The following is a 57,671-nucleotide window of genomic DNA, read 5'->3' as shown; positions in this document are numbered from 1 at the left end:
TTATTTAATATGAAGTGTGTAAAAGATCAGTAGAGATACTGGTCTTTTTTTTATTTCCCATCTAGAACATTTATATTATCAATTCATAAAAGTTCGCGAATATAGTCGTGAACTTTTTTAGTGGTTAAAAAAGGTAATGTAGGGGAAATTTTGTATTGAAATAAAATGGAAATTAGTATATAGTACATTACAACAGTAATGCACTGGGTTGGTTGTTAATTGGAGGGAGGTTTTATACTTGATGCTGAATTCGGATGGAACGAAACCAATTTATATACAAATTGCAGAGTGGTTAGAGAATGAAATATTAAGTGAGAACATTTTGGAGGATGGAAAAATCTATTCCCAATATCAGCTAGCAGATATGTTTAATATCAATCCCGCAACAGCTGCAAAGGGCTTAAATTTGTTAGCGGAGGAGTCGATTTTGTACAAAAAGAGGGGACTTGGGATGTTTGTATCGACTAATGCGAAAGAGATCATTCTTAATAAAAGGAAAAATCAAACTTTAAAAAATTTAGTTAGTGAAATTGTGATAGAAGCAGAAAGATTAAAAATATCAGAAGAAGAGCTAGTTAAGATGATTAAGGAAGCCAATCGTGATAGGAGGAGCCGTTAATGAACGTTATTGAATGTGAGAAACTATCGAAAATGTATGATCAAAAGAAAGCATTAAATGAATTGTCTTTTACAATCGGAACTAATAAAATTACTGGCTTAATCGGTAGAAATGGTGCGGGTAAAACAACACTTTTAAAAATCATCGCTGGTTTTATTCGTGAATCTTCAGGCAGTATAAAAGTGTTTTCCGAAAATCCCTTCAATAATTTGAAGGTATCTGCAAATAGGATCTATATTGACGATCAAATGTATTTTCCTAATACATTAACGTTAAAGGATATCCTACAATCTGCAGCAGCAGTTTATGTAAATTGGGATGATGAGCTTGCCAAAAGACTTTTTTCTTATTTTTCATTTCATCCTAAACAACACTATTATCATCTTTCTAAAGGAATGAAAAGCACGTTTAATATGATTTTAGCGCTCTCAGCAAAATGTCCGTTAACGATTCTTGATGAACCAACAACTGGAATGGATACCTCGGTTAGAAAGGATTTTTACCGAGCGTTATTAAAGGACTATCTTGAATACCCGAGAACTATTATTCTTTCAAGTCATTTATTAAATGAAATTGAAGATTTATTAGAGGATATTTTATTAATTAATGAAGGTAAAGAGTTATTACATATGCCAATGGCGGATTTCAAGGAATATGCGCTTGGACTCCAGGGAAAGGAAAAGATGATTAACAAATTGATAGTTAATAAAGAAATAATTCATAGAAAAACGATTGGGATTGATGATCAATATCTCGTAATAAAAAATACTTTAACAAATGAAGAGAGGCAGCGTCTAAGTTTTAATGGTATTACCATATCCTCTGTTGCCTCAGATGATTTAAGCACATTTCTTACTGCTAAAACGAAAGGAGGAATTGATGATGTATTTAACAGAGGTTAAATTTGCAGATGTAGTTATGAACCAATTTAAGTATAAAGTAAAAGCTTATATTGGTCTATTCAGCTCATTATTAATAGTTCAAGTATTTGGATTACTGATGTCTTTGAATGGAAGCAGCTCGATGGGGACAGTTGGAAATGCATTTTCATTATCTCTAAATAATTACACTGGAAATATTGTCATTATATTTACAATGCTATGGGGCTTTATTAGCGCGATTACTATCACGACAAAGGCTTATAGAAATGATGACTTTACTTTTATTTCAAACCGCCTAAGTAGGAATCTTGCAAATATCTTCTTCTTAATACTTGCCAGTTTAATTGGAGGAATTACCGCTCTTTTATCTGGCTATTTATTAAAGGTTGTTATGTTTTTCTTCGTAGATGAAGGTTTTGTCATACTAACAAATATTAATATAACAGAAATAATATTAGGGATATTTGTCACAAGTTTATACATGATCTTACTATCTTCATTTGGATATTTTATTGGAACTGTCGTTCAGTTAAGTAAATGGTTTAAAGTATTACTACCTATATTATTTTTGAGTTATTTATTCTTAACAGCAAATACTAGTGAAGAGACAACGCTCATCGTTGAAATAGGTGAATTCTATTTGAATGAAGATTCTTTGTTTATCTTTTTTCTAAAGATTTTCATTACTTCAATTCTATTATTTTGTTTTTCTATCGGTCTCTCTAATAGAATGGAGGTTAGACAATGATTGTTGCAGCATTTGTTCCATTTGTTTTAGTTTTACTCATCATCGCAGTAATTTTTCTATCGATTAAATTTGCGAAAAGGTCAACCATTATTCAAAAAGTAAATGTAAAATGGGTGTTCATATTATATTGTTTCCTTTTGATTGTATCAGTTCCTATATCTTATTTCCTCCCAGTTCGTAATTCAGCAAATTTTAGTGTAAGTGAAGAGGAAATAAATAAGGCTAAGCGAGCAGCGGATTACTTATCCACGGCTGCATTTGAAGGAAAGCGAATTGATAAAGATAAAATCGACGGGGTTACGATATTGAAACAGTGGGAATTCCCTTTTGAAGGTAAACATCTTGAAATAAACAGGGAAGAGGAAGATTATTATTATCCAATTTTAATATTAATAGAAAGAAAAGATGAAAACGATAATAGTATTCAGATAACGCAATATCAATCAAAAACGATTATACAACATGTAGATTTAACAAATCAGGAGGAACCGAGTTTAATAGACATAAAAGAAGAGAGTTTAACAATAAGGAATCCTAAACAAAAGGAAATTCGATTAGCGAAATTTTCTAAAGAATTTACTATTAATCAATTTACAACAGAAAAGGATTCAAGTAATGTTTTCTTAGAGGATAGCGAGATTTATAGCAATCCTGTTCTCTATATTCAAATTCCAAAAGATGTAGTTGTAAATGGGAATACAGATGAAATTCAATTTGTAAATGAATAATCAATTATTTAAGCTTATGAAATTTTCATAGGCTTTTTTTCTTTCTTTATTCATTTAAAGGAATAATACGTTAAATCTAGAATATACAAAACTAGAATGAAAATTGCGTTAAGGAGTGAAGAAAATGGAATATAAAGTACTTGGAAAAAGCGGTTTGCTAGTTTCAGAGCTTTGCTTAGGTACGATGACCTTCGGAAAAGAGGTTAATGAATCTGATTCAATTAAGATGATTCATAAGTTTCTTGATGAAGGCGGGAACTTTATTGATACAGCGGATGTTTATGTTGGAGGAGAATCAGAGCAAATTGTTGGGAAGGCAATTAAGGAAAGACGATCAGAGGTTGTGCTTGCAACAAAGGTAAGAATGCGTGTAGGTCCACATCCAAATGATTTTGGTTATTCGCGAAGAAGAATTATGGAAGGTGTTGAACAAAGCCTTAAACGTTTAAATACAGATTATATTGATCTTTATCAATTACATGTTTGGGATAATATAACACCAATTGAGGAAACAATTCGAACTTTAGATGACTTAGTTTCTTCCGGTAAGGTTCGATACATAGGATGTTCAAATTTTTTAGCATGGCAAATGATGAAGGCGTTAGCGTATAGTGACTATCATAATCTTGTCCGTTTTATTTCTGTGCAACCACAATATAGCTTAATTAATCGTGAAATGGATCGTGAAGTTCTTCCTTTATGTAAAGAGGAAAATGTCGGTGTCATCCCTTGGGCACCAATTGGAGGTGGCTTTTTAACAGGTAAATACCAGGCAGGTGTTACACCATCAAGTGGGAGATTAGCGAATGGTGGCGGTGAATCAAGCTGGGAGTATCGTTCAACGGAAAGGAATTTTGCGATATTAAATGAAGTACAAAAGATATCAAATGAGCTTGATAAACCACCAGCACAAGTTGCGTTAAATTGGTTATTAAATAAGGAGGAAATTACTTCACCGATATTTGGTGCCACTAGTTTAGAACAATTTGACGAAAACATCGGCAGTATAGGTTGGAGGTTAACGAAAGAACAATGGGATAGATTGGATGAAGTTAGCAAACTACCTAGTGAATATCCGACGAGATTTCTTGAAAAGTTTAAAAGATAAGCAACAAGTCTTATCTTATTTTTAAAAAAAGATACTGTTATACTTTGATGTTGAATTTTAACTGGAGGCATTCGATTTCCTCGAGAGGGACCGGGATTCTTAAACACATGCACCTGTAAGTTCTCACTTTGACAAGCTTCTCTAAGCAGGAGTCTCATACCCTCCGCTCCAATCAAAATAATTTTTGACATAGCCATATAAGTAAACGTTTTATAAGTGAAATTGAAAATGTTATGTAGAATCACGTCGTTATTTCCAAGGAAATATTGTCTAAAATGAATAGAATGTCAAATAAAGAAACTCCTCTGAAAATTTTGCAGAGGAGTTTCTTATTATGCTTCTAAAGAGATGGCATAGTATTTTTTTACGAAAGATGGTTGAAGAAATGAACTCTTCTCTTGTAGCCCCTTATGATAAGCCTCATTATAAGAATCAGATTCTACCCAAGCCTTATAGTATTGTTCTTTTTCCCATAATGTTAAAATAATGTAAGTATCGTTTTTTGTCGGACGTAAGACTCGAATTGCTGAAAAGCCTTGCTGTTTTTCAATTATCCGTGCACGGTCGCTAAAGAGTTTTTCAAAAAGAGGTTTACCTTCATGAGATACAGGGATGTGGTGAAAGACCGCGAAACTACCAGCAGTTAGCGAGCCATTTGAATCTAATACTTCATATGATTTTGGCTCATTAAAAATTGTTTTCCCATCTGTTTCGTGAAAAAGTATCCCTGTATTCTCATTTGTCATTAGCCTAAGATTTAAGTCGGGGCGAGCTTCTACTAATTTTATCAAATAATGAACAGTCCCATATGTTATGTAAAGCATCATGTTTTTCACCTCATCATTCAATATGCAATCATTTCTTTAAAGTATACCAATTATCTTCTCGGCTTGCCTTTTTTTGATTATGACACATATACCTGCCTAATTTTAACAATACTAATTCAAAAGGGGTGAACATAGGTGAAAAAGAAACTTCTTTTATCAGGAATTGTTTTATTTTTTACTGTTTTATTCGCATTTCTAGGGTATTTATTTATTATTTTTATGGGCGATTACGTAATCGATGAAGAGAAATTAGTAATGGATACAGCGTCAACGCTTGTCGATACAGAAGGAAATGAGATAACAAAATTATATATTGAGAATCGAGAGCTTATCGATATTAATGATGTTCCTGAATATGTTCAACAGGCTTTTATTTCAGTTGAGGATCAACGTTTTTATGAGCATCATGGAATCGATATTCAGGCATTAGGTAGGGCTATATATAAAGATATTTTAGCTGGTGGTAAGGTAGAAGGTGGAAGTACAATTACTCAACAGCTAGCGAAAAATTTATTTCTAACAAATGAAAAGTCATTCCTCCGCAAGACTAAAGAAGCAATCATTGCGATTAATTTAGAAAATCGTTATAGTAAATCAAAATTATTGGAGATGTATTTGAATCAAGTTTACTTTGGACATGGTGCATATGGAATTCAAGCAGCTGCTAAATTGTATTTTAATAAAGATGTCTCACAATTGACCCTTGAGGAAGGGGCATTGCTCGCAGGAATTCCTAAAGCACCGTCAACCTATTCTCCGATCGAAAATAAAGATAAAAGCAGAGAACGGAGAAATGTCATATTAAGTTTAATGGCAGATCAAAAATATATTAGCTATGATGAAGCAGTTCGTACTCAAGGGAAAACTGTAAAATTACAAGTCCATCAAAAGCAGGAGAGTCCATGGCTTTCAACATATATTGATATGGTTTTTGATGAAGCAGAAGAGAAGTATGCATTGTCAAATGAAGAGTTATTAAGGGGAGGTTATACAATTACTGTCCCCATCCAACAAAATATTCAAAAAGCAGCATATGAATTGTTTCAAAAGAACGAGTACTTTCCAGGAACTGATGACAAGGCTCAAGGTGCGTTTATTTTGTTAGATAATAAAACAGGAGGTGTAATTGCTGCTATCGGAGGTCGTGATTATGTACCTAAAGGACTAAATCGCCTTCATGTTATGAGACAACCTGGTTCAACGTTTAAACCGATTGCCGTTTATGCACCCTCGATTGAAGCAAAGCTATTTCAACCTTATTCCTTATTGAAGGATGAAAAGCAAAGTTATGGTGATTATTCACCAGAAAACAATGATAAACAATATGCTGGAGATATATCGATGTTTGATGCGATCATCCATTCGAAAAATGCAGCTGCTGTTTGGACGTTATCTGAATTAGGAGTTGAAAAAAGTAAAGAGTATTTGCAAAAGGTAGGAATTCCGATTAAGGATGATGGCTTAGCGATTGCTTTAGGTGGTTTATCTGATGGTGTCACACCAATTCAAATTGCTAATGCTTATCGGACATTTACGACAAATGGAAAGTATAGCGAGCAACATGTCATTCAAAAAATAAAAAGTCAAGATGGTAAAGTTATTGCAGATCATACATATGAGGAAGAGAAGGTTTACTCACCACAAACTGCTTGGGATATGACGCGAATGCTACAGCATGTTGTTAGTGAAGGAACTGCGAAAAGCGGGGAATTTAATGGAGAATTAGCCGGGAAAACCGGGACAACCTCTTATACAGCAGTAGAAGGTGCAGCAAAGGATGCATGGTTTGTCGGCTTTACTGAGAATGTCGTCGGTGCTGTTTGGATGGGATATGACAAAACTGATGAACAGCATTACTTAACAAAGGGGAGTTCATATCCGACAAAGCTCTTTAAGGATATTTTAACAACCGCTAAATGGGATCAAGAAGTTGCCTTCAAAGTACCGAAGGGAGTAGACGATTTAGAAAGCCCGATTAGATTAGAGGAAATTAAACAAGTTCAAGCGAAATATACCTTTACTCCATTAGGCTTGCTTACATTAACACTTGAATGGGACACGGCAAAGGATGAACGTGTAGAATATCGCATTTATGAACAGAATGGGAACAAGCAGGAATTACTTGGAACTGTAAAAGGGAAAGGTTACTATGAAATTCCTTTTGCAAATGTCTTTTCAACTGCAACATATAAAGTTGCCCCATATAATGTTCAAACGAAAGTAGAAGGGGATGGCAAGGAAATTAATACGCCGAATTTGCTCGGTAAAAAGTAAGAGAAACCCAATTGCAAAAGGGTTTTCGACTATTTTGCGACATTTGTTTCTATCATCTATACTTTGTCAGCTGTAAACGTTATAGTTGTATAGAATGAGAAAATAATATAGAATAAGTATTACATTATAATTAGTATTATCTAATAAAGGAGTCAATTGCTTCCTTACATAGAAAGGTGGACTTTTTGGATGTCTGAACGGAAAATCAATGACACGTTTTTAAAGGCATGTCGTGGTGAAGAAACAGATTATGTACCTGTATGGTATATGCGACAAGCAGGTCGCTCTCAGCCTGAATATCGAGCGATTAAAGAAAAATATAGTCTATTTGAAATTACTCATCAGCCAGAGCTTTGTGCATATGTAACGAGATTACCTGTTGAACAATATGGTGTGGATGCCGCAATCCTATATAAGGATATTATGACTCCTCTGCCAGCAATTGGAGTAGATGTTGAGATTAAATCAGGTATCGGACCTGTTATTGATAATCCAATTCGTTCTTTAGCAGATGTAGAAAGGCTAGGAGAATTAGACCCTGAACAAGACGTACCGTATGTATTAGACACAATAAAGCTATTAACGAAAGAGCAGCTTAATGTACCTTTAATCGGTTTTACAGGAGCTCCATTTACCCTTGCTAGTTACATGATTGAAGGCGGACCTTCGAGAAACTATAACAAAACAAAGGCATTTATGTACTCAGAACCGAAAGCATGGTTTAAGTTAATGGACAAGCTAGCTGAAACGAGCATTGCCTATGTAAAAGCGCAAATTCGTGCAGGTGCAAAAGCAATTCAGATTTTCGATTCATGGGTTGGTGCTTTGAATGTAGCTGACTACCGTTATTATATTAAGCCTGTAATGGAGAAAATCTTTACTGAATTAAAAACAGAGAAAGTACCACTCATCATGTTTGGTGTTGGTGCAAGCCATTTAGCGAAGGAATGGCACGATTTACCGCTTGATGTTGTCGGACTTGATTGGAGATTACCAATTCAAGAAGCACGTTCTCAAGGTTTAACTAAAACATTGCAAGGTAATCTTGATCCTGCCATCCTCCTTTCTTCGTGGGAAGTAATTGAAGAAAGAGCGCGGGAAATTTTAAATCAAGGAATGGATCAAGGTGGATACATTTTTAACCTTGGACATGGGGTTTTTCCGGAAGTAAATCCTGAGACATTAAAGAAACTAACATCTTTTGTACATGAATATTCATCAAATGCAAAGGTGAAAGCATAATTTTTTCTGTGAAATAGGTAACATATATTTCCGAAGATGATAAAGAACTAATTAGAGGTGAAAATTTTGAAGAAAAAAATGGGATTATTAGTTATGGCATATGGGACTCCTTACAAAGAGGAGGATATTGAACGGTATTATACACATATTCGCCATGGTCGAAAGCCAGCCCCTGAAATGCTTCAGGATTTAAAGGATCGCTATGAAGCAATTGGTGGCATCTCTCCACTTGCAAAAATTACAGTTGACCAAGGGGAAAAGCTTGAACAGCACTTAAACAATATTCAAGATGAAATTGAATTTAAGTTGTTTATCGGTTTAAAGCATATTGAACCTTTTATTGAAGATGCTGTAAAAGAGATGCATGAAGATGGCATTACTGAAGCGGTGAGTATTGTCTTAGCACCTCATTTTTCGACATTTAGTGTGAAATCCTATAATGGCCGGGCAAAGGAAGAAGCAGATAAATATGGCATTAGCATAACATCTGTTGAAAGCTGGTACAAAGAGCCGAAATTTATAAAATACTGGTCTGACCGTGTTAAAGAAACATTCACTAGCATGAGTGATGAAGAAAGAGCATCAGCAGTATTAGTCGTATCAGCTCATAGTCTTCCAGAAAAAATTACGAAAATGGGTGACCCGTATCCTAAACAATTAAAGGAAACAGCAGATTTAATAGCAGAAGCAGCTGGAGTAAAAAACTATGCTGTAGGCTGGCAAAGTGCAGGTAATACACCTGAGCCATGGTTGGGACCAGATGTTCAAGATTTAACGAGAGATCTATACAATGAAGGATATAAAGCGTTTGTCTACACTCCAGTCGGTTTTGTTGCTGATCATTTAGAGGTTTTATATGACAATGATTATGAATGTAAAGTAGTTACGGAAGAATTAGGTGCAGGTTATTATCGCCCTGAAATGCCAAATGCAAAGCCTGAATTTATAGATTGCCTGGCAACAGTTGTGTTAAAACAATTAGGGAAGTAAGTAAAAATAAAGCAGTTAGTCCGAAGTGAGGACTAACTGCTTTATTTTTTAAATCTCATAGATCCCTTTTGCAGACGATTTTTCGATATCTGAGATCATTGGAAATTGGTAAACAAATATCCCACTTTCGGAAATTTTCCGCGATGCAATTCCTTGTTTGGCAAAATCCTCTAATACCTTTTCGGCCTCTTTAAAATTTAATGAAGTTTCCATTGCCAATTCAGCCGCTGTAATCGATCCGTTATGATTTTTTGCATATTTTAACATTTGGTTTTCGATTAATTGTTTTTTGCTCTGCTTTTTATGTTTAATAAATGAAATATTTAGACCAATTCCAACGATAAGTGGGACAAAGCCTAAAATAAGCCATGGTCCAAAATCTTGTGCAATTGTACTTTCCCCTTCTGATATACCGACTAGGGTTCCACCAGTCATCATAAGACCAAACACAGTTAGCAGAATTCCGAAAATAAGCTTCAAATAGTTCCCCTCATCTCTTTTTCCATAGTACGCCGTTTATTTCATCATACTATACATATATTAATAGAACTAACACTATTAATATATTCTATCCAAAATATATACTAATTGAAAAGCACTTTTCATTAAATTGGAAAAATGTATGTTGTAAAAACGATGAACCATGATATAATACGAATATACAAAATGACTAAAATGTCCATTTGGTCATTTTTAGGGGTGATTCGATTGAGTATTGATCGTAAGCAACTAATAGTAGAGGCAGCTACTAAATCCTTTTCACAATTTGGCTACAAAGCAACGACAATGGATCAAGTATCTAAAATAGCGAATGTTGGAAAAGGGACAATATATACCTTTTATAAAAACAAAGAGGAGCTCTTCTTTGAAATTATTGAAGGTGTGTTAAAAGATATGAAGGAAGTCGCAGAGAATGCCTTCAATCAGGAAGGATCCTTTTCTGAAAATGTTCATCAAGCATTATATAGTATTTTAGAATTTCGTAAGACACACCAGCTAACAATTAAAATTTTCCAAGAGGGAAATGATATTGGGACACCAACGGTTAAAGAAGGTGTTAAAAGGGTTGAAGATATGATCCTTTCCTATATTAAACAAAAGATTATTCATGCTATCGAAAAAGAGGAATTAAAGAAATGCGACCCTGATATAGCTGCTTTTATTTTATTAAAGCTATACGTATCTCTCATTTTTGATTGGGAAAAGAGACATGAGCCGTTAGAAAAGGAAAAAATTGCACAAATAATTGAGCAGTATCTTCTTAAAGGATTATCTAGCTGATGATCCTTCTCTTTTTGAAAAAAATGACTGAATGAATAATTTAGTCAAGATGGATGTTCTGTTTTTCTGTAAGTTAGGAGGTAAAGCAATGAATTTAATGAAACAAGAGTGGAAAGCATTATTCAAAAATAAAAAGGTATTAATAGCTGTCATTGGTGTACTGTTTGTTCCTTTAATGTATAGTGGTGGATATTTAGGAGCATTTTGGGATCCTTATGGAAAGCTAGAAGAATTACCTGTTGCAGTTGTTAACAATGATAAAGGTGCAACATTTGAAGGAGAAAAGCTTGAGGTAGGAAAGGAACTAGTAGATAACCTTAAAGAAGATCCAAAGTTTAATTGGAAATTTGTAACTAGCAAAGAAGCAGAAAAGGGACTGGAAAATCAGGACTATTATATGATGATAGAAATCCCTGAGAATTTTTCAGAGCATGCAACAACTTTGCAGGATGATAATCCGAAAAAATTAGAAATGACGTTTAAAACGAATAAAGGCTATAATTTTATATCAGGTCAAATCGGTGAAAGTGCGATTGAAAAAATCAAGGAAGAGGTATCAACATCGATCACCAAAACATACGCAGAAACGATTTTTGATAATATAGAATTAATGGCAGATGGGATTAACGAAGCAAGCGATGGTGCAGCAAAAATCAATGATGGTTCAACTGACCTGAAAGAGGGCTCGGCTAAACTAGATGAAAGCTTACAAGGACTTGTTTCTAAATCGGTAGCATTTAAGCAAGGATTGCAGGATGCTTCAAGTGGTACGGGAGAACTAACAAATGGAATTAATAGCTTAGATAGTGGTTTAGCTGCTTTGAAGGAAGGACAGTCAGAGTTATACAACGGATCAGTTCAAGCTGAAAATGGAACATCTCAATTAGTGAACGGATTGGATCAATCGTTAAATGGTCTAAAGCAGTTACAAACATCAATGCCACAACTAACGAGTGGAACGGAATTGTTAAAAAACAGTTCGCCGCAAATTGTTGAAGGTACGAAAGCTTTGGCAGATGGAAGTAAAGCGGCAAGTGATGGTGCAGCAAATCTATCGGAAAATTTAGCAAAGGTAACAGGAAATGTGAATGAATTGGTCACAGAACTTCAAGCTTTGCCTTTACCTGATGACAAAAAACAACAACTAGTCGTTCTAGTTGAGTCTTTAAATGCAATAAATCAAGGTGGTCAAGAGCTATCAACAAGTTTAGAGCAACTTGAAGCAGGAGCAAAAAGTTTGAATGATAATGTAGGAGACCTACCTGTAAAATCGGAACAGCTTTATAATGGAGTTTCAGCAGTGGAGTCTGCTGTTAACCAATTAAGCACTGGGCAGGAGCGCCTTTATAATGGAGCCGTTCAGCTTAAGGAAGGGCAAGCAAAGCTAACTTCTGGTTTAGACGTGTTCGGTGACAAGTTACTTGAAGCAAAATCAGGTACTGAACAATTAAAAGGTGGCGGAGCAGAACTTCTAAATGGGATTAACCAACTAGCAGATGGTTCCGTTGCGCTAGAGGAAGGCTCGGTTCAATTAGCTAATGGTGCTAGTCAACTTGATGATGGGGTTAACACTCTTTCTGAAGGAACGAATGAGTTAGCAACAAAATTGAGTGATGCAACTAAGGAAACGAAAGATGCAAAAGGTTCAGAAGAAAAATATGACATGATATCAAAACCAGTACAATTAAAAACCGTTGAGTTAAATGATGTGCCTAATTATGGAACAGGTCTTGCTCCTTACTTCTTATCTCTTGCTTTATTTGTAGGAGCACTGTTATTAACGGTTATTTTTCCATTACGGGAAAAGGCAGGAATTCCTAAATCAGGTTTCTCATGGTTTGCAAGTAAATTTAGTGTTTTATTATTTGTCTCTATTATTCAAGCCTTGCTTGCAGATATGATTCTACTATATGCGTTAGGGATTGAAGTTAAAAGTATCCCGATTTTTATGCTCTTTAGCATTCTAACGAGTTTAACATTTATGATGATTGTCCAATTTTTAGTTACAACAATGGATAATCCTGGCCGATTTATTGCGATCATTATTATGATTTTACAATTAACAACAAGTGCGGGAACATTTCCACTTGAGTTAATTCCAGAAGGTTATCAAAAAATAAATCAGTGGCTACCAATGACTTATTCAGTTAGAGGATTTAAGACAATCATTTCTACAGGTAACTTTTCTACCTTATGGCCACAAGTATTTGTTTTAGTAAGCTTTATTATTTGTGCCATGATTGGAACGATAATCTATTTCACGATTAAACTTAAAAAGGAAAAAGCACTTCTTACTGAGTCTGAAGTGATAACACAATAAAAATTAGTTAAAGAGTCATTCTAGTTTGAATGACTCTTTTTATTTGATTTATCGTTAAAAATCAAGTGAAGAAATAATAGATTCCTATAAAAAAAGATTGAAAAATAATTCATCTTTTTTTATAATTTAATATGAAAACGTTTCCAAGTGTCAAGCAGGGTGGGCAATATAGAGCCTAAGGGGAGGGAGAAATTTTGTCTACCATTGAAGATGTCGCAAAGCTAGCGGGTTTATCTAGAACAACTGTGTCAAGGGTGCTTAACGATCACCCATATGTTTCAGATGAGAAGAAAAAGCTTGTTCAGCAGGCGATGAAGCACTTGGGGTATGTGCCAAATTCAGCTGCAAGAAGCTTAAGAAATCAGAAGACGGGAATAATCGCTGTGTTAATCCCGAAAATTTCCACGCCATTTTTTAGTCAATTGATAGAAAGATTAGAAATGGCTGCTTCTGTAAAAAATTATCAGTTGATCATCTGCCAAACACAATTTTCAAAACATAAGGAACGTAGTTATTTAGATCTTCTTAAGACGAAACAGGTTGATGGGGTGATTATGACATCCTGTGAAAATGACTGGTCAGTTATTGATGACCATTTAAATTACGGTCCGATCGTGTTATGTAATGAAATACTTGAGGATGGAAATATTCCGATGATTTATATGGATCAATTTTGCAGTGGATATGAAGTGGCCAAGCATTTACTAGAACAAGGCCATAGCAGAATTGCCTACTGTTCAAACGGTTCGCAAAGCATCGGAATGAAGGCGAGAAAAAGAGGATTTGAAGCCGCTTTAGCTGAGGCCGGGCATCCTTTTGATGATGAATTTTATTTTCAACATTTATCATCAATTACCGATGGTAAACAAGTATTTCAACAAATAAAAGGTCTTACGAATCCACCTACTGCTATTTTTACTGGAGGAGATTCAGTTGCTGCAGGACTTATTTCAGAAGCAAAAAAGCATGGATGGAATATACCTGTCGATCTTGCTGTAGTCGGATTTGATAATATGGAAATTACTGAACTGATGGATCCGATGATTACAACTGTTATTCAACCAGTAGAAGAGATGGCCCAAAAGGCGATTGAGGTTATTTGTGAAAAGATACATAAAAAACAGTATCGTTCATATGAAAGACATGAATTTTCATCTAAACTAGCGATTCGGGAATCGACCATGATAAAGCCTAGGCTAGTTGCGACATCATAGGATGAAACAGTGAAAAAAAGATGGTGATTGATAATCGCCATCTTTTTTAGTTTATTCAAATTGTATTAGTACAGATGAGGTAGCAAATGATAGTTTATAAGTTTTTGATATGCAAGCAGTCATGGCAAACATTACTGTAGCATTCATGCTGTTCCTCCATTTCATTGCCACACTCTTTACAGCGTTTTTTAGGTAAATTTCTAAAAAATTCAGTTATTTTAATCAACATGTTATATCCCCCTATGTGTTATATTACAGTCATTGTATTATAACAGTTAAAAACAGTCAACAACTGTTTTATTACAATAGATATTTTTTTCTTCGAGAAGCTTAATAGCGTGAATTCATCATAGAGCTTTAGTAAAATGGAGATATTGAATAAAGTAAAAGCGGGAAAACATCTACTTTACATATAGAAAGGGTGTAAGAGATTTTATGAAGCTAAAGGTTATTGGATATTGGGGAGGCTTTCCTGGTGTTAATGAAGCGACATCAGGATATTTAATTGAATCACATAACTATCGCTTATTGGTCGATTGTGGCAGTGCAGTTCTGTCAAAGCTGCAGGAAACGATTGCTCTTGATGATTTAGATTCAGTTATTTTATCGCATTACCACCATGACCATGTTGCAGATATCGGTCCACTTCAATTTGCCTTTCACGTGACTTCTTTTATAAAAGGAACGAAAAAAACACTTCCTATTTATGGTCACAGATTAGATGAGGAAGCATTTAAAAGCTTAACATATAAAGAGGCAACAAAAGGGATTGAATATAATCCTAATGAAGTTTTAAAGATTGGACCATTTACCATTGAGTTTTTACAAACGATTCATCCAGTACCGTGTTTTGCGATGAGAATTTCAGATGACCGTTCAACGATCGTTTATACAGCAGATTCGAGTTTTAAAGAGGAGTTTATTCCATTTACAAAAGAGGCCGATTTGCTTATTGCAGAATCAAGCTTTTATGCTGACCAAGATGGTACAAACGCTGGACATATGAATAGCAAGGATGTAGCAAAGATAGCAGCAGCTGCAGAGGTTCCACAAGTAATCTTAACTCATTTGCCACACTTTGGTGAGCATGAGAATCTTGTGAAGGAAGCTAGTGAGCTATATAATGGACAAGTTGTATTAGCTTCAACTGGTTATGAATGGTGTACAAAATAAACGGAGGGATATAAATGCTTTTTATTGATAATAAAGGAATTACGGATCCACAAATTAATTTAGCGATCGAGGAATATGCGTTAAGACATCTTGATCCAAATGAAACTTATTTATTGTTTTACATAAATGAACCATCAATTATTATCGGGAAAAACCAAAATACAATAGAGGAAATTAACACTGCATATGTTGAAGAAAACAATATCCATGTTGTTAGAAGACTTTCAGGTGGTGGGGCTGTCTACCATGATGAAGGTAATTTGAACTTCAGCTTTATCACAAAAGATGATGGAGAAAGCTTTCACAACTTTAAAAAATTCACAGAACCAGTTGTTCAAGCATTGCATAAGCTCGGTGTAAAGGCGGAAATGAGTGGAAGAAATGATCTTATTGCTGAAGATGGCCGAAAAATATCAGGAAATGCACAATTTTCAACAAGAGGTAGAATGTTTTCCCACGGTACATTATTATTTAATTCAGAAATAGACAGTGTTGTTTCTGCTTTGAAAGTGAAAAAGGATAAAATTGAATCAAAAGGAATTAAATCGATTCGTAGCCGTGTTGCAAATATCAGTGAATATTTAAACGAAAAAATTACGATCCAGCAGTTTAGAGAACTATTACTCCATCATATTTTTGGTGAAATTGAAGAAATTCCAACCTATGATTTAACAGAAGAGGATTGGAATAAGATTCATGAAATATCAAAAAAACGATATCAAAATTGGGATTGGAACTATGGGAAATCGCCAAAATTCAATTACCAACATTCACATCGTTTTCCTGTTGGCCAAATTGATGTCCGCTTAGAGGTACAAAAGGGCGTTATTGAAAATTGTAAAATATATGGAGATTTCTTTGGCGTAGGAGATGTAGAGGAAATCGAAGCTTTGTTAATCGGTACTCGTTATGAAAAAGAAGGACTTGAGAAGGCTTTAGAAAATATTGACATCAAAAAGTATTTTGGGCAAATTGAGAAAAGTGATTTCATAAATTTGATTTATTAATAGAAGGTGGAAGGAAGCGGGCATTTTTAAGGGAATTGCCCGTTTTTATTATGAATGTTTTGTGTGAGATCCTTTCCAGATAATTGTCTTTATCATAAACATTAAATATAATAAAGAGGTGGATTGTTTCATATAAAACATGAATGACTATTCATTCATTATAAGGGGTGGGAACATGAATTTATCGGATCGTTTAACACAAGCAGTGGAAAAGTATGGAGACAAGCCGGCTTTTATCTTTGAAGGGGAAGAAACAACATATGAGCAGCTTGACGAGGCAGTAAATCGATTTGCATCAGGCTTACAGGCAATGGGTATTCAAAAGGGGGATCATGTTGCTCTATTACTCGGTAATTCACCATATTTTATCATTTCCTTGTATGGAGCGATGCGTGCAGGAGCGACCATTATTCCGATTAATCCTATTTATACTCCAAGCGAAATCGTTTATTTATTAAGCAATGGAGATGTAAAAGTAGTAGTTGCCCTAGACTTAATTATTCCAATTATTGAAAAAATTGAAGGACAGCTTGAAAAATTAGAGCATATTATTATTTGTGAATCACCACAGGGGAAAAAGGATAAGCAACAGCAATCTGGTAACGGTAAAATGAGAACGTTTACAAGTGTTTTAGCAATTGGAACTCCCCATTTTCTCGGTCCGAATTTAGATGAGGATGACACAGCCGTTATTCTCTATACTTCAGGAACAACAGGAAAACCAAAAGGGGCAATGCTTACACATAAAAACCTATACAGCAATGCATTTGATACCGCGACATACTTGAAAATGTCAAAGGAAGATGTTGTTGTGACAACATTGCCAATGTTTCACGTGTTTTGTCTGACCGTTTCTTTGAATGCTCCATTAATGAATGGTGCTACTTTACTTATTGTACCGAAGTTTAGTCCGTCTGATATATTTCAGCTTGTCAAAACATATCGAGCAACAGTGTTTGCTGGAGTTCCAACAATGTATAACTTTTTGCTGCAATATGAAAATGGAAATCCAGAAGACTTAAAAACATTAAGACTATGTATTTCAGGTGGTGCCTCTATGCCTGTAGCTTTACTAAAAGGCTTTGAGCAGAAATTTAAAGTTATCATTTCAGAAGGGTATGGGTTGTCAGAAGCATCTCCTGTTACATGCTTTAATCCACTTGATCGCCCTAGAAAACCAGGGTCTATCGGGACAAGCATTGTAAATGTAGAGAATAAAATTGTTAATGAGCTTGGTGAAGAGCTTCCACCTCATCATGTTGGTGAGCTTATTGTACGCGGACCAAATGTAATGAAGGGATATTATAAACTACCTGATGATACGATGCATACGATTCGTAATGGTTGGCTCTATACTGGAGATTTGGCAAAACAGGATGAGGACGGTTATTTTTACATTGTTGACCGAAAGAAGGATACAATTATTGTCGGTGGCTATAATGTTTATCCACGTGAGGTAGAAGAAGTGCTTTATAATCATGAGGATGTTGTTGAAGTGGCTGTTCTTGGTGTGCCAGATCCAGATGTTGGCGAAGCTGTTAAATGTTTTGTTGTAGTGAAAAACAATGACATAACCGAAGAAATACTACTTGAGTATTGTAAAGAACATTTAGCAAAATATAAGATACCGAGCTCAATAGAATTTTTAGAAGAATTACCTAAAAACGCTACAGGGAAAATATTGCGAAGAGCACTAAAAACACAAGTTTTATAAGAATAGTATAGAAAGTATCGTAGTAGAGTATATATTTTCATTTTCAAAACACAGGTAGGATTTTCCATTACCTGTGTTTTTTACTATGTTTGATAGATAATCTCCCAAAGAATATCGTGATTTTATTATGAAAATATTCAAAAAATATTGAACTATTTTTATATTTCTGTATAATTTAATCAATAAAAGCATAAAAGCGTTACAGGGAAAAATAAAAGGGGGATTATTATATGATAAAAAATTGGAAGATAGGAGCAAGTGTTCTTTTAGCTAGTTTCATAGCTTTAGCTGGATGTGGGAGCGGCGAAAGCACGTCTGGTAGTAGCAATGAAGGGTCTGAAGGAGGAAAAACATATAAAGTTGGGATTAGCCAATATGTTGAACATCCTTCTCTCGATGAAGCAACAAAAGGATTTCAAGCAGCGTTGAAAGATAAAGGCTTAGATGTTGATTATGATATTCAAAATGCTCAAGCTGACCAAACGAATAGCCAAACGATTGCAACGAATTTAGTTGGGGACGGCGTTGATTTAATTTTTGCAAATGCAACACCTAGTGCACAAAGTGCATTAAATGCAACGAAGGATATTCCGATTGTGTTTACATCAGTAACAGATCCGATTGGTGCAAGTCTTGTAAAAAGCTTTGAAGATCCAGGTGCGAACATTACTGGGACAACAGATACACATCCAGATGCAATTCCAAATACAGTGAAATTTATTGCTGATAATATTGAAGGCAATAAGGTTGGGATGGTATACAATGCTGGTGAACAAAACTCTGTTGCTCAGGTTGACCTAGTAAAGAAAGCAATGGAAGGTACGGATTTAGAAATTGTTGAAGCAACTGTTTCAAATACTAATGAAGTAAAGCAAGCAACAGAATCTTTAGTCGGAAAAGTAGATTCTATTTATATCATTACGGATAATACAGTCGTCTCTGCTTTAGAAACAGTTATTGCGGTTGCTAGTGATGAAGACATTCCATTGTTTGTTGGAGAATTAGACTCTGTTAAACGTGGCGGTTTTGCTGCATACGGATTTGACTACTATGATATTGGCTATGAAGCTGGTGAAATGGCAGCAGATATCCTTACTGGCGAGAAAAAGGTTGAAGAAGTTCCTGTTCAATATCCGAAAAAGTTAAAATTACAAATTAATGCAAAAGCAGCAGAGGATATGGGAATTGAAATTAAAGATGAATGGAAAGAAGAAGCAGAAATTATTGAATAAAGGTGAGAAGCTATGTTTACAGCTATATTCGGCTCTTTTGAGTCAGGCTTAATCTATGCGATTATGGCTTTAGGTGTATACCTGTCATTTCGAATATTAGACTTTCCAGATTTAACAGTGGATGGAAGCTTTGTTACTGGGGCAGCGGTTAGTGCAATTTTAATAGTTAATGGCACTAACCCTTTCCTTGCTACTCTAGTTGCACTGATTATTGGCTTTTTAGCAGGTTGTATGACGGGAATTCTTCATACAAAGGGAAATATAAATCCATTATTATCAGGAATATTAATGATGATTGCTCTTTATTCGATTAACCTGAGAATTATGGGAAAATCAAATGTACCACTTTTAACAGAGGAAACGGTTTTTACGCAGCTACAAGATTTTTGGAATAAGCTTGGGATTGATGCTGGATTAGAGCGATTATTTTTATCGATTGGTCTTGATGGCTTCATTCCAAAAACATGGTCAATTTTAATTGCGATGCTAGTATTAATTGTTATTATTAAGTTTTTATTAGATAAATTCCTAAAGACAGAGCTTGGACTTGCTATTAGAGCAGTTGGTGATAATGAAAACATGATTACGAGCTTTTCTGCTAACACAGATATGCTGAAAATTCTCGGTCTTGGTCTATCAAATGGACTTGTTGCATTTTCAGGTGCATTTATTGCTCAATACAATGGGTTCAGTGATGTCGGTATGGGAATTGGGATGATTGTTATCGGTTTGGCTTCCGTTATTATTGGGGAAGCAATTGTTGGGACTAAATCAATTGTACGCGCGACTTTAGCCGTTATTATTGGTGCAATCATTTACCGTTTAATTGTTGCAATGGCATTAAGATTTAACTTTTTCGAAACTGGTGATATGAAGTTAATTACTGCATGTATAGTTATTGGAGCCTTAATCATACCGCAAATTATCGATAAGCAAAAAGAAAAGCGGAAGAAGAGCCTACGTAGAAAGCGGGGTGGAGGCATTGCTACAACTAAAGCAAATTTATAAAGTGTTTAATGAAGGATCTGTTGATGAGAAAATTGCGTTAGACAGTTTATCCTTATCGCTAAAGGAAGGCGACTTCGTAACAGTTATAGGCAGCAATGGTGCGGGGAAATCAACATTACTTAATGTTATAGCTGGACGGATTATTCCTGATGAAGGGGAAGTTCTTATAAAATCTAAGCTGATGAATGATGTGAAGGAATATAAACGTTCGCAATACATTGGCCGTGTTTTTCAGGATCCGATGGCTGGAACTGCGCCGACGCTATCTATCGAGGAGAATCTTGCCCTTGCCTACTCTCGGGTTCATAAGCGTACATTAAAACCGGGAGTTACCACAAAAAGACGTGCGTTCTTTAAGGAGCAATTAGAGCTTCTAGGACTAAATCTGGAGAATCGTCTAACAGCAAAGGTTGGACTTTTATCAGGTGGTGAACGTCAAGCTTTGTCACTGCTGATGGCAACTTTTACTAAGCCAGATATTTTATTATTAGATGAACATACAGCTGCACTTGATCCATCTCGTGCAGAATTAATCACAAGGTTAACGAAAAAGCTTGTTGAAAATGGTAAACTAACTACCCTTATGATTACTCATAATATGCAACAGGCTGTTGACTTAGGAAATCGGATAATTATGATGGATAAAGGAAATATTGTTTTCGAAGCAGAAGGGAAACAAAAGCAAAATCTTACTGTTAACTCTTTACTGGAGGAATTTGCGAAAATTAAATCTGATAGTTCGTTATCAGATAAAGCTTTATTAATTTAAAAGGTGCTAGTCTCTTATCGAAACATATCGGTAATTGACTAGCACTTTTTTCTATGGAAAAAGCAGTTGTATGATAAAATATACATATGTATAAAATATTATACAATTTAACATTAAAGGAGTCATTATGCAATCAATACATAAGCAAATTGCTGAGAACTTAAAAGCGATTCGTAAGCTAAGAGGGTATAGTTATGACCAGCTAGCAAATGTAACAGGTGTTAGCAAAGGGATGCTGTCTCAAATTGAAAAGGGAGAAACGAGTCCTACAGTGAATACATTATGGAAAATTGCTAACGGACTGCAAGTTTCTTTTTCATCATTAGTGGAGGAAAAGGCACCTTCTGTTTCTGTTGTTCGCTTACAGGAAAAAGTCGCATTGACTGAGGGTGATGATTTATATCGAGTGTTTCCGTATTTTCCTTATGATAGTGCTAAACGGTTTGAAATCTATTACATGGAATTAATGCCACATTGTATCCATACATCTGATGGCCATTATGGCAACGTTGAGGAATATTTATTAATATGTGATGGAGAGGCAACACTCACGATAAATGGTACTAGCTACACCTTATTAAAAGGAGATTCAATGAAGTTTCAAGCAAATCAACTTCATACATATGCAAACAATACGAATGAAATAACTAGTTGTTATTTATTAATCTATTATCCGTAAGAGATTACTTTGTAAATTAAAGTAGGAACACTATGAAAATAAAGGAGGTACTCGAATTGGCAACAACAACGATAGAAAAGGGGCATACTAGCTTCCTTCAAGGAATACAGGGAGGAGCGAGCATTGCTATTGGGTATCTACCAGTTGCGTTAACGTTCGGACTTCTCGCTAAATCAACTGGTTTACAATTATCTGAAACGCTCTTAATGAGTTTACTTGTTTATGCAGGTGCTTCTCAATATATTTCTTTAAGTTTAATAGCTGCAGGAACTGGTGTGATCGAAATTATTTTTACAACGTTTATCGTCAATATTCGCCATTTTCTTATGTCTGCTTCCTTAAGTGAAAAGGTTGAGGAAGATGCACTTTGGAAAAAAGCCGTCTATTCGTTTGGTTTAACGGATGAAACTTTTTCGGTAGCTTCGATGAAGGAAGGGACGGTAAGCACAGCGTATTTATGTGGGCTTATGTTTATATCATATGCAAGCTGGGGGATAAATTCAGGAATTGGATTTGTACTTGGTGCTAGCTTGCCAACTACTGTCCAAGAAAGTATGGGAATTGCACTTTATGCAATGTTTATCGGCTTATTAATCCCACCATTGAAAAAGCATCGGAAGGTTCTTTATTTAGCGACACTTGCAGCAATTGTAAATTCAATCTGCTATGCGACACAGATGATTTCAACAGGATGGTCAATCGTCATTTCTACTTTGATTTCAGCACTTGTGATCGAATGGATCGATACAAGACTAAAAAATAAGGAGGATTTGGAGAATGGATAAAACCGTATTGTTCATGATAATAGGGATGGGACTCGTCACATACATACCACGAATGATTCCGCTTGTTGTATTAAGTAATATAAAGTTGCCGATATTTGTCCAAAATGTATTAAAGAATGTCCCTTATGCAACATTAGGTGCTTTAATCGTTCCAGGAATTTTTCTTATTAGCGAAGATCCGCTATTTGGTGTAATCGGTGCAATTGCTGCAATACTTATTGCCTTTATGGGGGCTAATGTTATTATCGTTGTAATGGGTTCAATAGGTACACTTGTTTTATATAGCCTGTTATTTACATAAAGTGACACATCAAAATAGCTATGATTTGAGTTCTAATTAAACGAGCTTGTAACTACACTAGAAATAAGAGCTTGTTTAAGGGGGATAACTACTTGAGAAAATGGATAACTCGCTCAATATTCTTTTATTTTTTATATGGATTACTCGTATATTGGTATTTGTTTTTTTTCTCTGGGTCTGGTGTTCCTGCACCATATGAAGGAACGTCAGCAGACCCTTCAACATTTATGTCTGGAAGAGAATTGCTTCTTTCCCAGGAGTATTCAACAATTAGAAACTTTCTCTATTTTGTGACAATCCCATTTGAATGGTTCCTTCTTTTTATTTGTCTTATTACAGGCTTTTCAAGAAAGATGCAACAATGGTCTGAGGCAACATCGAAATTTTTTAGCTTACAATCAGCTATTTATTTCTTTTGGCTATCATTATTTGTTACGGTCGTTTCGTTTCCTGTAAATTGGATAAGCTATCAAATATCTAAATCCTATCAAATTACTACACAAACTTTCTCAGCATGGATGAAGGATGAGATAATCGATTTTTGGGTTAATTACTTATTAATGACGATAATCGTCATTGTCTTATATTGGCTAATAAGACGATTTGAAAAAAGATGGTGGCTTTATGCCTGGCTTTTATCGATTCCATTTTCCTTCTTTTTAATGTTTGTTCAGCCTGTCATTATCGATCCGTTATATAATGATTTCTATCCATTAAAAAATAAAGAGCTAGAGGAAAAAATATTAGCTCTTGCTGATGAGGCGAATATTCCCGCTAATCATGTATATGAAGTGAACATGTCAGAAAAGACAAATGCGCTTAATGCGTATGTCACAGGTATTGGGGCAAATTCGAGAATTGTTCTTTGGGATACAACATTAAATCGATTGGACGAGGATGAAATTCTATTTATTATGGCTCATGAAATGGGTCATTATGTTATGAAACATATCTATATTGGAATTGTAGGCTACTTATTATTAAGCTTAGTTGGTTTATATGCTATCAATGTATTAATGAGGCTTATTATAAAACGCGCAGGATCATTATTAAAAATTAGTTCGATAAAGGAGTTAACAGCATTTCCGTTATTTCTATTGCTATTAGGAGTCTTAATTTTTGCTTCAAGCCCAATATCAAATGCAGTTGCCAGATATCAGGAAAAATCTGCCGATATGTATGCAATTGAAATGACAAACAATCATGAAGCAGCCATCAGTTCGTTCCAGGAATTATCAAGAGCCGGATTAAGTCAAGTGAATCCACCAGCATTGGTTAAAATTTTTCGTTATACACATCCGACAATGTTAGAACGGATTGTTTATTTAGAGGAGCATAAGGAAAGTGTCAAATAACCTGTATAAATGTAAGAAAAGAATCAGTTCTAAATAACTGATCCTTTTCTTTGCTTATAAATTTTAAACTGGGAATATGGCGTGCTGCAGCTGTCTTTAGCACTTAGGTTCCACCGGAGATAAGTCAAAATTTGAGGTAAAGAGTGTCTGAGTCTTTAATTTTCGAAATTCCCTATTTTTTGCAGAAAACAAAATAAAGACCGCCAATCGGCAGTCCCTATCCTAGCTCACATAAAGCTTTGTATTCTTTTGATAATGTCATAAATAATTGTTTGTTTTTTGTGTCAAGTGCATCATTAATACGTTCTTCTAGCAAAGATTTTTTCCTGATAAACAACGCCTCGTCTAAAACCATTTGAATATACATGTCTAGTACAGGATGCTCGGATGGAACGTTTTTCATTGTATTGCGGGACTTCATGATCTCAGTGTAAGATGACTTTTTATTTTTCATGAATATCACCCCTGATGCCTTTTTTATATTGTATGGAATTTAGGGATAAAAATCAACGGAATATTTAAAATCTTTTAAAATTAATTAGGAATATTTTTGTAAGTATGATATATAAGCATGTGGGTATCTTAATTCAATAGGAAGTGATAAAAATGGAAGAAAAAGAGCTTGAATTACGCTCGACACCGTTAAATCCGTTAATGAATGTTGTCGTGCATAGTGATCAGGATGAAACCAATATTGAATTAGAAGAAGAAGAAAAATGACTTTTTTACAGAAATGTAAATTAAGTCATTTTTTTATTGATTTTTTGTAAATTTATAGAATTAAATAGGTATAATATACTAAATTTGATGTGGGATAATTTACCTAAAATTTTCTAGTGAGGTGTAAATAAGTGAGTAGGCTAAAGAAGAACGTAGAAGATTATATTATTAATCGTTTTACGATGGCGATTCTACCAAGTGAGGATAGAATGAGCTCTGTCATCTATGAGCTGAATGATTTATTACACGTTGAGCAGCGACCAATAGATGTAATCGAGCAGAGCTGCCGCTATTTTGGAAGCAGTTATCATGGTAGGAAGGAAGGCACTAGGGATTTAATGGGGGTTACCCATAAGCCGCCAATTGTTATTGACCCTGCAAATGCTATTTATTTTTTCCCCACGACTTCTTCAACAAGACCACAATGTATTTGGCTTTCACATTCTTATGTGAAAAAACACTCCAAAACAGCAAATAATGCAACAATTGTCACATTTACAAACGGAGAAGAGTTGACAGTAAATATGTCAATTGGTTCGTTTGAAAACCAATTTTACCGGACAGCACAGCTAAGAACAATTATTTCCTCTAGAATTGAGAATGAGCAAAGGAAAATGGAAATGCTTTTAATGCCAAAAGGAGAAAGTAAGTTTAGTCAATTATATGAACAGATTATTAGAGAAATTCAGCGGTATTCTTAATTGATTAAAGGTATGTTAAAAAGAATATGGGGCTGTCATATTTGAGGATGATGTTTGCTTTGAACAGCCCCGTAATTATACTATCTTGCACCAACTTTATTTAAAAACTGCAATGTACGCTGATTTTCTGTTTTATTAAAGACGTTATCCGGTGTTCCTCTTTCAACAACAACACCATTGTCCATGAAGATAACTTCGTCTGCAACATCACGAGCAAATTGCATTTCATGAGTGACAACAACCATTGTCATCCCTTCCTCTGAAAGCTCCTTCATTACCTTTAGAACCTCACCTACTAGTTCAGGATCTAGTGCAGAAGTTGGCTCGTCGAATAATAAAACATTTGGACCCATTGCCATCGCTCGTGCAATCCCTACACGCTGCTGTTGACCTCCTGATAATTGGTGTGGATACATATCTGCCTTATCCTTAAGCCCAACCTTATCAAGAAGACGGTGTGCTATTGTACGAGCTTCAGCCTTTGTTTTTTTCAATACTGTCACTTGGCCCTCCATCACATTTTCCAACGCTGTATAATGAGGGAAGAGGTTATAATTTTGAAAAACCATACCTGTTTGTTTTCGAAACGATATAATTTCACTTGAAGATAATTTCTTTTTCTCCTGAAATTCAATAGAGTTTTCTCCTAAGGAAATCGTACCTCTGTCAGGTATTTCGAGAAGATTTAAACAGCGTAACAGCGTTGTTTTACCAGAGCCAGAAGGTCCGATAATGACGGCGGTTTTTCCTTTATCAACCGTTAAATCAATTCCTTTTAACACTTCTAAGTCATTAAACTTTTTATGCAAGTTTTTTATATTAATCATATACCGATACCTCCATTATTTCGCAACTGTTCGGTCGTATCGATGCTCTAGCTTTGCCTGTGCAAATGAAAGGATCGTACTAAATAGTAAATAGATGACGGCGACTTCAATATAAATCCATAACGGTTCATACGTAACAGCTGCAATTTGTTGACCTTTTTGGAACATTTCTGTAACTGTTATTGTTGCAGCTAATGACGTATCTTTAACTAGGCTTATAAAGGAGTTTCCTAATGGAGGTATACTTACCCGAACTGCTTGCGGAAGAATTACTCTTCTCATTGCTTGTGCTTTTGTCATACCGAGAGAGTAAGCAGCCTCCCATTGACCTTTTTGAATCGAAAGAATCGCTGCACGGATAATCTCTGAGCTATACGCTCCTTTGTTTAAAGTAAAGCCAATTACTGCAGCAGTAAATGGGTCTAGCGTTACTCCTAGACTTGGAAGTCCGTAAAATAAAATAAATAATTGAACGAGTAGTGGTGTACCTCTGAAAATCCATACGTAAAATTTCGCAAGTGCAACAAGTGGTTTAAAGCTAGAAAGTCGGGCTAAAGCTGTAAAAAATGCTAAGATAAGACCTAAAATAAATACAATAATCGTAAGTGGGATTGTAAAAGCTAATCCCGCCTTTAAAAGTGGAAAAAAGGAATCACTAAGGATTCCTATAATACGTTCTGAACGTTCATCTGCAAACATCTTCAATCATTCCTTTACTTGGAAACATCAGTTCCGAACCATTTTTCAGAGATTTTTAAATATGTTCCATCTTCTTTCATGTCTGCCAAAGCTCCGTTAACAGCTTCTACTAGTTCGTCACTGCCTTTACGGAATAAGAAGCCATTGCTTGTTGCATTTTCCTCTTCATAAACAGTTTTTACAGGTAGATCAGGGCGTTGCTTTTTTAGATCCAAGTATGACAGGCTATCGTTAATCGTGCCATCAATACGTCCTGAGACAAGGAGATCGATTGCTTGGTTAAAGCCTTCAACAACAGTATTTGTTGCACCATGATCCTCAGCAATTTTCCGGTAATTGCTATCTAATGATTGTCCAACCTTTTTCCCTTTTAAGTCTTCTAGGCTTTTAATTTCATCATTATCCTCATGAACAACAAGGACAGCCTTTGAAACAATGTATGGGTCTGACATATCATATTTTTCTAATCGATCTGGACGAATAGCTACTTCATTTGCAACCATGTCATAACGCTTTGCATCTAAACCAGCGATCATACCATCCCATTTTGCTTCAATAAACTTAGGTTCGATATCAAGACGCTTAAATACTTCTCTAGCTATTTCAATATCAAAACCAGTTAGTTTATCATTTTCATCATGATATGTAAAAGGTGCATACGTTCCTTCAGTACCTATTGTAATTTCACCTTTTTCTTTAATTTGCTCATAAAGATTTGCTGTCTCTTTATTTTCTGACGCTTTATCTCCATCATTATCGTTTTGTGTGCCACAAGCACTTAGTAGAAAAATGCTTAGAATGGTAATTAAAATAACTAATTTTTGCTTCATATGTGTTTCCTCCTATAATAAATGATGTAAAAGATACTTGCCTATACTAGCATAATTAAAACAATCTGTCAGTGATGAAGATTTGCTTGAACAAAAAACAGGTATAATAACGTATACAAAGTGAAGTTCAGTTCTTTTCATATCGTTTGTTAGTTGCAAGGAAATATACATGAAAATCATTTGCTGTATGTATAGCAAATGATAAAATCTGAGGAAAGTAATGATTCATTAGGAGAAAGAAAGATGTCTTTTAAATTGAGGAAAGAAAAATATAAATTGCGCAAAAAGAATAAGAATGCAAATCGTGTATTTTTGCCAATTTGCTTGGAGATATTGCTTTTTACGCAAAGGAGATTATTTTGCTGTCATTTAGGCTATTATGGTACGGAATAAGTAATTTTAAGCCTATTTTATTAGAGTTAAAATATTTTATGGGATAATCATTTTTTTGGTTTAAATAAGTAATCTTCCATTATTTCAGTGACCTTATTTCGAATTCTTGGATTAAAATAGTTATGCTTTTCTTCATAGCCATTGTACAAAAATGAATAAAGGGTAAAGGCCTCATCACGTTCAACCTCTTGTACCTTTATTTTTTGCTGACGTAGGTGCTGTTTAACAATCGCTAAATCCTTTTGCGCTAATTTTAATGCCTCTTCAACGAGAGTTAAATATGGTCGATTTAATTTAAAAGGACTTTTTTCAATAACAGTTAAGTCTCTGTTGAAAATGGAAATAGCCATCGGCAAATAGATCGATTGTTCGATTAAATCACGAACGTCATTTGGAATTCTTGTCATACAATTGCCTCCTTACATAACAGAACATGTGTTCGATATTATCATACACATATCGAATTAAATGTTCAAGTAGTATTTTCGTTTGCTGCAATAAGTAATATCTGGATTATTTTAGCCCAGATTATGACGAAATTTATAGAAGACATTCTATAGAAAAGGCTTATAAACTTTAAGTTTCTGCTGTGAATGTGTAGAATAGATTATGGAACGATTATTTGAAGGAGAAAATATGAACTCGCAAATATTACCGGATTATTTTACAGCTGAGAATTTAATGAATTTATTTGAAACTTATCGTTCATTTGGACCGTTTTTTGCTATTTTACTACCCTTATTAGAAGCGTTTTTACCTTTTTTACCACTTATAGTCTTTATCGTAGCTAATGTAAATTCGTTTGGGCTATGGTTTGGTTTTCTTTTATCTTGGATTGGAGCTTGTACAGGTGCTATCATAGTATTTATATTGATGAGAAAGCTTAATAAATTTAAATTTATTCAACGTCTCAAACAAAGAAAGACATTTCAAAAATTATTGGCCTGGGTGGAACGTAGAGGTTTTAGTCCATTATTTTTAATTTTATGTTTTCCCTTTACACCTTCCGCAGCGATAAATGTAGTTGCGGGTCTATCAAAAATCAGCATCTGGCAATTTACATTAGCTGTTCTTTCAGGTAAGTTTGTGATGGTTTTTATTGTAAGCTTCATTGGTCAGGATTTACATGCGCTAATTGCACAGCCTTTAAGAGGCGTCGTAGTAGCAATTGTCATTTTTCTGTTATGGCTAATTGGGAAAAAGGTTGAGAAACGATTGAACAATTAGGTAGTAAGTAAAGATAAAAAGCAATAACCTTTTTAGGAGGCCAATAATGAAGAAAAAGAGAAAAATAGCTTTTACTACTCTTATTATTATTTGTTTATCGGCTATTTTTATTAAAAACCTAATATTTGTTGAATACAAGGTTGAGGGAGTTTCAATGCAGCCGACGTATGAGGAAGGCAAATTACTTTCAGTAAATCGTCTCAGTTTGTTTTTTCATTCACTAAAACGATTTGATGTCATACTTTTTCAATTACCGGAAAGTAATGAGACCTATGTGAAGAGAATCATTGGATTACCAGGTGATGAGATTCATTATAAAGATGATATGCTTTATGTGAATGGAGAGGCAATGGAAGAACCTTTTTTATCACATAAATCATCAAATCTATCAAAATCAACGGGTAATTTCACTCTTGAAGAGGTAATTGATAAAACGAGGATACCAGAGGGATACTTTTTTGTAATTGGAGATAATCGGCTGCAAAGCAGAGACAGTCGTCATTTCGGATTGGTTCATATAGATAATATCATTGGAAAAGTAGGAGATAAGAAATAGCGCTACCTTAAAGGTAATACCTAAAAGGAGGCGCTTTTTTTATAGATTGACAAAAATTCTAAAGGAGAAGGTAATATAATAAAATGAAAGGAATGTAATGGGAAATACATCAATAGTAAGGGGGATGAAGATGCGCGAGGTAGTAATAACGGCTGCAGTAAGAACTCCAATCGGTAGTTTTGGTGGCGCTTTCAAGGACTTGTTACCTTCACAAATGATAGTTCCGGTATTAGAGGAAATCGTTGAAAGAGGTCGTCTAGAAATAACAGAAGTAAATGAGATTATTTTAGGACAATGTATTCAAAGAACAGATGAACCAAATATTGCACGTACTTCTGCTCTTTTAGCGGGCTTTCCATATGAAACTACTGGCTACACCATTCAACGTCAATGTGCATCAGGATTGCAAGCGATAATTTCTGGTGCAATGCAAATCCAATTAGGGTATGCAGATATTGTAATTACAGGTGGAGTAGAGGTTATGAGTTCAAGTCCATATCTTCTTAAGCAGCATCGTTGGGGCTCAAGGTTACAGCATGGGGAGGTAACTGATAGTGTATGGGAAATATTAAAAGACCCAATTCATCAAATTATGATGGGGGAAACGGCTGAAAATGTAGCTGAACAGTTTAGTATATCTAGAGATGAACAGGACGAGTTGGCAAAGTTAAGTCATAGCCGAGCACTGGCGGCAATTAAATCTGGGAAATTTACTCAAGAAATCGTTCCAATAAAAACGAAAAAAGGGAAGAATGAAATGATTATTTCTAGGGACGAGGGACCAAAGGAGATTAAATCAGAAAAGCTAGCAGCATTGCCGACCATTTTTAGAGAAAATGGCACCGTAACGGCAGGAAACTCTTCATCACTGAACGATGGAGCAGCAGCACTTTTACTCATGTCGAAGGATGAAGCTATAAAACGAGGGTTACCTATATTGGCAAAAATATCACATCATACGGTTGTTGGTGTTGATCCAAAGTTGATGGGAATTGGGCCAGTGCCAGCCATTCAAAAGGGGCTACATTCATTAAAATGGACACTTGATGAAATTGATATATTAGAAATAAATGAAGCATTCGCTGCACAATATTTAGCTGTAGAAAAAGAGTTAAAACTAAATAGGGATAAGGTTAATAAAAATGGGAGCGGGATTAGCTTAGGGCATCCGATTGGTTGCACAGGCTCACGAATAGTCGTAAGTTTATTGTATGAAATGGAACGTGAACAAGCAAATAAGGGTCTAGCTTCTTTATGTGTTGGAGGTGGGATGGGCTTTGCTTTATTTTTAGAAAGAGAGTAATTGAAAAGAGGCTGGCATTTGTCAGCCTCTTTCTCTTTTATATAAAGTTCTAGTTTAGAATAAAAAGTGAATGCCATACAATTTGTGTATTGCTGCATTACAGGGTTTAAGCGGTAGCCTAGAAGAAATAGGTTATGAATTTCTAAGACATATTGAAACATACAAAAGTAGGAACTTGTGGATAAATGGAATTTGCATAAAAAGTAAAGTAAAATAGAAGGATGATGTGAAAGAAAAAGTGTATGAAACTGGCATTTTACTTTGACTAGATAAATATAAACGTTAGCGAGGAATAAACATGAGTATTCAATTTATTCTAGGTCGATCAGGGAGCGGAAAAACAACTACGATTGTGAATGAAATAAAAAATAGATTAATGGAAGATCCAATGGGGAATCCGATTATTTATCTTGTTCCAGATCAAATGACATTTGGAGCAGAATATGAGTTGATTCACTCACAAGATGTAGCTGGAATGATAAGAGCACAGACATTTAGCTTTAGTCGACTAGCATGGCGAGTGCTGCAGGAAACAGGTGGTATAACAAGACATCATCTTTCAAGCACGGGAATTCAGATGATGCTAAGAAAGCTTGTTGAGCAATATAAGCAGGAATTTAAAGTGTTTGCAAAAGCTAGCGATAAAAATGGCTTTATTCAGCAACTTGAAGCAATGTTAACAGAATTTAAACGCTATTGTTTTTCACCACAAGAGCTTGAGGACTATATTGCAAAAGCGAATACTGAAGTGGACAAGCAATCGCTAATTGATAAGCTGCATGATATGGCTTTGTTATATAAACAGCTAGAAATCCAGCTTAGTAATAAGTATGTCGATTCTGAAGATTATTTACGTTTGCTAACTGAAAAAATTCAAGAATCAAACTATATAAAAACAGCTGATATCTATATAGATGGATTTCATAGTTTTACACCTCAGGAATTAGAGGTTGTCGTTGCCTTAATGAAATATACGAATAACGTTAAAATCTCCTTAACAATCGATAAGCCTTATGAAGAATTTCTGCCACATGAATTGCATTTATTTCAAATGACTGGGAAAACGTACAATAAACTTCTCCAGCTTGCAAAAGATGAAGGTGTAGAGGTAGAAAACCCACTTATTTTACATGAGCAGCATCGCTTTGCGAAAAATCCTTCATTACAGCATTTAGAAACATATTATGATGCAAGAGCAACGTCTGTATTTGAAGGAGAAACAAGTATAACAATCTTACAAGCCGCAAATCGTCGTTCTGAAATTGAAGGAATTGCTCGACAAATTCATTCCTTAACGAGAAGCGGTGAATATCGATATCGAGATATCGCGTTAATGCTGAGAAATTCAAATGATTATCGTGATCTAATTGAGCAAGTATTTCGTGATTACAACATTCCTTTTTTTATAGACCTAAAACGTTCAATGCTTAATCATCCTCTTGTCGAATTCATTCGTTCAACAATGGAAATTGTAAACGGCCATTGGCGCTATGAGGCGGTATTCCGTGCAGTAAAGACTGAATTGCTCTATCCGCTTGAAGCTAATAAGCGCGAGATGCGTGAGGAAATGGATTTACTTGAAAACTATGTGCTATCACATGGGATTCAAGGGACGAAATGGACAAAGGATGAACGATGGAGATACCGTCGTTTTTATTCATTAGAAGACGATTATGTCATAACAGACGAAGAGAAGTTAATGGAGGAAAAAATAAACTCCTTAAAAGAAATTGTGGCAAAGCCAATCCATACGCTACAAAAGCGGCTAAAACGAAGTAAAACAGGTCGAGACTTGGCTGAATCGCTTTACTTATATTTAGAGGAGCTACAAATCCCTGAGAAAATTGAGCTACTTCGTCAAGAAGCAGAAGCAAAGGGGCAGCTATTAGAGGCAAGGGAGCATGATCAAGTATGGCAGGCCGTTATTCAGTTATTAGATGAATTTGTTGAACTACTAGCCGATGAGCATGTTTCACTATCACTTTTTGCTAATATTCTTGATACAGGTATGGAGTCGATGAAGTTTTCCTTAGTGCCTCCAGCAATGGATCAAGTCTTAATTGCCGACATGGAGCAATCGAGGTTTTTCCATGTGAAATGCACGTTTATCATCGGGGCAAACGATGGGGTCCTTCCAGCAAGACCGAAGGAAGAAGGAATTTTAACTGAGGATGATCGTGAATCGTTACATTTTCAAGGGATTACTCTCGCACCTACAGCTAGACAGCATCTATTAGATGAAAACTTTATTATTTATATGGGTTTAGTAAGTCCATCAGAAAAACTTTATTTATCTTATCCAATGGCAGATGAAGAAGGGAAAGCACTTCTTCCTTCAATCATTATTAAACGGACTGAGGAAATGTTTCCGGATATAGAAAAGCAACGACTTGTTAATGAACCTGATCAGCTATCACTTGGTGAACAGCTGTCCTTTATTGTCAATGAGAATGTGACACTGTCATATGTTACATCGCAATTACAGTTATGGAAACGTGGCTATCCAATCGAATCGATCTGGTGGGATGCTTATAATTATTTTATTGATTCAAAAAATCAACAAATAACGAAAAAAGTGCTTAGTAGTTTGACCTATCAAAATGCTCCAAAGCAACTTGAAACCTCTGTTAGCCGTGAGTTGTACGGAGAGCATATTCAAGGTAGTGTATCAAGAATGGAACAATTTAATAGCTGCCCATTCTCCCACTTTGCGTCACATGGCCTAAAGCTAAGAGAAAGGCAATTATTTAAGCTTGAAGCACCAGATATTGGCCAATTATTTCACTCAGCCCTTAAGCTAATCTCTGATAAAATCCAGCAATTAAATCTTGACTGGAAGGGGTTAACAAAGGAACAATGTGACCGCTTATCAAACGATGCAGTGGAGAAGCTTGCACCTAGATTGCAAAGGGAAATTTTATTAAGCTCAAATCGCTTTCATTATATAAAACGAAAGCTGCAAAAAATCCTATCTCGTGCGTCTAGTATATTAAGTGAACACGCGAAGCATAGTGGGTTTGCACCGGTCGGCTTGGAGCTTGGATTTGGTAAGGGGGGAGAGCTTCCGCCAATTCGTTTTACTTTACCAAACGGCTGTACGATGGAGGTAGCCGGAAGAATTGATCGGGTTGATAAAGCGACAGGCTCGAATGGAGTTTTATTACGAATTGTTGATTATAAATCAAGTGAAAAAAATATACAGCTATCTGAGGTTTATTATGGATTAGCCTTACAAATGCTTACTTATTTAGATGTTATTATTTCAAATTCAAAGCGTTGGCTAGGAGTCGAGGCAACTCCAGCAGGTGTCCTCTATTTTCACGTCCATGATCCGATTATCCAAGCAAATACTTTGCTTTCAGAGGATAAACTTGATGAGGAAATCTTTAAAAAGTTTAAAATGAAGGGCTTGCTTCTTGGAGATGAGGAATCTGTTCGATTAATGGACGATTCATTAACAGAGGGCGTGACTTCAAATATTGTTGCTGCAGGTCTGAAAAAGACTGGAGGGTTTTATGCAAATTCAGCAATTGCTAGTAAGGATGAATTTGAACTATTAACAAACCATGTCCGCACGACGTTCGAAAAAATCGGAACAAGCATAACCGACGGTGTAATTGATATTCAACCATATAAATTAAAGGACAAATTACCATGTACGTATTGTCAGTTTAAGTCTGTATGTCAATTTGATGAATCGTTAGAGGAAAACAATTATCGAATTTTAAAAAGTGAAAAAAATGAGGAAGTATTAAGAAAAATGAGAGAGGAGGTAGGGCTAAGTGAGTAATGGAATTCAAAAACCAAGCAATAGCCAATGGACAGATGATCAATGGCAGGCAATTGTCTCGAGTGGACAGGACATTTTAGTAGCAGCAGCTGCTGGTTCTGGAAAAACAGCAGTATTAGTTGAAAGAATTATAAAGAAAATCCTTTCAAAGGAAAATCCTGTCGATGTTGATTCATTACTTGTTGTGACCTTTACAAATGCTTCGGCAGCTGAGATGAGAAGTAGAATTGGAGAGGCGTTAGAAAAAGCGTTAAAGGATAATCCATCCTCTCTACATTTGCGCAGACAGTTAACATTATTGAATAAAGCATCGATTTCAACATTGCATTCATTCTGTTTAAACGTTGTAAGGAAATACTATTATTTGATTAATATTGATCCTAGCTTTCGAATTGCAGATGAAACAGAAGGTCAGCTTTTAATAGATGAGGTGCTTGATGAATTATTTGAAGAGGAATATAGCCGTGAAGATAATGAGCCATTTTTCGACCTTATTGACCGCTACACAGCGGATCGGAATGATGTAGAACTCCAGTCGATTATTCGCGTGCTTTATCTTTTTTCAAGGTCACATCCAACACCAAATCTTTGGCTAGAACAGCTAGCTTCAATGTATGATGTCGGAGATACAGACATTTCTACACTGCCATTTATTCGTTATCTCTTACAAGATATCGAGCTCGCCTTATATGGAGCAAAGGACCAGCTAGAGCAAGCGATGGAAATAACAAAACGACCAGCTGGACCAGCACCTCGAGCAGAAAATTTAGATGATGACTTAAAACAAGTCGATGCTTTACTTGCTGTGAAAAACTCGTGGGAAGGTTTAGCAGAGCGAATAAAATCATTTAGCTTGTCGAGGGCAAAACCGGTCAGGGGAGATCAATATGATAAAGCATTAACAGAGCAAGTGACTGCTTTAAGAAGTGCTGCGAAAAAGAAAATCGAACAATTGCGTGACGAAATGTTTTCCCGAAGCCTTTCTTCTTATTTGCAAGACTTTGAACAATTAGCTCCTGTTATGAAAAAGCTTGTCTCGCTTGTGATGGAATTTGCTGAGCGTTACGAAGCAGTAAAAAAGGAGAAAGGAATTGTTGATTTTGCCGATTTGGAGCATTATTGTTTACAAATACTTCAAGGAACTGGTGATGAACCAAGTGAAGCGGCACGATTTTATAAACAACAATTTACTGAAGTATTGGTCGATGAATATCAAGACACGAACCTCGTTCAAGAATCGATATTAAAGTTCGTTACAAAGGATGAAGAAGCATCAGGAAACCTGTTTATGGTTGGGGATGTTAAGCAATCTATTTATCGTTTTCGTTTGGCTGAGCCTTTTCTGTTCTTAAGTAAATATAAACGTTTTACAAAAGACGCGAACAATACAGGAATGAGAATTGATTTATCGAAAAACTTCAGAAGTAGAGCAGAAGTATTAGATGCAACGAATTTTATATTTAAACAAATTATGGGTGAGCGTGTTGGAGAAATTGTATATGACGAAGATGCTGAATTAAAGCTTGGTGCTTCTTATCCTGAAGGGGAAAAGATGAATGCAGAACTGCTACTCATTGAACCGATTAATCAGGATGAAGAGTCTCAGCAGGATGAGGATGCAAGTGGCTTTGACGAACAAGAGTTGGAAACCGTACAGCTTGAGGCAAGGCTAATGGCAAAGAAAATCAAATCACTTATTGATGAACAGTTTCCAATTTATGATCGAGGTATCGACGGAACGCGTCCAATTACGTACCGAGATATTGTTATTCTTCTCCGTTCCATGCCTTGGGCACCGCAAATAATGGAGGAATTTAAACAAGCTGGAATCCCTGTATATGCAAATCTATCAAATGGATATTTTGAGGCAACGGAAGTGTCAATTATGGTATCACTTCTAAAAGTAATAGATAATCCATTTCAAGATATACCATTAGCATCTGTGCTGCGTTCTCCGATAGTTGGCTTGGATGAAAATGAACTTGCAATTATTCGTACGTTTGATAAAAAGGGAACTTATTATGATGCGCTTAAAGCATGTATTGCAAATGAATCATTGGTTGAGCAATCTTTATCCATAAAGCTGAGGACTTTTATTGAACTTTTACAGCAATGGAGAAATCAGGCACGACAAGGCTCAGTATCAGACCTAATCTGGCAACTTTACCGGGATACGAAGTTTTTTGATTTTGTTGGTGGAATGCCAGGTGGGAAACAAAGACAAGCAAACCTCAGAGCATTATATGATCGAGCTCGGCAATATGAAGCAACTTCCTTTAGGGGGTTATTCCGCTTTTTACGCTTCATAGAAAGAATGCAAGAACGAGGGGATGATCTTGGAGCAGCTAGAGCGCTTGGAGAACAGGAAGATGTTGTGCGCTTAATGACGATCCATAGCAGTAAAGGATTAGAATTTCCGGTAGTCTTTGTTGCAGGGCTGTCAAAGCAATTTAATATGATGGATTTGAACAAAAAATATTTACTAGATAAAGAGTTAGGGTTTGGAACAAAATTAATTAATCCAAAAATCAGAATCAGCTATCCTACGTTACCATATATCGCATTAAAAAAGAAAATGAGAATGGAATTGCTTGCTGAAGAAATGCGAGTATTATATGTAGCGTTAACAAGAGCGAAAGAGAAGCTGATTTTACTTGGAACGTTAAAGGATGCTGAAAAAACAATAGCCAACTGGCAAAATTATATTTCTCATAATGAATGGTTATTACCGGATTTTGAACGGGCAAAGGCGAAGTCATATCTCGATTGGATTGGTCCTGCGTTAGTTCGCCATCAGGACTGTGTTTTATTAAATGATGGTCATACGTGTATGAATGAAGAGATATCAAAGCATTCATCAAAATGGACGATTGAATTTGTGAAAGGTGAAAACCTTCTAGAATCGTTTAGTAAGGAACAACAATTAAATGCAGAGCTTTTAACGGCGATATCACGTGGAGAGCAAGTGCCTATTGAAAGTAATGAGGTAGACAAGGTTCATGAAAAATTAAATTGGACATATCCACATCTAGCAGCTACAAAGAATCGCTCAAAGCAATCCGTAACAGAATTAAAAAGACAGAAGGAAGTTCGGGATGAATATAGTGATTTACAATTAGTGAAAAAGCCACAAGCTGTTTTATATGAGCGGCCAAGCTTTATGAGAAGTAAATCAATATCAGCTGCAGAAAGAGGTACAGCTATGCATACAGTAATGCAGCATATTCCCCTAAATGAAGCTGTAACAGCAAATACAATTATGTCAAAAGTACAGGAGCTTATATTAAAGGAAATATTAACATCTGACATGGCGGGTGCAATCAATCCACAGCAAATTGCTAAATTTTTTGCGACTCCAATAGGAAGCCGTATGCTTCATGCAGATAAAGTATCCCGAGAAGTACCATTCAGTTATGCTCTTAATGCAAGTACTTTATATAAGGACATTAAAGAAGAATCAATTATTGTCCAAGGGGTAATTGACTGTCTCTTTGAAGATGAAGCTGGCTTAGTCTTGATTGATTATAAAACAGATTCAATTGAAGGGCGTTTTCCAGGCGGTATTGCTGAGGCAGAGCCAGTATTAAAGGAAAGATATCGCATCCAAATTGATTTATATACAAAGGCAATTGAAGACATTATTCGCAGGCCACTAAAGGAAAAATATTTATATTTCTTTGATGGTGGTCATTTAATCGAAATGTAGAAAAGGTGGTAGTAAGGTGGCGACTTATTTATGATTTGTCATCTTACTACTGTTTTTGCTTAAAGTCGTAGTTTATTTCTATATGCTAGAAAGGGTGTTTAATAGAATGCGAATCCTCCATACAGCTGATTGGCATCTAGGTCGGTCCTTAGAAGGAAGGAGCCGCTTAGCGGAGCAAGCTGAATTTCTTGATGAACTTGTTCGTATAGTTGAAGAAGAAAAAGTAGATATGATTTTAATGGCTGGTGATGCATTTGATACAGTGAATCCCCCTGCTGCTGCAGAACAGTTATTTTATGATGCACTTTCGCGTTTATCAGACAATGGAAAACGGCCTATCGTTGTCATTGCGGGGAATCATGATAATCCAGATCGATTATCGGCAGCATCACCATTGGCTAGTAATCATTCGATACAATTAATAGGATATCCGATGGCTGATGTGATCAAAATTGATGTCCCGAGGGCGCAGCAGCAAATGACGCTCGCTGCTCTTGCGTACCCTTCAGAGGCTAGACTTGAACAGGTGTTATCAGAGTCCCACGATGAAGTGTTATTACGAAATAAATATGATGAAAGAATTCGAGAGTTATTTTCAATTATGAGCAAGCAATTTCGTCCCGATACGATTAATATGGCAATGAGTCATATTCATGTTGCTGGTGGAAGCTCGTCTGATTCTGAACGCCCAATTGAAGTTGGTGGTGCGTACACAGTAGCTGCAACAAGTATGCCTGAGGCAGCTCAATATGTTGCATTGGGACATTTGCATCGTCCCCAAAATATAAAACGCGCAAATACGTTAACAAGATATTCTGGCTCTCCACTAGCGTATAGTTTTTCAGAAATTGGCTATGCAAAGTCAGTCACTATATTAGATGCTGAGCCTAATCAGCCTGTAAAGATGAGAGAAATTCCATTATCTTCTGGCAAACCATTAGTTAAGTGGAAAGCAACAGAAGGAATTAACCAGGTTTACAAATGGTTAGATGAAGGTCGTGATACATCGGCATGGATTGATTTAGAAATTCACTTAACAAATACTCTCTCAATTGAAGAAATTCATCGTTTACGAAAATGGCATCCAGGGTTTATTCATATCCGTCCGATCTTTATCGGTGAGCAGGAAGTTATTGAAGCAAGGCAAGCTAATTTACCGATCGATCAACTTTTTACACAATTTTATGAGAAACAAACAGGGGGAGCTAAGCCTGAAGCAGACTTAGTTCAATTATTTCTTGAGCTTGTTCACCAAGAGGAAGGTTCTGAGGAAGGTGTTGAAGAATGAGACCAATTCAATTAACTGTTTCAGGGCTTCATAGCTTTAGAGAGAAGCAGACAATTCAATTTGATTCATTATGTGAAGGGGGGATTTTTGGGATATTTGGACCTACTGGAAGTGGTAAATCCTCTATTTTAGATGCTATGACATTAGCTTTATATGGAAAAGTTGAGCGTGCAGCAAATAATACACATGGTATTTTAAACCATGCAGAGGACAGCCTTGCAGTATCCTTTACCTTTGAGCTAGAAAATGCCTCCTCGAAAAAGCGCTATACGGTTGAAAGAGGCTTTAAGAGAACAGATGATATAAAAGTAAAAACATCCATTTGTCGATTAATTGAAGCTGGAGAAGAAACCGTTGTGTTAGCAGATAAGGCTGCCGATGTTAATGAAAAAATACATGGGTTGTTAGGGTTAACGATTGATGATTTCACAAGAGCTGTTGTTCTCCCGCAAGGAAAATTTGCTGAGTTTCTCTCATTAAAAGGTGCGGAACGACGCCAAATGCTACAACGATTGTTTCATCTAGAACAATACGGTGACAAATTAATCAAAAAATTAAAATCTCGACTTGCAAAAACAAGAATACAACGAAATGAACTTGAAGCAGAAAAAACAGGGTTAGGTGATGCTTCTACAGAGGCAGTTCAAGCAGCGGAAGCTCGTCTGAATGAAGCAAATATTCTACTAGAAAAACGTCAAACAGAATATGATAGCATTTTAAAAGAATATGAAGCGATGCAAGAGATAAGACAGCTGCAATTGCAAAAGGCAGAGATAGAGAAAGAAAAGGTATCTTTAGAAGCAGAAGCAGATAAAATGGACAAGCTTAAATTACAGCTTCAAAAAGCAGAGGAAGCTGAGGCACTAAGACCATATGCCGAATCACTCCAAGCACTTATGCTAGAGAAAAGAGACGCAGAAGTAAATCTTTCCTTGATAAGAAAGCAATATGAAGAGGTAAAGGAACAATATGAGACAAGCAATCTAGCATATGAAGAGATCCGAAACATAAAAAGTGAGCGGGAGCCACAGCTTGTAGCTGAAAGGGAAAAGCTTCTACAGCTACAAAAAATTGATGAAGAACGTGTTGCAGAACAGAAAAGATTAGCTCAATTACAAGAGAAATTCGATAAGTTGGTCGAACAACGTCATCTTGACAATAAAGCATTGGAAAAGGCACAGACCTTAGTAGAGAGGGCATTGGAAAAGCAGCAACGCTTGAAGGAAGAATTACTCGCTAATACTGTATCGGCAAAAGAACGAGAAATGATCCAAGGAGCATTAACGGCAAAACAAACAGTTACTCAGGCAAAACATAGATTCTCTGAAACAACTACAATTGTTCAAGAAAAACAAAAAATAATCGAACAGGAAACTGAAAACCTAAAAAGAATTTCAGTAGCAACTGTTAATCGTAAAAATCAGCTTAAGGAACAATTTATTGAATTGAATAAGCAGTACTTTCTTATATCAGAACGAGAAAGGGAACATCATGCCTTTATTCACACTGTGAAAAGCGAATTAGACTTTATCGTCAAAAAAGAAGAGAAGGAAAATAGTCAAAAGCTTGCACTAAAACTTGTCCAGCATTTACATGATGGAGAACCATGCCCAGTTTGTGGTTCATCGACACATCCAAATCCTGCCCATCTAAATGAAGAATTGTATGAGAGCGGTGAAAAGCAGTCGGAAAAGCTTCAAGAACAACTTGAGAGATTACAGGATTTAAGTCAGGAATTCCATTCGCTAAAAATTAAACTTGAAGGAATCTCACAACAATTAACCTCTGAATTTCCATTTCTTCAAGATGTGACACAAGTAGAGGAGATAGAGCTTGACGAGATTATAAAAAAAGAACTTGCTGACCCACTTCAAAAAGGAGACAAGCTTTTTCAATTAGAATTAAAGACAATTTCCCAGGATTATTTACAGCTAAAAAGTAAAATTGATTTACTAGTGAAGCAAGTAAGAGAAATTCAGCAGGAAGAATTGAGAAAAGGTGATTATCTTTCCTCTGCCAAAAACGATGTGAGTGAATGGAAGGAAAAGCAACAAGTAGATCAGGTTGCTTATGAAAAAGCGTTAAAAGAATATGAAGAGCAATTTTCAACGGTGCCATTAACAGACGTTGAAACGCTTCAACAAGATATGAGCAAAAAAGACCAAGCAGTAGAGCAACTAAATGAAAGAATTCAAACAAGCATTCTATTTATTGAAGAGCAGCAAACGTCAGTAAAGGAATGCGAAAAGCAAATTCAGTTAATCAATCAACAAGAAATTGAATTACAAGCGACAATCAATAATTGTAAACAGCTAATTCGTGAGAAGGAAGAGAAATTATCGGATGTTTCGTCTGATAAATCACTCAACCAACAATTGAAAGAAACAATCGAAAAGCTAAAACAATTAACGGAAAAGGAAAATGAATTGTACCGCTTATTACAGCAAGCTACGAAATCAATGCACGAGCATCAAAGTCAGCTTGCGGCAAATGAGAAGGCGTTTGAACAAACAAAACTCAAATTACATGAGGCAACAGAAAAATGGAAGAATGTATCTGAAAAAACGTCCTTTCATACAATTGAAGAGACTCTTTCTTCCTTATTAGGGCTGGAAGAAAAGCATTACATGAAAAATGAACTAGAAAAGTTTACTGATAAAATGAAGCAGCTGACATCCGACTTAAACCGAATAGCTGAAAAGCTACAAGATAAACAGTTAACGAATGAAGCATGGGAACAAATTCAATTATTGAAAAAAGAAGTGAAGGAACAGGTGGATGAAGCAGTTGCAAATAAAGGAGCAGCAAGCGAAGCGCTTCAAGAGCTGTTAAAAAAACATGACCGCTATGTCGAAATTGAACGACAACAAAAGGCGCTAGATGAGATGTTAGAAAAGCTTGAAAAGCTGCAAACCGTCTTTAAAGGAAACAGCTTTGTTGAATATGTAGCAGAGGAGCAGCTTGTCCAGGTTAGTAGAGATGCATCAGAACGATTGCGAACACTTACTAGAGGACGTTATGCAATTGAAGTAGACTCTCAAGGTGGCTTTATTATGAGAGATGACGCAAATGGCGGGGTTAGACGTCCAGTATCTACACTTTCTGGAGGAGAAACCTTCTTAACCTCACTTGCCTTAGCGCTGTCGTTATCAACGCAAATTCAGCTTCGTGGCGAATACCCATTACAGTTTTTCTTCCTAGATGAAGGCTTTGGTACACTTGATGTCGAGCTACTTGATACAGTCATCTCAGCTCTTGAAAAGCTTCAGGCACAAAACCTATCAGTCGGTGTCATTAGTCACGTTGCAGAACTACGAGCAAGACTGCCTAAAAAATTAATCGTCGTCCCAGCTGAACCATCTGGTAAAGGTTCAACCGTCTATCTTGAATCAATGTGAATTTTAAAGCATAGGCGAATTATTAGTACTGACAACGAAAGAATCAGAATGTAAAGAGTACCTTGTCTTCTATTTTAATCTAGCTAGACGAGAGAAGAGTTAGGAACGGGAAGTTTACCAATATAGAAATTTTGAGAATTGATCGGTTATTGAAATGATTAGGAAACATAATAAAGGGTGACTCAAAACTATAGGTTCAGACCCCTCAAACATATATAGAACTAATAATGAGGTTAGTTTTACTATGGGTCAGATCCTTTTGAGTCACCCTACACCTATTATTATGAATTTTTAAAGCAGAACTGTAACTAGGCATTTGCCGTCATATTTTGATCTGAAACATCTGGGTCAACCATATTTGTTGCACTTAATCCATTATTAACAATATGAAAATCGCCGACATTTCCTCCACCAGAACCTGAAGCTGATTTTGATTGGTTTTTAGGAGATAAATAGAACGTATCCCCAAAGTTTACAACCCCACCGCTAACTTCATTAATTTTTATTGGACCTACAATTGCTGGCATATAAAAACATCCCTTTTGTTTTCGCTAGTACTTTACTTTATGCATATGAAAGGAGGATTGTTCGTTAACATATTAGGTAGGTTGATTCGCCTAATCAAACGGGTGACGAATGTGTAAAGTACGTGATTCGCAAAATACATCTTTAGATGAGCCGATTTGAAAGACTGCTGAGCTTGATAGTGCAGTAACGGTCACAGTATTTACTTGAATGCTTGGATTGTCATGAAAAAAATTTGTTGTTATTTGTTCATAAAAAATAGGATATGGAATCTCCTCTTCAAAAATTGGATATTTGCTTAGGTCACCTTCTGAACCAAAAAATTTTTCCTCTTCCCTTTGCTCTGAAAAGACTTTAACAGAAGGGGTGATATTCATCGAATCACCGATTGTAAATACAGAGCTAAGACCGATTGAATTAACATATACTGAGTTTACCTTTGAAAATCGACTAATCATTGTGGAGCCAGCGGTACATATGGACCGACAATAAGCGACTCAGGTGGAGTATCAAAAACAGAAGATAGTGAGATTGTATTCGTATCCCCAATTAAAAACACTGAAGAACTTGACACACCGATAATTCGAATATTTCCGACTTGAAGGTTGCGATTAACAACAGTGAAATTCATTTAGCTTTCCTCCTTATATAGAATATCCTCCTTATTCAGGTCCTTTTGGTAAGTGATTTAAAAAATGTTTTATTGAATTCTCTACATCTGCTTTCACTTGCTGGAGAATTTTATGCTTTTGCTCGTTGAAATCTCCGAGATTAGATAACGAAGGTTCATTCATGTAATATTGAATCCGACTATCGATTTGCTTTCGAATATCCTCAATAATATGTCTACGATGTGGTTCATCTAAGCGTAATTGTAATTGTTGTTCTGCCTGTTTAATAAAATCGACACAATCATTATTTAAAAAATGCTGAATTTCTTCTTTACACTGTTGGAAAAGCTGATGGCGTACTTGCTGTTGTTCTTGTGGAGGGTATGTCATATCGTTATTTACTTGTAGTCCGTTTTGTTCTACTTCAAATTGATCAATCTGATTTGGATCGGTAGGATTTAATCCGATATTTAATGTACCATCAAGTCGTTCAATTTTTAGCTGGTCAAACTTATATTCAATTCTTTCGATATTTGTAGAAGGTTTATTTTTGAACTGTTCAACCTCTGATTGAAGGGTGTTGATTGTTTCAGCTAATTGCTTAAGCTTTTGGTCCTGATATTGAATATATTGCTGAAGCTGTTGTAAGGTTTTCACGAACTCATTTGTATACATACTACCAATCACCTCAGTCCTCACACACAATTGATACACTATTTATATGCATGTTGGAAACAATAGGTGATTGCCTAAGTCGAAAACCTGAAGGAGATCAATATTAGCCTTATGAATTAGGCTGATTATCGAACTGTAGGTGATGTTAAAGGAACTGTAATATCACTTGTTTCAAGCAACCCAACTGGTGTTTCCGTTTCTATTTCTGGGGCTGCCTCGGTAAACCCACCTGTATTGTAAAGATTTGACAACGGTTTTATAATCCCTGCACTTCCAATTTGTAAGACGGAAGAGTTGCTTACAGAATCTACTCGTAAATAATTAATACATATCGATTGATTAATATAAAAGTTCATGGTCAACACTCCTTTATAAATTTCCTGCAGATGGCTGGTCAACAACATCATTATCATACGTATTTGTTACAGAGTGTTGATTATAAATATTTAGACCGTCTCCTGTATTAAAAGAACCAGCTCCAGCAAAGGTTTTTACCTCACTATATGGAGAAATCGTAATAACATCTCCCACATGAACGATACTACTTGTACCTACACTATTTACCTTAAAGGCTCCTACAATCGCTGGCATTGTTAACTCCCTTTTAATCAAAATGGAAAAACACGCAAAAAAGAACGTGTTTTTTATACTAATATGATATAAAACAATATATGTGTGATTAATGTTGGAGGTACAATCAACACGTGGAATAAGGAAAGGAAAATGCGGGAAGATGATGTTGAATGTTAATAGTTATAGTTCAATTCTATTCTTTTTTATATGAAGTATTAACTTGATTTGAAGTTATTTTTGAGTTTCTTAACTTAATTTCATTAAGTAACAAAATATCGAGCTCTTGGCTGCAAGTAATCGTTTCGCTCGAGTTTATTCCATATTGTAAGGCTGTTTTCAATAAGGATTTTCTTTTTAATTCGATACTATTTGTAAACATTTTACGTCTCCATCTCTAAATAATTTATCTATCCTTTTATGAGGACAAGCTTATTATACATCCTTATTCTTAAAAAGTAATAGATTCGATAAAACATGCAAAAAAGATACAAATTTCTACATTTAGGTTATCGTTAACTACTTTTTTTGTGAAGAAAGGGGACTAGAGTAGGATGATTGACGCACATATCCACCTCGACCAATATGATCAAACCCGGTATAAAAGAAATGATAAATAAATGGAGTGAGAATGGGATAGCAGGTGTAGTTGCGGTTTCAACGAATTTAAAATCAAGTTATGATATATTGAAGTTAAAGCAGGAGTATCCAAATTTTATCCGAGCAGCAATTGGCCATCATCCAGAGGAACCGCCACCAAATACAAGAGATTTATATGAACTTATTGATTTAGTGCATCAAGAAAGAAAACAATTAGCTGGGATTGGCGAAATCGGCTTGCCTACTTACAAGAAAGAAGAACTATATACGAAATACAGTGAGGAGCAATTTATTGACGTACTTGAAACCTTTCTTCGTCTTGCTAAAAAAGAAAATTTACCTGTTTCTTTACATGCAGTACATGAAGAGGCTAAAAAGGCATTAATATCATTAAAAAAGTTAAAAGTTGAATTGGCTCATTTTCATTGGTTGAAAGCCTCGGCTAGTACTGTTAACGAAATCGTTTCGTCTGGGTATTTTGTTTCTGTAACTCCAGAGGTTTGCTATCGTGAAAGAGACCAGTTATTGGTAAAGCAAATACCACTCGAACAATTGCTAATTGAAACAGATGGTCCGTGGCAGCATGGTGGTCCTTTTTCGGAAAGACAAACTACACCATTATTATTAAAGGAAATAACGACTTGCTTAGCGAATATTCTACATATCAGGTACAATGAATTATTAGAAATAATCTGTCATAATACTAAACAGCTATGGTAAGTGTTTAATTGAATTACATTAAAATTGGAGGTTGTTTATGAAGTTTGTTACTGCAATGATCCATAAAGAATCATTTATAGGTTTAGTACATGGAGAGAGAATTATTGATTTAGCAAAGGCAGAGAAGGAGATATTTGAATTATCCTCTATTCCAAAGTCGCTATATGAGTGTATTAAACTAGGTGATAAATTTGTCCAACATGTAAAGCAAATTGTGGACAAAATCAATGAGGAAGGTTCTGAAGGATTTTTATATCGCATAGAGGATGTTACTATACTTCCACCTATCCCACGTCCAACGAAAAACATATTTTGTGTAGGGAAAAATTATCGTGAGCATGCAATTGAAATGGGTAGTGAAGAGGACATTCCTAAACATGTTATGCTATTTTCAAAAGCACCTACAACGGTGATTGGACATGAAGATGAAATTGATCCACATTTACATATTACGAATGAGCTGGACTATGAGGGAGAGCTTGCTATCGTTATTGGTCAAAAAGGGAAGCAAATAAACGAAGCGGAAGCTATGGATTATGTGTTTGGTTATACGATTATCAATGATCTTACAGCTAGAAATCTTCAAGCACAGCATAAGCAGTTTTTATTAGGGAAAAGCCTAGATACTTCATGTCCGATGGGGCCTTATTTAGTCCATAAATCTGCGGTCTCAAATCCATATGATTTAACATTAACAACTAAGATTAATGGAGAGGTAAGGCAAAACGGGAATACAAAGGATATGATTTTTTCAATTGAGCATGTTATCTCAACTATTTCTCAAGGAACGACTCTTGAACCTGGTGATATTATTGCTACAGGGACACCTGCTGGAGTAGGCAAAGGCTTTAATCCTCCGAGATTTCTAAAGCCTGGTGATATCGTAGAGGTTGAAATTGAAGGTATAGGGGTTTTAAGGAATCGTGTAAAGGAATAACAAGTATTTATGAAAGAAAAAAAGTAGCCGGATTTAATTTGGAAAATTTGTAGACAAGCACTTTATCATGTTTATTATAATGAGCAAATTTAAAAAGTAGACACAAACAGAAATCAATAGATTTTACTAGATGAGCAGTAGTTATTTACAAAAGGTTCACTAATTTTACACCTTTTTATGAGGAGAAGAGGTTAACTGTATAAGGTGAATCATGCTAAAATAGGCTTGTTTGGGAAAATAGTTTTTGTGATAGGTTTGTGGTAAATGAAACGTTCACGAAAACTTTACAAGGAGGAGAAAATTATGACACATGTACATATTACGTCATGGGTAATTGCTATTATCCTATTTTTTGTCGCTACTTCTTTATTGAAATCAAAAAAAGAGAAGCAAGCAAAAATTGTTTCAATGATCCTAAGAGTTTTTTACATTCTTGTTATCGGGACAGGAGTTCTCATCCTTTCCGGGTTTACAAGTATTGATGGGGAATATATCGGTAAAATCATTTTAGGAATCTTAACAATTGGTATGATGGAAATGGTGTTAGCTAAAGTAAAAAAAGGGAAACCTGCGATGCTATTTTGGATTTTGTTCTTTGTAATACTTATCTTAACCATTTCCCTAGGCTTACGCTTGCCTGAAGGATTTGACTTGTTTTAATTAATTGAGGGTATCTCATCATATGTTTATATGACGAGGTACCTTTTTTGCTTGAGAATTTTTCGCAATCACAAGCTTGAGAAAAATGTTGATCGGAGAAATTTGTGAACCTTCATGTTGTTTTAGTCATAGAGCATTGCTTTTTTAATACATTGATACAATTAGTCGTCTTTCGCCAAAGCTTGTTGTAAATTCAAATCTGTCAGAAGAATGAATCCCGCGTTCGAAATGATGCTGAATGGCGCAAATGGATTCTTCGTTGTCAAATTGAAAAAAAGAAACACCCTTTTTATTTGCTTTGTTTGAAAAAAAGAGCAACTGATTGTAGGAATAAATACAATCATAAGGTGAAAATGATAATGAATTAAGCTGCTTAATGATTTTGACAAAGGTCTCATCAGGTAGTTCCTTTAACATTTCATCAAGTGCAAACGGAAGTGTTTTTCGGATTCGTACAGAATCGCCGCAATTTAATGTAAATAGCTCCCCATCTGTTTTCACCTTTCCTAGACCTAACCAATTCGCACTTTTCCAGCCTTGAGGACTAAGGACTTCAAGTTGTTTATCACCAAGTTCCTCTAATAAAAAAAATTCATCATTCATATCATCGTATATAACATATTGATCCTCTGTTATATCAATTTTACCAATATAGTAGGACCGCTTTTGCTTTAATAATACATCAGAACGCTTATAAGAGCTCATTTCGTAACCTCCAACATTATGTATATCCAATTTGTGTTTTTTAACGGGAATTGATGGAGAAGAAGACAGTATCATCGTTTTAGACAAATCGAACAAATTTTATGCATTTTTTTTTAGGACAATTCAACATGTAAATAAAGTGGGCATACAATAAAATCTGGGCAAGGCAATCGGACGTGATATCTGTATCGATAGGTGAAAATTTTATCGGGAGTTGATGCAAGAATGTGTGGAATCACAGGTTGGGTTAACTATAAAGGGAATATCCAAAATGAAGAAGAAACAATAAGTAAAATGACGGAAACCTTAGCAAAGCGTGGGCCAGATGATACAAATATATGGGGAGAAAATCACGTGTTATTTGGTCATAAGCGGTTAGTTGTCGTTGACCCAGAATGTGGTAAGCAGCCAATGATCCGAACGAAGGAAGGGAATAGCTATACGATTTGCTACAACGGAGAACTTTATAATACGGAAGATATTCGAAAGGAGCTACTTGCAAGAGGTTATTCCTTTGTCGGACATTCAGATACAGAGGTATTGCTACAATCATATATTGAGTGGGGAGAAGAATGTGTTCACCACTTAAACGGTATTTTTGCCTTTGCAGTATGGGATTCCGCTAACGAAAAATTGTTCATTGCACGGGATCGAATGGGGGTTAAACCGTTATTTTTCAAAGAAGAAAATGGTTCGTTATTATTTGCATCTGAATTAAAAGCGATTTTAGCACATCCTTCCGTATCTGCAATTCTTGATTATACCGGTTTAGCAGAGATATTTGGAGTTGGGCCTTCAAGGACGCCAGGAGTAGGAGTATTTAAAGGAATTGATGAGCTAAGACCAGCACATGCCCTCGTATATTCCAAAAATGGGTTGAAAATTTGGAGATATTGGAATGTAAAGAGTCAAAAGCATGAAGATTCATTGGAGGAAACAGCTGAAAACGTAAGATTTTTATTTACAGATGCAGTTAAAAGACAGCTTGTATCAGATGTGCCTTTATGTACATTCCTATCGGGTGGCTTAGATTCCAGTGCGATAACTGCAATAGCTGCTAAACAATATCAACTAGAGGGAAAGGGCAATCTTCATTCATTTTCGATTGATTATGAGGATAATGAGAAATTTTTTAAAGCAAATGAGTTTCAACCAAATTCTGATGGTCCTTGGATTAAGAAAGTAAGTGAAGAATTTAACACAATTCATCACCAATGTGTCATTAGCCAGAATGAATTAGTCGATCACCTCATTGAAGCGACGTATGTAAGAGATTTACCTGGCATGGCTGATGTTGATTCATCATTACTTTGGTTTTGTCGAGAAATAAAAAAGGATTTTGTTGTAGGGTTATCTGGAGAATGTGCCGATGAAATTTTTGGGGGATATCCTTGGTTTCATCGACCAGATGATCTATCAAGTCCCGCATTTCCATGGATGCGCTCAACCGATGCGAGAGTGAATTTATTAAAGCCGGAATGGCAGGAAAAGTTAAAGCTAAATGAATATGTTCAAGCACGATATGAAGAAACCGTAAAAGAAACACCATTGTTAGAAGGTGAAACAGAAATTGAAGCAAAAAGACGCCAGCTCTTTTATTTAAATCTCCATTGGTTTATGACAAATTTACTGGACAGAAAAGATCGAATGAGTATGGGAGCAAGCTTAGAGGTTCGTGTACCATTTGCTGATCATCGACTTGTTGAATATGTATGGAATATTCCTTGGGAGATGAAAATGCATGGAGGAAGGGAAAAAGGGATATTACGAAAAGCACTAGAAGGAATTCTCCCAAATGAGGTACTCTATCGTAAAAAAAGCCCTTATCCAAAAACTCATAATCCAGAGTATACGCGATTAGTGAAAAACTGGTTACAAACACTTGTAGCGAATAAAGATTCGATATTACATGTTTTATTATCAAAACAAATGCTCCAAGATTTAATTGAATCAGAAGGAAATACATTTAAAGTTCCGTGGTTTGGCCAATTAATGTCAGGACCGCAATTACTTGCACATCTAGCACAAATTCATGTATGGTTTGAAAATTACCGTATTAATCTTGATGAAAGATAAACTGTTTGAATAAAAAATAAGGCTATCCCACAGAAAGCATCGTCATGGGATAGCCTTATCTAGTTCTAATCTTTTAACTGAAATAGAAGGTTGTTTAGTTATTTTTAAGTAGTAACTGCTTTCTGAGCAAAACGTTTCGTCATCCAAGCACGAGATTTCCAACGATAAAGCATTATGATTCCTCGGAACCACTCATCTGCAATAAAGGCAATCCAAACGCCGACGAGGCCCAAATCGAAGTGAATTCCTAATATATAGGCCACTGGAACAGCAATGCCCCACATTGATAAAATACCTACATAGGTCGGGAATTTTATATCTCCTGCAGCTCTTAGGGAACCGATAATGACCATATTAAAGGATCTTCCTGGTTCTAGAATAATTGTTAAGAGCACTAAAAGACCGCCGACTTCTAAAATACGTTCATTTGAAGTGAAAATTCCTAATAATGGCTTAGAGAATATACTAAAGATAACCGCCATTAAGATTGAAATTGTTATCCCAGAATATAGACTTTTTAAACAGCGTTTATAGGCGGATTCATAATCCTTTGCACCAATTAAATAACCTATTAAAATTTGTGTTCCTTGGCTTATGGCAATGCTAAATAACATCATAAACATCATTAAATTTTGCGTATAAACTCTAGTAGTAAGGGCTTCTGTACCTATCATCGTAATGAAGAAAGTAATCGCCATTTGTGATGTGTTATAGGATAATTGTTCACCAGCAGTTGGTACCCCAATACCTAATAGATTTTTAAGATGGTGCATTGGGATATGAATTAAATCTTTTAGCTTGATCGTAAAATATAACCGCTTTTTTAACATATAAAAAATGATAAATAAAGCAATAATACGAGAAACGACCGTTGAAATCGCAGCTCCTTGTACACCAAGTGCAGGTATTCCGAATGCCCCAAATATAAGAACAAAGTTACCGATTACATTTAATAGGTTCATACCAATTGTAAGAAACATCGTGTCCTTCGTATAACCATAGCTTTTTAAGATGGCACTAACAGTCATAATTAATGCTTGAACAAATGAAAAGCCACCAACGATTTGTAAATATGATTTAGCCTCTGGTAATAATTCTTCTGGTAAATTCATTAATCGAAGAATCTCATCACTAGCGATGACAATAGCAACGCTTAATATAAGACTAATTATAAGATTAGCAGAAATGGATACAATTGAAACCTCTTTAGCATCCTTAACATTATTCGCACCTAAATATTGCGTTATAAGAATCGTTGTTCCTGTTGCAATGAAACCAAACATAACGATTAATAAAAATAATATTTGATTTGACACACCGACTGCTGCCACAGAGTTATCCGAATATTGGCTAAGCATCAATGTATCAGCATTTCCCATTAGCATATGAAGCATTTGCTCGATAAAGATCGGCCATGTAAGAGCGAATAATGTCAAATTCCGATTTTTAAATTCTGATGACATTTTTATCAACACCTTTTGAAGTACGTTATTAAGTCTTAATTAGTTTACATACGTTCGTGTATAATAGAAAGAGAGGATTACGATAATTCTTGGAGAAATCCGACTATCAACATTTTTTGAGAAAGACATCATAAAATGTAAGCGTTTATCGATCTGTTAAGCTCCTAATTGAAAAATTAATGGACAATAAATCTCATAATTTATTATTTAAAGATAAAAATTTTGCTGATAATGATGCAGCGTACTAGATTAACTTTGAAAAGGGTGATTGGATATGTCATATATTGAAATGATGGTTCCTCCATTCCCAACCTTAATTATGGGGGGATATGCTGTTTTTGAAAAAGGCACAAGGCATTTTAGGAGAACTTTTACAGTATTTGATTTAATCTATGTAAAGCACGGTGAATTATTTATTACAGAGGATGACATTCCTTATACGGTTGGTGAGGGGCAATATATTATTTTAGTCCCAGGATTTGAACATTTTGGCCATAAGGGCTGCTGTGTCAAAACAGAATATTATTGGCTGCATTTTTCGATGCCTAATCATTATGACCTTGTTGAGGATGGGATTGATAATTGGGCAGATATTTTGTTATCAGAAGGTGATATGGAAACTCCTTCTGCTTACCGTTTTTGTTTGCCTTGCTTTGGAGAAATTGAGAATATGAAGTTTGTAGAAAATATTTTTGATAACTTAATGAGTATTAGTCATCAAACACCAGACTATCAATTACGGCAACAATTATACTTTCAAGAATTTCTCTTACATTTACAAAAAGAGGCATGTAAAATTCCTTCTGCAGCAGAGAGAGTTGTTGAAGAAACGGTTAAATTTATTAAGGATCATTATAAGGAAGAATTAAAGATGGAGCATCTATCAAACGCACTGCATTTTCATCCAGACTACATTACTCGTTGCATGCAAAAAATTATTGGAATGACGCCTAATAATTATTTAAATCAATACCGAATGAATGAAGCAAAAAAGCTGCTTGCTATGACCGATGAGAAGGTGGCGAATATTTCTCAAGAGGTTGGCATTATGGATGCGACGTATTTTTCAAAGCTCTTTAAGAGATTAGAAGGTTTAAGTCCCTATGAGTATCGAAGAATTATTTTAAGGAAAAAGTAAATTGTAAATACTTACAGTATAACAAAGGTTGCCCAATCAGTTAGGGGAAAAACAACCAACTGTTTGGGCAATAATGGTTCATTAAGCTTTACAAAGTAAAAATGTAAAGCTATATGGAGCAAGTTGTACAGAAATTTTGTTTGTATGTGCAGCAAATTCCTTTTCGTTACAGAGATCGATGATTGTTTTGTCTTTTAAATTCAAAGGAATTGGAATGTCTTGCATTGTATCATTATTGTTGAATACAACTAAAAGCTGCTCTTGTTCGTTTCTTTTTATATAAGAAACATGATTAGAAGTATTATTTGCATCAAATAAAATGAATTCCCCGTCATTTCCAAGGAGCGGGTATTGTTTGCGAAGCTGGATTAGTTTTTTTGTGAATTCTAGCATTTCTAAATCCTGCCTATCTTCATCCCAAACCATACATTTTCTGCAACCTGGGTCCTGTTCACCAGTCATCCCAATTTCATCACCATAGTAAATACACGGTGTACCGGGTGTGCTTAAAAGGAAGGCAAATAGAAGCTTTACCTTTTCTTTATTGAAATTGGCAATATTCATTATTCTTGGGGTATCGTGACTGCCTAGTAAATTAAATAATATATGATTAATGTTGCGCGGATACATGTGTAAATATTTTTGCAATGTTTCAATAAATTCAATAGCTCCTATTTCATTTTTGGCAAAAAAGCGAAGTGCATTATCTGTATAAGGATAATTCATAACAGAATCAAATTGATCTCCTCTAAGCCAAGGCATTGCATCATGCCATATTTCTCCGAGTATATAAATATCAGGCTTTATTTTTTTCATTTCCTTCCTGAATTCCCGCCAAAAATGATGGTCTACTTCGTTTGCAACATCTAGCCTCCAGCCATCGATGTTAAATTCCTTTATCCAGTAGCGACCAACATTTAATAAGTATTCCTTCACTTCTGGATTTTCTGTATTAAGTTTGGGCATGCTTGCCTCAAAAGCAAATGAATCATAATTTGGAATCGGTTTTGTTTGGATTGGAAAATCATGAATATGAAACCAATTTTTATAAATCGATTTTTCGCCGTTCTTTAATACATCCTGGAATGGAGCGAAATAGTAACCGCTATGGTTAAAGACTGCGTCTAGCATGACTTTAATACCCTGCTTATGGCATTCCTCGACTAATTGCTTAAATGTTTCCTTCGTTCCAAATTGCGGATCTATTTCCATGTAGTCTATCGTGTCATATTTGTGATTAGAAAAAGCTTTAAAGATTGGAGTGAAGTATATCCCAGTAATGCCTAGGTTGACAAGATAGTCAATATGGTCGATAACGCCTTTAAAGTCACCGCCATAGTAAATCGTTGGGGTAGGCTCCTGTTGTTCCCATTCGACTGTTCCTTTGGGATTTAACGTTGGGTCACCATTTGCAAATCTTTCTGGAAAAATTTGATACCAAATTGTATTTTCCACCCATTTTGGTGGCTTGTAAACATCGATTGAATTGATAAAAGGAAAACAAAAATAATATGCTGTATCATCTAAAGGTGGTTGTTCGAAAAAGCCCTTTTCAGTATATACACAGCTTTTCGATTCATTAGATAGTAAAAAACCGTAACGGAGGCGTTTAAATGGTGGATGAATGGCGATAAACCAATAATCAAAAAATTGGTCAGAATAAGCTATATTCATTTTATTTGTTACTGCATTCCATGTTGAATGATTCCAATCATACGGATCTCCATAAATAATTTCGACAGTTTCAATATCTTGCTTTTTCGTTCGTAATTGGATATGTATTGTGTTCTCATCATATGAATAAGCATATTGATCCTGTGGTCTATGATAAATCGCTTCTAAAAACATAATCTTCACTCCTTGAATTGTCGAAATATGTGCAATCGCTTGCTTTATAAGGCAGTAAATGAATATATGTTGATCCTATTGAATATATATCTTGATGTCAATCATTTTAATCTAAAAAAACACTTGAATTGTCATTGTTATGTATTTACAATAGGGAATATAGAAAGTGAAATCGCTTTCAGTGAATTATATTTGAAGATTGATAGATGCTATTAAACTATCTTTTCAAATATATGAGAGTAGCTTTCTTTGAAAAATAATGCAAACGATTGCATAAACCAATAGGAGGGTCAAAATGAAAAAGGTTTTATCTTTATTTATGATGGGATTACTTTTATTAGGTGTATTAGCAGCGTGTGGACCAGATTCATCAACACAATCTGGAGGAACTGATTCAAACAATAATAATGAAAAAGAAACAACATCTGAAGGAACAATGCCAGAAAAGCCGGAAAAGCTTGTTGTCTGGGAGGATACAGACAGAGGAGTTGCATTAGAGCCTGCAATTGAATCGTTTGAAAAAGAATATGGGATTGAAATTGAGTATAAAGAGCTTGGTATGGCAGATGAAATACGTGACCAGCTTCGCTTAGATGGTCCAGCGGGGACAGGGCCAGATATTGTAACATTGCCACATGATCAAATTGGTCAGGTTGTAACAGAAGGACTTATTACAAATATTAATGTTGATCAAAAAGTAGTGGATACTTTTACAGAAACCTCTATTGCAGCTCAAATGTATGATGGGGTGTTATATGGATTACCAAAGGCAACGGAAACACCAATCTTCCTATACAATAAGGCACATTTAAGTGAAGCGCCAAAGACGATGGAAGAAATGTATACATTTGCAAAGGATTTTACAAAGGATGGTAACTTTGGTTTCTTATTCTTAGGTGATAACTATTACTTTGCTCATGGGCTAATTGGCGGATTCGGCGGTTATGTGTTTAAAGATAATAGTGGTGCCCTAGATCCGAAAGATGTTGGCTTAAATAATGAAGGGGCCGTTACTGGAGCTGAAGAAATTCAAAAATGGTATACAGAAGGACTATTCCCGAAAGGAATTATTGGTGAAAACGGCGGTTCTACAATGGACGGATTATTTAATGAAGGAAAAGTAGCTGCTGTGATGAATGGACCTTGGGCTGTACAAGGAATGAAAGATGCTGGAATCGATGTAGGTGCTTCTGCACTCCCTACCTTATCAAATGGTGAACATGTTAAAACATTTATGGGTGTAAAAGGCTGGCATGTATCGGCATTTTCGAAAAACGTAGAATGGGCAACAAAATTTATTGAACATATTACAAATGCGGAAAATGCAAAAAAACGCTTTGAATTAACAAATGAGGTTCCACCAGTTAAGGAATTAATCGAGGATCCTATTATTAAAGATAATGAGGTAGCTGCAGCAGTAGCTGAGCAATCTCAATATGCAGTACCAACA

The 57,671-nt window shown here is 35.5% G+C and carries 54 protein-coding genes and 1 tRNA gene (2 of these 55 cut by a window edge); 37 read left to right on the top strand and 18 right to left on the bottom strand.

Annotated features, from left to right (window positions below; all coding sequences use genetic code 11):
• From ACTJJ9_RS05590 to ACTJJ9_RS05565, 6 genes are all read left to right on the top strand, one after another.
• Nucleotide 1, top strand: a tRNA-Gly gene (locus tag ACTJJ9_RS05590); it begins 70 nt to the left of the window's first position.
• A gap of 237 nt (nucleotides 2-238) precedes the next feature.
• The gene (locus tag ACTJJ9_RS05585) at nucleotides 239-619 is read left to right on the top strand and encodes a GntR family transcriptional regulator (protein ID WP_440768500.1); all 381 of its coding nucleotides are present in this window, start codon (nucleotides 239-241) and stop codon (nucleotides 617-619) included.
• The gene (locus tag ACTJJ9_RS05580) at nucleotides 619-1,521 is read left to right on the top strand and encodes an ABC transporter ATP-binding protein (RefSeq protein ID WP_440768499.1); all 903 of its coding nucleotides are present in this window, start codon (nucleotides 619-621) and stop codon (nucleotides 1,519-1,521) included. Before ACTJJ9_RS05585 ends, ACTJJ9_RS05580 begins: the two co-directional genes overlap by 1 nt.
• The gene (locus ACTJJ9_RS05575; protein ID WP_141231526.1) at nucleotides 1,499-2,248 is read left to right on the top strand and encodes a hypothetical protein; all 750 of its coding nucleotides are present in this window, start codon (nucleotides 1,499-1,501) and stop codon (nucleotides 2,246-2,248) included. The genes ACTJJ9_RS05580 and ACTJJ9_RS05575 overlap by 23 nt, the downstream gene beginning before the upstream one ends.
• Nucleotides 2,245-2,976, top strand: a complete 732-nt coding sequence (locus tag ACTJJ9_RS05570) for a hypothetical protein (protein WP_440768498.1) — start codon at nucleotides 2,245-2,247, stop codon at nucleotides 2,974-2,976. Before ACTJJ9_RS05575 ends, ACTJJ9_RS05570 begins: the two co-directional genes overlap by 4 nt.
• Before the next feature lie 124 nt (nucleotides 2,977-3,100).
• A complete protein-coding gene (locus tag ACTJJ9_RS05565) occupies nucleotides 3,101-4,084 on the top strand; it encodes an aldo/keto reductase (protein WP_095300972.1) in 984 nt (327 codons plus the stop codon).
• A gap of 332 nt (nucleotides 4,085-4,416) precedes the next feature.
• Here ACTJJ9_RS05565 and ACTJJ9_RS05560 read toward each other — a convergent pair whose 3' ends face one another.
• Nucleotides 4,417-4,911: an antibiotic biosynthesis monooxygenase family protein gene (locus tag ACTJJ9_RS05560; protein WP_440768497.1), complete on the bottom strand. Its 495-nt coding sequence runs from the start codon at nucleotides 4,909-4,911 to the stop codon at nucleotides 4,417-4,419.
• A gap of 135 nt (nucleotides 4,912-5,046) precedes the next feature.
• Between ACTJJ9_RS05560 and ACTJJ9_RS05555 the strand changes: the two genes are divergently transcribed.
• The 3 genes from ACTJJ9_RS05555 (at nucleotide 5,047) to hemH (ending at nucleotide 9,417) form a co-directional block, all read left to right on the top strand.
• Entirely contained in the window at nucleotides 5,047-7,185 is a 2,139-nt protein-coding gene (locus tag ACTJJ9_RS05555; RefSeq protein WP_440768496.1) for a transglycosylase domain-containing protein, read from the top strand.
• A gap of 189 nt (nucleotides 7,186-7,374) precedes the next feature.
• Complete coding sequence (hemE, locus tag ACTJJ9_RS05550) at nucleotides 7,375-8,427, top strand: uroporphyrinogen decarboxylase (protein ID WP_440768495.1); 1,053 nt, start codon at nucleotides 7,375-7,377, stop codon at nucleotides 8,425-8,427.
• A 63-nt stretch (nucleotides 8,428-8,490) separates the two neighbouring features.
• Nucleotides 8,491-9,417, top strand: coding sequence for a ferrochelatase (gene hemH / locus ACTJJ9_RS05545; RefSeq protein ID WP_440768534.1), 927 nt, complete (start codon nucleotides 8,491-8,493; stop codon nucleotides 9,415-9,417).
• Nucleotides 9,418-9,465: 48 nt separating this feature from the next.
• On the opposite strand, the gene ACTJJ9_RS05540 is transcribed toward hemH, so the two are convergent.
• Complete coding sequence (locus ACTJJ9_RS05540; RefSeq protein WP_440768494.1) at nucleotides 9,466-9,897, bottom strand: hypothetical protein; 432 nt, start codon at nucleotides 9,895-9,897, stop codon at nucleotides 9,466-9,468.
• A 228-nt stretch (nucleotides 9,898-10,125) separates the two neighbouring features.
• Here ACTJJ9_RS05540 and ACTJJ9_RS05535 point away from each other — a divergent pair, with 228 nt between their 5' ends.
• The 3 genes from ACTJJ9_RS05535 to ACTJJ9_RS05525 all read left to right on the top strand — a co-directional run bounded on the left by ACTJJ9_RS05535 (nucleotide 10,126) and on the right by ACTJJ9_RS05525 (nucleotide 14,232).
• A complete protein-coding gene (locus ACTJJ9_RS05535) occupies nucleotides 10,126-10,698 on the top strand; it encodes a TetR/AcrR family transcriptional regulator (RefSeq protein WP_095300968.1) in 573 nt (190 codons plus the stop codon).
• Between the two features lie 88 nt (nucleotides 10,699-10,786).
• Entirely contained in the window at nucleotides 10,787-13,018 is a 2,232-nt protein-coding gene (locus ACTJJ9_RS05530) for a YhgE/Pip family protein (RefSeq protein ID WP_440768493.1), read from the top strand.
• A gap of 194 nt (nucleotides 13,019-13,212) precedes the next feature.
• On the top strand, nucleotides 13,213-14,232 hold the full coding sequence (locus ACTJJ9_RS05525) for a LacI family DNA-binding transcriptional regulator (protein WP_145581453.1): 1,020 nt from the start codon (nucleotides 13,213-13,215) through the stop codon (nucleotides 14,230-14,232).
• Between the two features lie 94 nt (nucleotides 14,233-14,326).
• Here the strand turns inward: ACTJJ9_RS05525 and yhfH are convergent, their stop codons facing one another.
• A complete protein-coding gene (yhfH, locus tag ACTJJ9_RS05520) occupies nucleotides 14,327-14,461 on the bottom strand; it encodes a protein YhfH (protein ID WP_095303629.1) in 135 nt (44 codons plus the stop codon).
• A gap of 206 nt (nucleotides 14,462-14,667) precedes the next feature.
• Here yhfH and ACTJJ9_RS05515 point away from each other — a divergent pair, with 206 nt between their 5' ends.
• From ACTJJ9_RS05515 to ACTJJ9_RS05470, 10 genes are all read left to right on the top strand, one after another.
• Complete coding sequence (locus tag ACTJJ9_RS05515) at nucleotides 14,668-15,405, top strand: MBL fold metallo-hydrolase (RefSeq protein WP_145581452.1); 738 nt, start codon at nucleotides 14,668-14,670, stop codon at nucleotides 15,403-15,405.
• Between the two features lie 14 nt (nucleotides 15,406-15,419).
• Nucleotides 15,420-16,412 carry a lipoate--protein ligase gene (locus ACTJJ9_RS05510; protein ID WP_145581451.1) on the top strand — a complete coding sequence of 331 codons (993 nt, stop codon included), beginning with the start codon at nucleotides 15,420-15,422 and terminating at the stop codon, nucleotides 16,410-16,412.
• 175 nt (nucleotides 16,413-16,587) lie between these two features.
• Complete coding sequence (locus ACTJJ9_RS05505; protein WP_145581450.1) at nucleotides 16,588-18,126, top strand: fatty acid--CoA ligase family protein; 1,539 nt, start codon at nucleotides 16,588-16,590, stop codon at nucleotides 18,124-18,126.
• A 230-nt stretch (nucleotides 18,127-18,356) separates the two neighbouring features.
• Nucleotides 18,357-19,358, top strand: coding sequence for an ABC transporter substrate-binding protein (locus tag ACTJJ9_RS05500; RefSeq protein WP_095300867.1), 1,002 nt, complete (start codon nucleotides 18,357-18,359; stop codon nucleotides 19,356-19,358).
• Nucleotides 19,359-19,370: 12 nt separating this feature from the next.
• Nucleotides 19,371-20,366, top strand: coding sequence for an ABC transporter permease (locus ACTJJ9_RS05495; RefSeq protein ID WP_095300866.1), 996 nt, complete (start codon nucleotides 19,371-19,373; stop codon nucleotides 20,364-20,366).
• Complete coding sequence (locus tag ACTJJ9_RS05490; protein WP_145581449.1) at nucleotides 20,341-21,135, top strand: ABC transporter ATP-binding protein; 795 nt, start codon at nucleotides 20,341-20,343, stop codon at nucleotides 21,133-21,135. The genes ACTJJ9_RS05495 and ACTJJ9_RS05490 overlap by 26 nt, the downstream gene beginning before the upstream one ends.
• A 127-nt stretch (nucleotides 21,136-21,262) precedes the next feature.
• Complete coding sequence (locus ACTJJ9_RS05485) at nucleotides 21,263-21,814, top strand: helix-turn-helix transcriptional regulator (RefSeq protein WP_145581448.1); 552 nt, start codon at nucleotides 21,263-21,265, stop codon at nucleotides 21,812-21,814.
• Between the two features lie 56 nt (nucleotides 21,815-21,870).
• Nucleotides 21,871-22,599 carry an AzlC family ABC transporter permease gene (locus ACTJJ9_RS05480; protein WP_255451838.1) on the top strand — a complete coding sequence of 243 codons (729 nt, stop codon included), beginning with the start codon at nucleotides 21,871-21,873 and terminating at the stop codon, nucleotides 22,597-22,599.
• Nucleotides 22,592-22,900, top strand: a complete 309-nt coding sequence (locus ACTJJ9_RS05475; RefSeq protein WP_145581446.1) for an AzlD domain-containing protein — start codon at nucleotides 22,592-22,594, stop codon at nucleotides 22,898-22,900. The genes ACTJJ9_RS05480 and ACTJJ9_RS05475 overlap by 8 nt, the downstream gene beginning before the upstream one ends.
• A gap of 92 nt (nucleotides 22,901-22,992) precedes the next feature.
• Nucleotides 22,993-24,255 (top strand): M48 family metallopeptidase, encoded by a 1,263-nt coding sequence (locus ACTJJ9_RS05470; protein ID WP_145581445.1) that lies wholly within the window; start codon nucleotides 22,993-22,995, stop codon nucleotides 24,253-24,255.
• A 217-nt stretch (nucleotides 24,256-24,472) separates the two neighbouring features.
• Here ACTJJ9_RS05470 and ACTJJ9_RS05465 read toward each other — a convergent pair whose 3' ends face one another.
• Nucleotides 24,473-24,709 carry an IDEAL domain-containing protein gene (locus ACTJJ9_RS05465; protein WP_095300860.1) on the bottom strand — a complete coding sequence of 79 codons (237 nt, stop codon included), beginning with the start codon at nucleotides 24,707-24,709 and terminating at the stop codon, nucleotides 24,473-24,475.
• Between the two features lie 397 nt (nucleotides 24,710-25,106).
• Between ACTJJ9_RS05465 and ACTJJ9_RS05460 the strand changes: the two genes are divergently transcribed.
• Nucleotides 25,107-25,676, top strand: a complete 570-nt coding sequence (locus ACTJJ9_RS05460; protein WP_255451837.1) for a competence protein ComK — start codon at nucleotides 25,107-25,109, stop codon at nucleotides 25,674-25,676.
• A gap of 80 nt (nucleotides 25,677-25,756) precedes the next feature.
• Here ACTJJ9_RS05460 and ACTJJ9_RS05455 read toward each other — a convergent pair whose 3' ends face one another.
• The 3 genes from ACTJJ9_RS05455 to ACTJJ9_RS05445 are packed head-to-tail and all read right to left on the bottom strand — an operon-like array spanning nucleotide 25,757 to nucleotide 28,032.
• Nucleotides 25,757-26,503 (bottom strand): amino acid ABC transporter ATP-binding protein, encoded by a 747-nt coding sequence (locus ACTJJ9_RS05455; RefSeq protein ID WP_145581444.1) that lies wholly within the window; start codon nucleotides 26,501-26,503, stop codon nucleotides 25,757-25,759.
• A 15-nt stretch (nucleotides 26,504-26,518) separates the two neighbouring features.
• Entirely contained in the window at nucleotides 26,519-27,202 is a 684-nt protein-coding gene (locus ACTJJ9_RS05450; protein ID WP_095300858.1) for an amino acid ABC transporter permease, read from the bottom strand.
• Nucleotides 27,203-27,216: 14 nt separating this feature from the next.
• The gene (locus tag ACTJJ9_RS05445; protein WP_095300857.1) at nucleotides 27,217-28,032 is read right to left on the bottom strand and encodes an amino acid ABC transporter substrate-binding protein; all 816 of its coding nucleotides are present in this window, start codon (nucleotides 28,030-28,032) and stop codon (nucleotides 27,217-27,219) included.
• A 243-nt stretch (nucleotides 28,033-28,275) separates the two neighbouring features.
• On the opposite strand from ACTJJ9_RS05445, the gene ACTJJ9_RS05440 reads away from it, so the two are divergent.
• A complete protein-coding gene (locus ACTJJ9_RS05440) occupies nucleotides 28,276-28,425 on the top strand; it encodes a hypothetical protein (RefSeq protein WP_440768492.1) in 150 nt (49 codons plus the stop codon).
• Between the two features lie 47 nt (nucleotides 28,426-28,472).
• Here the strand turns inward: ACTJJ9_RS05440 and ACTJJ9_RS05435 are convergent, their stop codons facing one another.
• The gene (locus ACTJJ9_RS05435; protein ID WP_145581443.1) at nucleotides 28,473-28,832 is read right to left on the bottom strand and encodes a hypothetical protein; all 360 of its coding nucleotides are present in this window, start codon (nucleotides 28,830-28,832) and stop codon (nucleotides 28,473-28,475) included.
• 202 nt (nucleotides 28,833-29,034) lie between these two features.
• Here ACTJJ9_RS05435 and ACTJJ9_RS05430 point away from each other — a divergent pair, with 202 nt between their 5' ends.
• The 7 genes from ACTJJ9_RS05430 (at nucleotide 29,035) to ACTJJ9_RS05400 (ending at nucleotide 43,693) form a co-directional block, all read left to right on the top strand.
• Entirely contained in the window at nucleotides 29,035-29,652 is a 618-nt protein-coding gene (locus tag ACTJJ9_RS05430; RefSeq protein ID WP_255451836.1) for a TVP38/TMEM64 family protein, read from the top strand.
• Nucleotides 29,653-29,698: 46 nt separating this feature from the next.
• Nucleotides 29,699-30,208, top strand: coding sequence for a signal peptidase I (gene lepB / locus ACTJJ9_RS05425; protein ID WP_145581442.1), 510 nt, complete (start codon nucleotides 29,699-29,701; stop codon nucleotides 30,206-30,208).
• A gap of 130 nt (nucleotides 30,209-30,338) precedes the next feature.
• Complete coding sequence (locus tag ACTJJ9_RS05420; RefSeq protein WP_145581441.1) at nucleotides 30,339-31,511, top strand: thiolase family protein; 1,173 nt, start codon at nucleotides 30,339-30,341, stop codon at nucleotides 31,509-31,511.
• A gap of 298 nt (nucleotides 31,512-31,809) precedes the next feature.
• Nucleotides 31,810-35,301 carry a helicase-exonuclease AddAB subunit AddB gene (gene addB, locus ACTJJ9_RS05415; protein WP_145581440.1) on the top strand — a complete coding sequence of 1,164 codons (3,492 nt, stop codon included), beginning with the start codon at nucleotides 31,810-31,812 and terminating at the stop codon, nucleotides 35,299-35,301.
• Entirely contained in the window at nucleotides 35,294-39,007 is a 3,714-nt protein-coding gene (gene addA, locus ACTJJ9_RS05410; protein ID WP_145581439.1) for a helicase-exonuclease AddAB subunit AddA, read from the top strand. Before addB ends, addA begins: the two co-directional genes overlap by 8 nt.
• 106 nt (nucleotides 39,008-39,113) lie before the next feature.
• Nucleotides 39,114-40,295 (top strand): exonuclease SbcCD subunit D, encoded by a 1,182-nt coding sequence (locus tag ACTJJ9_RS05405; protein ID WP_440768491.1) that lies wholly within the window; start codon nucleotides 39,114-39,116, stop codon nucleotides 40,293-40,295.
• Nucleotides 40,292-43,693, top strand: coding sequence for an AAA family ATPase (locus ACTJJ9_RS05400; RefSeq protein ID WP_440768490.1), 3,402 nt, complete (start codon nucleotides 40,292-40,294; stop codon nucleotides 43,691-43,693). Before ACTJJ9_RS05405 ends, ACTJJ9_RS05400 begins: the two co-directional genes overlap by 4 nt.
• Before the next feature lie 308 nt (nucleotides 43,694-44,001).
• Here the strand turns inward: ACTJJ9_RS05400 and ACTJJ9_RS05395 are convergent, their stop codons facing one another.
• The 7 genes from ACTJJ9_RS05395 to ACTJJ9_RS05365 form a co-directional block, all read right to left on the bottom strand.
• A complete protein-coding gene (locus tag ACTJJ9_RS05395) occupies nucleotides 44,002-44,220 on the bottom strand; it encodes a spore germination protein (protein WP_095300847.1) in 219 nt (72 codons plus the stop codon).
• A gap of 90 nt (nucleotides 44,221-44,310) precedes the next feature.
• Entirely contained in the window at nucleotides 44,311-44,676 is a 366-nt protein-coding gene (locus tag ACTJJ9_RS05390; RefSeq protein WP_095300846.1) for a spore germination protein GerPE, read from the bottom strand.
• Nucleotides 44,673-44,849 (bottom strand): spore gernimation protein GerPD, encoded by a 177-nt coding sequence (locus ACTJJ9_RS05385; RefSeq protein ID WP_095300845.1) that lies wholly within the window; start codon nucleotides 44,847-44,849, stop codon nucleotides 44,673-44,675. Before ACTJJ9_RS05385 ends, ACTJJ9_RS05390 begins: the two co-directional genes overlap by 4 nt.
• A 31-nt stretch (nucleotides 44,850-44,880) precedes the next feature.
• Complete coding sequence (gene gerPC / locus ACTJJ9_RS05380; protein WP_095300844.1) at nucleotides 44,881-45,504, bottom strand: spore germination protein GerPC; 624 nt, start codon at nucleotides 45,502-45,504, stop codon at nucleotides 44,881-44,883.
• A 125-nt stretch (nucleotides 45,505-45,629) separates the two neighbouring features.
• A complete protein-coding gene (locus ACTJJ9_RS05375; protein WP_095300843.1) occupies nucleotides 45,630-45,860 on the bottom strand; it encodes a spore germination protein GerPB in 231 nt (76 codons plus the stop codon).
• 13 nt (nucleotides 45,861-45,873) lie between these two features.
• Nucleotides 45,874-46,095 carry a spore germination protein gene (locus ACTJJ9_RS05370; protein WP_095300842.1) on the bottom strand — a complete coding sequence of 74 codons (222 nt, stop codon included), beginning with the start codon at nucleotides 46,093-46,095 and terminating at the stop codon, nucleotides 45,874-45,876.
• Between the two features lie 175 nt (nucleotides 46,096-46,270).
• Nucleotides 46,271-46,456, bottom strand: a complete 186-nt coding sequence (locus tag ACTJJ9_RS05365) for an aspartyl-phosphate phosphatase Spo0E family protein (RefSeq protein ID WP_095300841.1) — start codon at nucleotides 46,454-46,456, stop codon at nucleotides 46,271-46,273.
• Nucleotides 46,457-46,683: 227 nt separating this feature from the next.
• Here ACTJJ9_RS05365 and ACTJJ9_RS05360 point away from each other — a divergent pair, with 227 nt between their 5' ends.
• The 3 genes from ACTJJ9_RS05360 to ACTJJ9_RS05350 all read left to right on the top strand — a co-directional run bounded on the left by ACTJJ9_RS05360 (nucleotide 46,684) and on the right by ACTJJ9_RS05350 (nucleotide 48,991).
• Nucleotides 46,684-47,394 carry a TatD family hydrolase gene (locus ACTJJ9_RS05360; protein WP_440768489.1) on the top strand — a complete coding sequence of 237 codons (711 nt, stop codon included), beginning with the start codon at nucleotides 46,684-46,686 and terminating at the stop codon, nucleotides 47,392-47,394.
• A gap of 37 nt (nucleotides 47,395-47,431) precedes the next feature.
• Nucleotides 47,432-48,331, top strand: a complete 900-nt coding sequence (locus ACTJJ9_RS05355; RefSeq protein ID WP_095300839.1) for a fumarylacetoacetate hydrolase family protein — start codon at nucleotides 47,432-47,434, stop codon at nucleotides 48,329-48,331.
• A 303-nt stretch (nucleotides 48,332-48,634) separates the two neighbouring features.
• Entirely contained in the window at nucleotides 48,635-48,991 is a 357-nt protein-coding gene (locus ACTJJ9_RS05350) for a YisL family protein (protein ID WP_145581435.1), read from the top strand.
• Between the two features lie 144 nt (nucleotides 48,992-49,135).
• On the opposite strand, the gene ACTJJ9_RS05345 is transcribed toward ACTJJ9_RS05350, so the two are convergent.
• Nucleotides 49,136-49,696: a DUF2777 family protein gene (locus ACTJJ9_RS05345; RefSeq protein ID WP_174880152.1), complete on the bottom strand. Its 561-nt coding sequence runs from the start codon at nucleotides 49,694-49,696 to the stop codon at nucleotides 49,136-49,138.
• A gap of 225 nt (nucleotides 49,697-49,921) precedes the next feature.
• Here ACTJJ9_RS05345 and asnB point away from each other — a divergent pair, with 225 nt between their 5' ends.
• A complete protein-coding gene (asnB, locus tag ACTJJ9_RS05340; RefSeq protein ID WP_440768488.1) occupies nucleotides 49,922-51,772 on the top strand; it encodes an asparagine synthase (glutamine-hydrolyzing) in 1,851 nt (616 codons plus the stop codon).
• Between the two features lie 104 nt (nucleotides 51,773-51,876).
• On the opposite strand, the gene ACTJJ9_RS05335 is transcribed toward asnB, so the two are convergent.
• Nucleotides 51,877-53,235 carry an MATE family efflux transporter gene (locus ACTJJ9_RS05335; RefSeq protein WP_145581432.1) on the bottom strand — a complete coding sequence of 453 codons (1,359 nt, stop codon included), beginning with the start codon at nucleotides 53,233-53,235 and terminating at the stop codon, nucleotides 51,877-51,879.
• A 274-nt stretch (nucleotides 53,236-53,509) separates the two neighbouring features.
• Here ACTJJ9_RS05335 and ACTJJ9_RS05330 point away from each other — a divergent pair, with 274 nt between their 5' ends.
• The gene (locus tag ACTJJ9_RS05330; RefSeq protein ID WP_145581431.1) at nucleotides 53,510-54,373 is read left to right on the top strand and encodes a helix-turn-helix transcriptional regulator; all 864 of its coding nucleotides are present in this window, start codon (nucleotides 53,510-53,512) and stop codon (nucleotides 54,371-54,373) included.
• Between the two features lie 81 nt (nucleotides 54,374-54,454).
• Here ACTJJ9_RS05330 and ACTJJ9_RS05325 read toward each other — a convergent pair whose 3' ends face one another.
• Nucleotides 54,455-56,221, bottom strand: a complete 1,767-nt coding sequence (locus tag ACTJJ9_RS05325) for an alpha-glycosidase (RefSeq protein WP_145581430.1) — start codon at nucleotides 56,219-56,221, stop codon at nucleotides 54,455-54,457.
• Between the two features lie 295 nt (nucleotides 56,222-56,516).
• Between ACTJJ9_RS05325 and ACTJJ9_RS05320 the strand changes: the two genes are divergently transcribed.
• Nucleotides 56,517-57,671, top strand: partial view of an extracellular solute-binding protein gene (locus ACTJJ9_RS05320; RefSeq protein ID WP_145581429.1) — the 5' portion only. It continues 144 nt past the right edge of the window; only the first 1,155 of its 1,299 coding nucleotides appear in the window; its start codon is at nucleotides 56,517-56,519; its stop codon lies beyond the right edge, outside the window.

Origin of the sequence: Metabacillus sp. 22489, assembly GCF_052044855.1 — a bacterium.
Classification (GTDB): Bacteria; Bacillota; Bacilli; order Bacillales; family Bacillaceae; genus Metabacillus; species Metabacillus niabensis.
The sequence above is the reverse complement of the archived record's forward strand: the minus strand, read 5'-3'. Positions and strand labels throughout refer to the sequence as shown.

Excerpts from the sequence above, each read along its gene's own strand:
- ACTJJ9_RS05580 (WP_440768499.1), top strand. The coding sequence starts at position 619 with ATGAACGTTATTGAATGTGAGAAACTATCGAAAATGTATGATCAAAAG.
- ACTJJ9_RS05575 (WP_141231526.1), top strand. The coding sequence starts at position 1,499 with ATGATGTATTTAACAGAGGTTAAATTTGCAGATGTAGTTATGAACCAA.
- ACTJJ9_RS05570 (WP_440768498.1), top strand. The coding sequence starts at position 2,245 with ATGATTGTTGCAGCATTTGTTCCATTTGTTTTAGTTTTACTCATCATC.
- ACTJJ9_RS05565 (WP_095300972.1), top strand. The coding sequence starts at position 3,101 with ATGGAATATAAAGTACTTGGAAAAAGCGGTTTGCTAGTTTCAGAGCTT.
- ACTJJ9_RS05560 (WP_440768497.1), bottom strand. The coding sequence starts at position 4,911 with ATGATGCTTTACATAACATATGGGACTGTTCATTATTTGATAAAATTA.
- hemE (WP_440768495.1), top strand. The coding sequence starts at position 7,375 with ATGTCTGAACGGAAAATCAATGACACGTTTTTAAAGGCATGTCGTGGT.
- ACTJJ9_RS05530 (WP_440768493.1), top strand. The coding sequence starts at position 10,787 with ATGAATTTAATGAAACAAGAGTGGAAAGCATTATTCAAAAATAAAAAG.
- yhfH (WP_095303629.1), bottom strand. The coding sequence starts at position 14,461 with ATGTTGATTAAAATAACTGAATTTTTTAGAAATTTACCTAAAAAACGC.
- ACTJJ9_RS05515 (WP_145581452.1), top strand. The coding sequence starts at position 14,668 with ATGAAGCTAAAGGTTATTGGATATTGGGGAGGCTTTCCTGGTGTTAAT.
- ACTJJ9_RS05510 (WP_145581451.1), top strand. The coding sequence starts at position 15,420 with ATGCTTTTTATTGATAATAAAGGAATTACGGATCCACAAATTAATTTA.
- ACTJJ9_RS05505 (WP_145581450.1), top strand. The coding sequence starts at position 16,588 with ATGAATTTATCGGATCGTTTAACACAAGCAGTGGAAAAGTATGGAGAC.
- ACTJJ9_RS05500 (WP_095300867.1), top strand. The coding sequence starts at position 18,357 with ATGATAAAAAATTGGAAGATAGGAGCAAGTGTTCTTTTAGCTAGTTTC.
- ACTJJ9_RS05495 (WP_095300866.1), top strand. The coding sequence starts at position 19,371 with ATGTTTACAGCTATATTCGGCTCTTTTGAGTCAGGCTTAATCTATGCG.
- ACTJJ9_RS05485 (WP_145581448.1), top strand. The coding sequence starts at position 21,263 with ATGCAATCAATACATAAGCAAATTGCTGAGAACTTAAAAGCGATTCGT.
- ACTJJ9_RS05475 (WP_145581446.1), top strand. The coding sequence starts at position 22,592 with ATGGATAAAACCGTATTGTTCATGATAATAGGGATGGGACTCGTCACA.
- ACTJJ9_RS05465 (WP_095300860.1), bottom strand. The coding sequence starts at position 24,709 with ATGAAAAATAAAAAGTCATCTTACACTGAGATCATGAAGTCCCGCAAT.
- ACTJJ9_RS05455 (WP_145581444.1), bottom strand. The coding sequence starts at position 26,503 with ATGATTAATATAAAAAACTTGCATAAAAAGTTTAATGACTTAGAAGTG.
- ACTJJ9_RS05450 (WP_095300858.1), bottom strand. The coding sequence starts at position 27,202 with ATGTTTGCAGATGAACGTTCAGAACGTATTATAGGAATCCTTAGTGAT.
- ACTJJ9_RS05445 (WP_095300857.1), bottom strand. The coding sequence starts at position 28,032 with ATGAAGCAAAAATTAGTTATTTTAATTACCATTCTAAGCATTTTTCTA.
- ACTJJ9_RS05440 (WP_440768492.1), top strand. The coding sequence starts at position 28,276 with ATGTCTTTTAAATTGAGGAAAGAAAAATATAAATTGCGCAAAAAGAAT.
- ACTJJ9_RS05435 (WP_145581443.1), bottom strand. The coding sequence starts at position 28,832 with ATGACAAGAATTCCAAATGACGTTCGTGATTTAATCGAACAATCGATC.
- ACTJJ9_RS05430 (WP_255451836.1), top strand. The coding sequence starts at position 29,035 with ATGGAACGATTATTTGAAGGAGAAAATATGAACTCGCAAATATTACCG.
- lepB (WP_145581442.1), top strand. The coding sequence starts at position 29,699 with ATGAAGAAAAAGAGAAAAATAGCTTTTACTACTCTTATTATTATTTGT.
- ACTJJ9_RS05420 (WP_145581441.1), top strand. The coding sequence starts at position 30,339 with ATGCGCGAGGTAGTAATAACGGCTGCAGTAAGAACTCCAATCGGTAGT.
- addB (WP_145581440.1), top strand. The coding sequence starts at position 31,810 with ATGAGTATTCAATTTATTCTAGGTCGATCAGGGAGCGGAAAAACAACT.
- ACTJJ9_RS05405 (WP_440768491.1), top strand. The coding sequence starts at position 39,114 with ATGCGAATCCTCCATACAGCTGATTGGCATCTAGGTCGGTCCTTAGAA.
- ACTJJ9_RS05400 (WP_440768490.1), top strand. The coding sequence starts at position 40,292 with ATGAGACCAATTCAATTAACTGTTTCAGGGCTTCATAGCTTTAGAGAG.
- ACTJJ9_RS05395 (WP_095300847.1), bottom strand. The coding sequence starts at position 44,220 with ATGCCAGCAATTGTAGGTCCAATAAAAATTAATGAAGTTAGCGGTGGG.
- ACTJJ9_RS05390 (WP_095300846.1), bottom strand. The coding sequence starts at position 44,676 with ATGATTAGTCGATTTTCAAAGGTAAACTCAGTATATGTTAATTCAATC.
- ACTJJ9_RS05385 (WP_095300845.1), bottom strand. The coding sequence starts at position 44,849 with ATGAATTTCACTGTTGTTAATCGCAACCTTCAAGTCGGAAATATTCGA.
- gerPC (WP_095300844.1), bottom strand. The coding sequence starts at position 45,504 with ATGTATACAAATGAGTTCGTGAAAACCTTACAACAGCTTCAGCAATAT.
- ACTJJ9_RS05375 (WP_095300843.1), bottom strand. The coding sequence starts at position 45,860 with ATGAACTTTTATATTAATCAATCGATATGTATTAATTATTTACGAGTA.
- ACTJJ9_RS05370 (WP_095300842.1), bottom strand. The coding sequence starts at position 46,095 with ATGCCAGCGATTGTAGGAGCCTTTAAGGTAAATAGTGTAGGTACAAGT.
- ACTJJ9_RS05365 (WP_095300841.1), bottom strand. The coding sequence starts at position 46,456 with ATGTTTACAAATAGTATCGAATTAAAAAGAAAATCCTTATTGAAAACA.
- ACTJJ9_RS05360 (WP_440768489.1), top strand. The coding sequence starts at position 46,684 with ATGATAAATAAATGGAGTGAGAATGGGATAGCAGGTGTAGTTGCGGTT.
- ACTJJ9_RS05355 (WP_095300839.1), top strand. The coding sequence starts at position 47,432 with ATGAAGTTTGTTACTGCAATGATCCATAAAGAATCATTTATAGGTTTA.
- ACTJJ9_RS05350 (WP_145581435.1), top strand. The coding sequence starts at position 48,635 with ATGACACATGTACATATTACGTCATGGGTAATTGCTATTATCCTATTT.
- ACTJJ9_RS05345 (WP_174880152.1), bottom strand. The coding sequence starts at position 49,696 with ATGAGCTCTTATAAGCGTTCTGATGTATTATTAAAGCAAAAGCGGTCC.
- asnB (WP_440768488.1), top strand. The coding sequence starts at position 49,922 with ATGTGTGGAATCACAGGTTGGGTTAACTATAAAGGGAATATCCAAAAT.
- ACTJJ9_RS05335 (WP_145581432.1), bottom strand. The coding sequence starts at position 53,235 with ATGTCATCAGAATTTAAAAATCGGAATTTGACATTATTCGCTCTTACA.
- ACTJJ9_RS05330 (WP_145581431.1), top strand. The coding sequence starts at position 53,510 with ATGTCATATATTGAAATGATGGTTCCTCCATTCCCAACCTTAATTATG.
- ACTJJ9_RS05325 (WP_145581430.1), bottom strand. The coding sequence starts at position 56,221 with ATGTTTTTAGAAGCGATTTATCATAGACCACAGGATCAATATGCTTAT.